The 51,824-nt window shown below is 66.0% G+C and carries 61 protein-coding genes, 2 tRNA genes and 3 pseudogenes (1 of these 66 running past the window's edge); 28 read left to right on the top strand and 38 right to left on the bottom strand.

Features of this window, described 5'->3' with window-relative positions; translation table 11 throughout:
- On the top strand, positions 1-3,374 hold the 3' portion of the coding sequence (gene pyc / locus AC1DV8_RS21000) for a pyruvate carboxylase (RefSeq protein ID WP_477158773.1). It extends 67 nt beyond the left edge of the window; only the last 3,374 of its 3,441 coding nucleotides appear in the window; the start codon falls outside the window, past its left edge; it ends in the stop codon at positions 3,372-3,374.
- A 1-nt stretch (position 3,375) separates the two neighbouring features.
- On the opposite strand, the gene AC1DV8_RS20995 is transcribed toward pyc, so the two are convergent.
- The 3 genes and pseudogenes from AC1DV8_RS20995 to AC1DV8_RS20985 all read right to left on the bottom strand — a co-directional run bounded on the left by AC1DV8_RS20995 (position 3,376) and on the right by AC1DV8_RS20985 (position 4,435).
- On the bottom strand, positions 3,376-3,795 hold the full coding sequence (locus tag AC1DV8_RS20995; RefSeq protein ID WP_477158772.1) for an EVE domain-containing protein: 420 nt from the start codon (positions 3,793-3,795) through the stop codon (positions 3,376-3,378).
- Positions 3,796-3,856: 61 nt separating this feature from the next.
- Complete coding sequence (locus AC1DV8_RS20990; protein WP_477158771.1) at positions 3,857-4,156, bottom strand: YkvA family protein; 300 nt, start codon at positions 4,154-4,156, stop codon at positions 3,857-3,859.
- A gap of 69 nt (positions 4,157-4,225) precedes the next feature.
- Positions 4,226-4,435 (bottom strand): annotated as a pseudogene (locus tag AC1DV8_RS20985) (DUF4287 domain-containing protein).
- Between the two features lie 84 nt (positions 4,436-4,519).
- Between AC1DV8_RS20985 and ispG the strand changes: the two are divergent.
- From ispG to AC1DV8_RS20970, 3 genes and pseudogenes are all read left to right on the top strand, one after another.
- Positions 4,520-5,761 carry a flavodoxin-dependent (E)-4-hydroxy-3-methylbut-2-enyl-diphosphate synthase gene (ispG, locus tag AC1DV8_RS20980; RefSeq protein ID WP_477158770.1) on the top strand — a complete coding sequence of 414 codons (1,242 nt, stop codon included), beginning with the start codon at positions 4,520-4,522 and terminating at the stop codon, positions 5,759-5,761.
- The gene (locus AC1DV8_RS20975; RefSeq protein WP_477158769.1) at positions 5,758-6,156 is read left to right on the top strand and encodes an NUDIX domain-containing protein; all 399 of its coding nucleotides are present in this window, start codon (positions 5,758-5,760) and stop codon (positions 6,154-6,156) included. The genes ispG and AC1DV8_RS20975 overlap by 4 nt, the downstream gene beginning before the upstream one ends.
- Before the next feature lie 70 nt (positions 6,157-6,226).
- Positions 6,227-6,574: pseudogene (locus AC1DV8_RS20970) on the top strand (antibiotic biosynthesis monooxygenase family protein).
- Here AC1DV8_RS20970 and AC1DV8_RS20965 read toward each other — a convergent pair.
- Complete coding sequence (locus tag AC1DV8_RS20965) at positions 6,571-7,476, bottom strand: polyprenyl synthetase family protein (protein ID WP_477158768.1); 906 nt, start codon at positions 7,474-7,476, stop codon at positions 6,571-6,573. The pseudogene AC1DV8_RS20970 and the gene AC1DV8_RS20965 overlap by 4 nt on opposite strands.
- Positions 7,477-7,729: 253 nt before the next feature.
- Between AC1DV8_RS20965 and rpmF the strand changes: the two genes are divergently transcribed.
- From rpmF to AC1DV8_RS20950, 3 genes are all read left to right on the top strand, one after another.
- On the top strand, positions 7,730-7,912 hold the full coding sequence (rpmF, locus tag AC1DV8_RS20960) for a 50S ribosomal protein L32 (protein ID WP_477148007.1): 183 nt from the start codon (positions 7,730-7,732) through the stop codon (positions 7,910-7,912).
- 104 nt (positions 7,913-8,016) lie between these two features.
- Positions 8,017-9,411 (top strand): class II fumarate hydratase, encoded by a 1,395-nt coding sequence (gene fumC / locus AC1DV8_RS20955; RefSeq protein ID WP_477148006.1) that lies wholly within the window; start codon positions 8,017-8,019, stop codon positions 9,409-9,411.
- Positions 9,412-9,504: 93 nt separating this feature from the next.
- Positions 9,505-9,960, top strand: a complete 456-nt coding sequence (locus AC1DV8_RS20950) for a hypothetical protein (RefSeq protein ID WP_477148005.1) — start codon at positions 9,505-9,507, stop codon at positions 9,958-9,960.
- 21 nt (positions 9,961-9,981) lie between these two features.
- On the opposite strand, the gene AC1DV8_RS20945 is transcribed toward AC1DV8_RS20950, so the two are convergent.
- Together AC1DV8_RS20945 and gloB are read right to left on the bottom strand one after the other, a co-directional pair.
- Positions 9,982-10,239 carry a hypothetical protein gene (locus AC1DV8_RS20945; RefSeq protein WP_477158767.1) on the bottom strand — a complete coding sequence of 86 codons (258 nt, stop codon included), beginning with the start codon at positions 10,237-10,239 and terminating at the stop codon, positions 9,982-9,984.
- Between the two features lie 240 nt (positions 10,240-10,479).
- Positions 10,480-11,256, bottom strand: a complete 777-nt coding sequence (gene gloB / locus AC1DV8_RS20940; RefSeq protein ID WP_477158766.1) for a hydroxyacylglutathione hydrolase — start codon at positions 11,254-11,256, stop codon at positions 10,480-10,482.
- A 91-nt stretch (positions 11,257-11,347) separates the two neighbouring features.
- Between gloB and AC1DV8_RS20935 the strand changes: the two genes are divergently transcribed.
- Positions 11,348-12,091: a class I SAM-dependent methyltransferase gene (locus AC1DV8_RS20935; RefSeq protein WP_477148002.1), complete on the top strand. Its 744-nt coding sequence runs from the start codon at positions 11,348-11,350 to the stop codon at positions 12,089-12,091.
- A 15-nt stretch (positions 12,092-12,106) separates the two neighbouring features.
- On the opposite strand, the gene AC1DV8_RS20930 is transcribed toward AC1DV8_RS20935, so the two are convergent.
- A complete protein-coding gene (locus AC1DV8_RS20930) occupies positions 12,107-12,433 on the bottom strand; it encodes a DUF718 domain-containing protein (protein WP_477158765.1) in 327 nt (108 codons plus the stop codon).
- Positions 12,434-12,569: 136 nt separating this feature from the next.
- On the opposite strand from AC1DV8_RS20930, the gene AC1DV8_RS20925 reads away from it, so the two are divergent.
- Positions 12,570-13,676, top strand: coding sequence for a pyridoxal phosphate-dependent aminotransferase (locus tag AC1DV8_RS20925; protein WP_477158764.1), 1,107 nt, complete (start codon positions 12,570-12,572; stop codon positions 13,674-13,676).
- Positions 13,676-14,656 (top strand): prephenate/arogenate dehydrogenase family protein, encoded by a 981-nt coding sequence (locus tag AC1DV8_RS20920; protein ID WP_477158763.1) that lies wholly within the window; start codon positions 13,676-13,678, stop codon positions 14,654-14,656. Before AC1DV8_RS20925 ends, AC1DV8_RS20920 begins: the two co-directional genes overlap by 1 nt.
- Before the next feature lie 46 nt (positions 14,657-14,702).
- Here AC1DV8_RS20920 and AC1DV8_RS20915 read toward each other — a convergent pair whose 3' ends face one another.
- Positions 14,703-15,710 carry a DUF2125 domain-containing protein gene (locus tag AC1DV8_RS20915; protein WP_477158762.1) on the bottom strand — a complete coding sequence of 336 codons (1,008 nt, stop codon included), beginning with the start codon at positions 15,708-15,710 and terminating at the stop codon, positions 14,703-14,705.
- A gap of 86 nt (positions 15,711-15,796) precedes the next feature.
- On the opposite strand from AC1DV8_RS20915, the gene AC1DV8_RS20910 reads away from it, so the two are divergent.
- Positions 15,797-16,351 (top strand): gamma-glutamylcyclotransferase, encoded by a 555-nt coding sequence (locus AC1DV8_RS20910; RefSeq protein ID WP_477158761.1) that lies wholly within the window; start codon positions 15,797-15,799, stop codon positions 16,349-16,351.
- A gap of 64 nt (positions 16,352-16,415) precedes the next feature.
- Here the strand turns inward: AC1DV8_RS20910 and AC1DV8_RS20905 are convergent, their stop codons facing one another.
- The 4 genes from AC1DV8_RS20905 to ftsE all read right to left on the bottom strand — a co-directional run bounded on the left by AC1DV8_RS20905 (position 16,416) and on the right by ftsE (position 19,386).
- Positions 16,416-16,760, bottom strand: coding sequence for a hypothetical protein (locus AC1DV8_RS20905; protein ID WP_477158760.1), 345 nt, complete (start codon positions 16,758-16,760; stop codon positions 16,416-16,418).
- 115 nt (positions 16,761-16,875) lie between these two features.
- Positions 16,876-17,700: a lysophospholipid acyltransferase family protein gene (locus AC1DV8_RS20900; RefSeq protein WP_477158759.1), complete on the bottom strand. Its 825-nt coding sequence runs from the start codon at positions 17,698-17,700 to the stop codon at positions 16,876-16,878.
- A gap of 95 nt (positions 17,701-17,795) precedes the next feature.
- Entirely contained in the window at positions 17,796-18,737 is a 942-nt protein-coding gene (locus AC1DV8_RS20895) for a cell division protein FtsX (RefSeq protein WP_477147994.1), read from the bottom strand.
- Positions 18,727-19,386, bottom strand: coding sequence for a cell division ATP-binding protein FtsE (ftsE, locus tag AC1DV8_RS20890; protein WP_477147993.1), 660 nt, complete (start codon positions 19,384-19,386; stop codon positions 18,727-18,729). Before ftsE ends, AC1DV8_RS20895 begins: the two co-directional genes overlap by 11 nt.
- 170 nt (positions 19,387-19,556) lie before the next feature.
- On the opposite strand from ftsE, the pseudogene AC1DV8_RS20885 reads away from it, so the two are divergent.
- The 3 genes and pseudogenes from AC1DV8_RS20885 to AC1DV8_RS20875 form a co-directional block, all read left to right on the top strand.
- Positions 19,557-19,676: pseudogene (locus AC1DV8_RS20885) on the top strand (zinc-ribbon domain-containing protein); the annotation flags it as partial.
- A 30-nt stretch (positions 19,677-19,706) separates the two neighbouring features.
- The gene (locus AC1DV8_RS20880; protein ID WP_477158789.1) at positions 19,707-20,501 is read left to right on the top strand and encodes a hypothetical protein; all 795 of its coding nucleotides are present in this window, start codon (positions 19,707-19,709) and stop codon (positions 20,499-20,501) included.
- Positions 20,501-20,911 (top strand): response regulator, encoded by a 411-nt coding sequence (locus tag AC1DV8_RS20875; RefSeq protein ID WP_477147991.1) that lies wholly within the window; start codon positions 20,501-20,503, stop codon positions 20,909-20,911. Before AC1DV8_RS20880 ends, AC1DV8_RS20875 begins: the two co-directional genes overlap by 1 nt.
- Before the next feature lie 4 nt (positions 20,912-20,915).
- Here the strand turns inward: AC1DV8_RS20875 and AC1DV8_RS20870 are convergent, their stop codons facing one another.
- From AC1DV8_RS20870 to argH, 4 genes are all read right to left on the bottom strand, one after another.
- Complete coding sequence (locus AC1DV8_RS20870) at positions 20,916-22,019, bottom strand: winged helix DNA-binding domain-containing protein (protein ID WP_477158758.1); 1,104 nt, start codon at positions 22,017-22,019, stop codon at positions 20,916-20,918.
- A 289-nt stretch (positions 22,020-22,308) separates the two neighbouring features.
- On the bottom strand, positions 22,309-23,565 hold the full coding sequence (gene lysA / locus AC1DV8_RS20865; protein WP_477158787.1) for a diaminopimelate decarboxylase: 1,257 nt from the start codon (positions 23,563-23,565) through the stop codon (positions 22,309-22,311).
- Positions 23,566-23,626: 61 nt separating this feature from the next.
- Positions 23,627-24,340: a gamma-glutamylcyclotransferase gene (locus AC1DV8_RS20860; protein ID WP_477158757.1), complete on the bottom strand. Its 714-nt coding sequence runs from the start codon at positions 24,338-24,340 to the stop codon at positions 23,627-23,629.
- 9 nt (positions 24,341-24,349) lie between these two features.
- A complete protein-coding gene (argH, locus tag AC1DV8_RS20855; protein WP_477158756.1) occupies positions 24,350-25,792 on the bottom strand; it encodes an argininosuccinate lyase in 1,443 nt (480 codons plus the stop codon).
- A gap of 21 nt (positions 25,793-25,813) precedes the next feature.
- On the opposite strand from argH, the gene AC1DV8_RS20850 reads away from it, so the two are divergent.
- Positions 25,814-26,473 (top strand): TlpA disulfide reductase family protein, encoded by a 660-nt coding sequence (locus AC1DV8_RS20850; RefSeq protein WP_477158755.1) that lies wholly within the window; start codon positions 25,814-25,816, stop codon positions 26,471-26,473.
- A 3-nt stretch (positions 26,474-26,476) separates the two neighbouring features.
- Positions 26,477-27,364 (top strand): PfkB family carbohydrate kinase, encoded by an 888-nt coding sequence (locus AC1DV8_RS20845; protein WP_477158754.1) that lies wholly within the window; start codon positions 26,477-26,479, stop codon positions 27,362-27,364.
- Here the strand turns inward: AC1DV8_RS20845 and AC1DV8_RS20840 are convergent.
- The 7 genes from AC1DV8_RS20840 to AC1DV8_RS20810 all read right to left on the bottom strand — a co-directional run bounded on the left by AC1DV8_RS20840 (position 27,361) and on the right by AC1DV8_RS20810 (position 31,160).
- Positions 27,361-27,978, bottom strand: a complete 618-nt coding sequence (locus AC1DV8_RS20840; protein ID WP_477158753.1) for a sugar O-acetyltransferase — start codon at positions 27,976-27,978, stop codon at positions 27,361-27,363. The two genes, AC1DV8_RS20845 and AC1DV8_RS20840, sit on opposite strands and share 4 nt — an antisense overlap.
- 153 nt (positions 27,979-28,131) lie before the next feature.
- Positions 28,132-28,359 (bottom strand): hypothetical protein, encoded by a 228-nt coding sequence (locus tag AC1DV8_RS20835; protein WP_477147984.1) that lies wholly within the window; start codon positions 28,357-28,359, stop codon positions 28,132-28,134.
- 15 nt (positions 28,360-28,374) lie between these two features.
- On the bottom strand, positions 28,375-28,551 hold the full coding sequence (locus AC1DV8_RS20830) for a hypothetical protein (RefSeq protein WP_477147983.1): 177 nt from the start codon (positions 28,549-28,551) through the stop codon (positions 28,375-28,377).
- A 147-nt stretch (positions 28,552-28,698) separates the two neighbouring features.
- A complete protein-coding gene (locus tag AC1DV8_RS20825; RefSeq protein ID WP_477158752.1) occupies positions 28,699-29,388 on the bottom strand; it encodes a rhomboid family intramembrane serine protease in 690 nt (229 codons plus the stop codon).
- Entirely contained in the window at positions 29,388-29,984 is a 597-nt protein-coding gene (locus AC1DV8_RS20820) for a cob(I)yrinic acid a,c-diamide adenosyltransferase (protein WP_477158751.1), read from the bottom strand. Before AC1DV8_RS20820 ends, AC1DV8_RS20825 begins: the two co-directional genes overlap by 1 nt.
- A gap of 88 nt (positions 29,985-30,072) precedes the next feature.
- Complete coding sequence (locus tag AC1DV8_RS20815) at positions 30,073-30,267, bottom strand: twin transmembrane helix small protein (RefSeq protein ID WP_477147980.1); 195 nt, start codon at positions 30,265-30,267, stop codon at positions 30,073-30,075.
- Positions 30,264-31,160 carry a LysR family transcriptional regulator gene (locus tag AC1DV8_RS20810; protein WP_477158750.1) on the bottom strand — a complete coding sequence of 299 codons (897 nt, stop codon included), beginning with the start codon at positions 31,158-31,160 and terminating at the stop codon, positions 30,264-30,266. The genes AC1DV8_RS20815 and AC1DV8_RS20810 overlap by 4 nt, the downstream gene beginning before the upstream one ends.
- A 111-nt stretch (positions 31,161-31,271) precedes the next feature.
- Here AC1DV8_RS20810 and AC1DV8_RS20805 point away from each other — a divergent pair, with 111 nt between their 5' ends.
- Positions 31,272-32,222 carry an NAD-dependent epimerase/dehydratase family protein gene (locus tag AC1DV8_RS20805; protein ID WP_477158749.1) on the top strand — a complete coding sequence of 317 codons (951 nt, stop codon included), beginning with the start codon at positions 31,272-31,274 and terminating at the stop codon, positions 32,220-32,222.
- 153 nt (positions 32,223-32,375) lie between these two features.
- Here AC1DV8_RS20805 and gluQRS read toward each other — a convergent pair whose 3' ends face one another.
- Complete coding sequence (gene gluQRS / locus AC1DV8_RS20800) at positions 32,376-33,221, bottom strand: tRNA glutamyl-Q(34) synthetase GluQRS (protein WP_477158748.1); 846 nt, start codon at positions 33,219-33,221, stop codon at positions 32,376-32,378.
- A 30-nt stretch (positions 33,222-33,251) separates the two neighbouring features.
- On the opposite strand from gluQRS, the gene AC1DV8_RS20795 reads away from it, so the two are divergent.
- The 3 genes from AC1DV8_RS20795 (at position 33,252) to AC1DV8_RS20785 (ending at position 35,193) form a co-directional block, all read left to right on the top strand.
- Positions 33,252-33,896 carry a DNA-3-methyladenine glycosylase family protein gene (locus AC1DV8_RS20795; RefSeq protein ID WP_477147976.1) on the top strand — a complete coding sequence of 215 codons (645 nt, stop codon included), beginning with the start codon at positions 33,252-33,254 and terminating at the stop codon, positions 33,894-33,896.
- Positions 33,896-34,540 (top strand): alpha/beta hydrolase, encoded by a 645-nt coding sequence (locus AC1DV8_RS20790; protein ID WP_477158747.1) that lies wholly within the window; start codon positions 33,896-33,898, stop codon positions 34,538-34,540. Before AC1DV8_RS20795 ends, AC1DV8_RS20790 begins: the two co-directional genes overlap by 1 nt.
- 95 nt (positions 34,541-34,635) lie before the next feature.
- Positions 34,636-35,193: an HNH endonuclease gene (locus AC1DV8_RS20785; protein WP_477147974.1), complete on the top strand. Its 558-nt coding sequence runs from the start codon at positions 34,636-34,638 to the stop codon at positions 35,191-35,193.
- A 3-nt stretch (positions 35,194-35,196) separates the two neighbouring features.
- Here the strand turns inward: AC1DV8_RS20785 and AC1DV8_RS20780 are convergent, their stop codons facing one another.
- Complete coding sequence (locus AC1DV8_RS20780) at positions 35,197-35,706, bottom strand: disulfide bond formation protein B (protein WP_477158746.1); 510 nt, start codon at positions 35,704-35,706, stop codon at positions 35,197-35,199.
- 88 nt (positions 35,707-35,794) lie between these two features.
- The gene (locus AC1DV8_RS20775) at positions 35,795-36,667 is read right to left on the bottom strand and encodes a DUF72 domain-containing protein (protein WP_477147972.1); all 873 of its coding nucleotides are present in this window, start codon (positions 36,665-36,667) and stop codon (positions 35,795-35,797) included.
- Positions 36,668-36,774: 107 nt separating this feature from the next.
- On the opposite strand from AC1DV8_RS20775, the gene AC1DV8_RS20770 reads away from it, so the two are divergent.
- Positions 36,775-37,131 carry a hypothetical protein gene (locus AC1DV8_RS20770; protein ID WP_477158745.1) on the top strand — a complete coding sequence of 119 codons (357 nt, stop codon included), beginning with the start codon at positions 36,775-36,777 and terminating at the stop codon, positions 37,129-37,131.
- Positions 37,132-37,166: 35 nt separating this feature from the next.
- Here AC1DV8_RS20770 and AC1DV8_RS20765 read toward each other — a convergent pair.
- From AC1DV8_RS20765 to AC1DV8_RS20745, 5 genes are all read right to left on the bottom strand, one after another.
- Positions 37,167-37,251 (bottom strand) — tRNA-Leu (locus AC1DV8_RS20765).
- A gap of 96 nt (positions 37,252-37,347) precedes the next feature.
- Complete coding sequence (locus AC1DV8_RS20760; RefSeq protein WP_477147970.1) at positions 37,348-37,935, bottom strand: hypothetical protein; 588 nt, start codon at positions 37,933-37,935, stop codon at positions 37,348-37,350.
- 47 nt (positions 37,936-37,982) lie between these two features.
- Positions 37,983-38,291, bottom strand: a complete 309-nt coding sequence (locus tag AC1DV8_RS20755) for an AzlD family protein (protein ID WP_477147969.1) — start codon at positions 38,289-38,291, stop codon at positions 37,983-37,985.
- Positions 38,275-39,000, bottom strand: coding sequence for an AzlC family ABC transporter permease (locus tag AC1DV8_RS20750; protein ID WP_477158744.1), 726 nt, complete (start codon positions 38,998-39,000; stop codon positions 38,275-38,277). The genes AC1DV8_RS20755 and AC1DV8_RS20750 overlap by 17 nt, the downstream gene beginning before the upstream one ends.
- Positions 39,001-39,077: 77 nt before the next feature.
- Positions 39,078-39,779: an SDR family oxidoreductase gene (locus AC1DV8_RS20745; protein WP_477158743.1), complete on the bottom strand. Its 702-nt coding sequence runs from the start codon at positions 39,777-39,779 to the stop codon at positions 39,078-39,080.
- A 329-nt stretch (positions 39,780-40,108) separates the two neighbouring features.
- Here AC1DV8_RS20745 and AC1DV8_RS20740 point away from each other — a divergent pair, with 329 nt between their 5' ends.
- The 3 genes from AC1DV8_RS20740 (at position 40,109) to AC1DV8_RS20730 (ending at position 42,978) form a co-directional block, all read left to right on the top strand.
- Complete coding sequence (locus AC1DV8_RS20740; protein WP_477158742.1) at positions 40,109-41,461, top strand: MATE family efflux transporter; 1,353 nt, start codon at positions 40,109-40,111, stop codon at positions 41,459-41,461.
- 73 nt (positions 41,462-41,534) lie between these two features.
- Positions 41,535-41,966: a MerR family transcriptional regulator gene (locus AC1DV8_RS20735; RefSeq protein ID WP_477158741.1), complete on the top strand. Its 432-nt coding sequence runs from the start codon at positions 41,535-41,537 to the stop codon at positions 41,964-41,966.
- 16 nt (positions 41,967-41,982) lie between these two features.
- Positions 41,983-42,978 carry an aldo/keto reductase gene (locus AC1DV8_RS20730; RefSeq protein WP_477158740.1) on the top strand — a complete coding sequence of 332 codons (996 nt, stop codon included), beginning with the start codon at positions 41,983-41,985 and terminating at the stop codon, positions 42,976-42,978.
- Between the two features lies 1 nt (position 42,979).
- Here AC1DV8_RS20730 and AC1DV8_RS20725 read toward each other — a convergent pair whose 3' ends face one another.
- Complete coding sequence (locus tag AC1DV8_RS20725; protein WP_477158739.1) at positions 42,980-43,573, bottom strand: TetR/AcrR family transcriptional regulator; 594 nt, start codon at positions 43,571-43,573, stop codon at positions 42,980-42,982.
- Positions 43,574-43,680: 107 nt separating this feature from the next.
- Between AC1DV8_RS20725 and AC1DV8_RS20720 the strand changes: the two genes are divergently transcribed.
- On the top strand, positions 43,681-44,427 hold the full coding sequence (locus tag AC1DV8_RS20720; protein ID WP_477158738.1) for an SDR family NAD(P)-dependent oxidoreductase: 747 nt from the start codon (positions 43,681-43,683) through the stop codon (positions 44,425-44,427).
- Here AC1DV8_RS20720 and aac(3) read toward each other — a convergent pair.
- The gene (gene aac(3), locus AC1DV8_RS20715; RefSeq protein WP_477158737.1) at positions 44,424-45,212 is read right to left on the bottom strand and encodes an aminoglycoside 3-N-acetyltransferase; all 789 of its coding nucleotides are present in this window, start codon (positions 45,210-45,212) and stop codon (positions 44,424-44,426) included. The two genes, AC1DV8_RS20720 and aac(3), sit on opposite strands and share 4 nt — an antisense overlap.
- Positions 45,209-45,628 carry a winged helix-turn-helix transcriptional regulator gene (locus AC1DV8_RS20710; RefSeq protein ID WP_477147961.1) on the bottom strand — a complete coding sequence of 140 codons (420 nt, stop codon included), beginning with the start codon at positions 45,626-45,628 and terminating at the stop codon, positions 45,209-45,211. The genes aac(3) and AC1DV8_RS20710 overlap by 4 nt, the downstream gene beginning before the upstream one ends.
- Before the next feature lie 100 nt (positions 45,629-45,728).
- Between AC1DV8_RS20710 and AC1DV8_RS20705 the strand changes: the two genes are divergently transcribed.
- Complete coding sequence (locus AC1DV8_RS20705) at positions 45,729-48,188, top strand: beta-glucosidase H (protein WP_477158736.1); 2,460 nt, start codon at positions 45,729-45,731, stop codon at positions 48,186-48,188.
- 159 nt (positions 48,189-48,347) lie between these two features.
- On the opposite strand, the gene AC1DV8_RS20700 is transcribed toward AC1DV8_RS20705, so the two are convergent.
- Positions 48,348-48,920, bottom strand: coding sequence for a DJ-1/PfpI family protein (locus AC1DV8_RS20700; RefSeq protein WP_477158735.1), 573 nt, complete (start codon positions 48,918-48,920; stop codon positions 48,348-48,350).
- A 76-nt stretch (positions 48,921-48,996) separates the two neighbouring features.
- Between AC1DV8_RS20700 and AC1DV8_RS20695 the strand changes: the two genes are divergently transcribed.
- Both AC1DV8_RS20695 and AC1DV8_RS20690 read left to right on the top strand, forming a co-directional pair.
- Positions 48,997-49,689 (top strand): helix-turn-helix transcriptional regulator, encoded by a 693-nt coding sequence (locus tag AC1DV8_RS20695; protein WP_477158734.1) that lies wholly within the window; start codon positions 48,997-48,999, stop codon positions 49,687-49,689.
- A gap of 115 nt (positions 49,690-49,804) precedes the next feature.
- Positions 49,805-50,881: a D-alanyl-D-alanine carboxypeptidase family protein gene (locus tag AC1DV8_RS20690; RefSeq protein ID WP_477147957.1), complete on the top strand. Its 1,077-nt coding sequence runs from the start codon at positions 49,805-49,807 to the stop codon at positions 50,879-50,881.
- Between the two features lie 8 nt (positions 50,882-50,889).
- On the opposite strand, the gene AC1DV8_RS20685 is transcribed toward AC1DV8_RS20690, so the two are convergent.
- The 3 genes from AC1DV8_RS20685 to AC1DV8_RS20675 form a co-directional block, all read right to left on the bottom strand.
- Complete coding sequence (locus AC1DV8_RS20685) at positions 50,890-51,117, bottom strand: sulfurtransferase TusA family protein (protein ID WP_477158733.1); 228 nt, start codon at positions 51,115-51,117, stop codon at positions 50,890-50,892.
- Positions 51,107-51,586, bottom strand: a complete 480-nt coding sequence (locus AC1DV8_RS20680) for a CAP domain-containing protein (RefSeq protein WP_477147955.1) — start codon at positions 51,584-51,586, stop codon at positions 51,107-51,109. Before AC1DV8_RS20680 ends, AC1DV8_RS20685 begins: the two co-directional genes overlap by 11 nt.
- Positions 51,587-51,637: 51 nt before the next feature.
- Positions 51,638-51,714 (bottom strand) — tRNA-Arg (locus AC1DV8_RS20675).
- Between the last annotated feature and the right edge of the window lie 110 nt (positions 51,715-51,824).

The raw sequence follows: 51,824 nt of genomic DNA, 5'->3' as shown, positions 1-51,824 counted from the left end.
ATGAACTGAACATCAAGACCGTCGCCTGCTATGCCGAAGAGGACAAGCTGGCGCTGCACCGGTTCAAGGCCGACGAGGCCTACCTGATCGGCAAGGGCAAGGGCCCGGTCGAAGCCTACCTGCAGATCGACGAGTACATCCGGATCGCCCGCATCTCGGGCGCCGATGCGATCCACCCGGGCTATGGCCTCTTATCGGAATCGCCGGAATTCGCCGACGCCTGCGAGGACGCGGGGATCATTTTCATCGGGCCCAAGGCGCAGACGATGCGCGACCTCGGCAACAAGGTCGCGGCGCGCAACATGGCGATTGCGTCGAAGGTGCCGGTGGTACCGGCGACTGACGCGCTGCCCGACGACATGAACGAAGTGAAGCGGATGGCCGCCGAGATCGGCTATCCGCTGATGCTGAAGGCGAGCTGGGGCGGCGGTGGCCGCGGCATGCGCCGGATCATGGACGAGTCGACGCTGATCTCCGAGGTCTCGGAGGGTAAGCGCGAGGCGAAGGCGGCGTTCGGCAAGGACGAGATGTATCTCGAAAAGCTGATCGAGCGGGCGCGCCATGTCGAGGTGCAGCTTATCGGCGACGACCACGGCAACCTCGTGCATCTGTTCGAGCGCGACTGCTCGGTGCAGCGGCGCAACCAGAAGGTGGTGGAGCGGGCTCCAGCGCCGTATCTGAGCCAGGAAGTACGCGACGATCTCACCGGCGCTGCGATCCGGCTTGGCAATGCGGCGCGCTATCGCGGCGCCGGCACGGTCGAGTTCCTGCTCGATGCCGATACGAACAAGTTCTACTTCATCGAAGTGAACCCGCGCATCCAGGTGGAGCACACGGTGACCGAAGTGGTCACCGGCATCGACATCGTGAAGGCGCAGATCCGCCTGCTCGAGGGTGCGGTGATCGGCACGCCCGAGTCCGGTGTGCCGCTGCAGCAGGATATCCGGCTCAACGGCAACGCCATCCAGTGCCGCGTCACCACCGAGGATCCGGAGCAGAACTTCATCCCGGACTATGGCCGCATCACTGCCTATCGCGAGGCCACCGGTTTCGGCGTGCGCCTCGATGGCGGTACGGCCTATGCCGGCGCGGTGATCACCCGGTTCTATGATCCGCTGCTCGAAAAGATCACCTGCTGGGCGCCGACCGCCGACGAGGCGATCGCCCGCATGCACCGCGCGCTGCGCGAGTTCCGTATTCGCGGCGTGTCGACCAACCTGGCGTTTCTCGAGAACATCATCACCCATCCGGATTTCGTCGAGAACCGCTACACCACACGCTTCATCGATACGACGCCGGCGCTGTTCGACTTCAAGCGCCGGCAGGACCGGGCGACGAAGCTCCTGACCTACATCGCCGACGTGACGGTGAACGGACATCCGGAAGTGCGCGACCGGCCGCGGCCGCCTGCCGACGCGGCGGCGCCGGTGGTGCCGGAGTATGAACCGCTGATCGTCGTCGAAGGCTCGAAGCAGATCCTCGATCGTGACGGGCCGAAGGGCTTGGCGCGCTGGATGAAGGCGCGGACCGAGGTGCTGTTCACCGACACGACGATGCGCGACGCGCACCAGTCGCTGCTGGCGACGCGCATGCGCTCATTCGACATCACCCGCATTGCGCAGGCCTATAGCCGCGGGCTGCCGAACCTGTTCTCGCTCGAATGCTGGGGCGGGGCGACGTTTGACGTGTCGATGCGCTTCCTCAACGAGGATCCGTGGGAGCGGCTGGCCGCGGTGCGCGAAGGTGCGCCGAACATCCTGACGCAGATGCTGCTGCGCGGCTCGAACGGCGTCGGCTACACCAACTATCCGGACAACGTGGTAAAGTTCTTCGTGCGCGAGGCGGCGAAGGGCGGGGTCGACGTGTTCCGCGTGTTCGACTGCCTCAACTGGGTGGAGAACATGCGCGTCTCGATCGACGCGGTGATCGAGGCCGACAAGGTGGCCGAAGGCGCCATCTGCTACACCGGCGACGTGCTGGACCCGAACCGGGCGAAGTACGACCTCAAGTACTATGTCGGCCTGGCGAAGGAGCTCGAAGCGGCCGGCGCGCATGTGCTGGGGCTGAAGGACATGGCGGGGCTGCTGAAGCCGGCCGCCGCGAAGAAGCTGATCGAGACGCTGAAGTCGGAAGTCGGGCTGCCGATCCATCTGCATACGCACGACACGTCGGGCGCGGCTTCCGCGACGATCATGGCGGCGGTGGACGCCGGGGTCGATGCGGTCGATGCGGCGATGGATGCGCTGTCGGGCACCACCTCGCAGCCGACGCTCGGCTCGCTGGTGGCAGCGCTGAAGGATGGGTCGCGCGATCCCAAGCTCGATCAGAAGGTGATCCGCGAGATCTCGTTCTACTGGGAAGCGGTGCGCAACCAGTACCGCGCCTTCGAGAGCGACCTGAAGGGCGGGGCCTCGGAAGTGTACCTGCACGAAATGCCGGGCGGGCAGTTCACCAACCTCAAGGAGCAGGCGCGTTCGCTCGGGCTCGAGAGCCGATGGCATCAGGTGGCGCAGACCTATGCTGACGTGAACCAGATGTTCGGCGACATCGTAAAGGTGACGCCGAGCTCGAAGGTAGTGGGCGACATGGCGCTGGCGATGGTGTCGGCCGGGCTGACCCGGGCAGATGTCGAGGATCCTTCGCGCGATATCGCGTTCCCCGACTCGGTGGTCGGGTTCTTTGCCGGTGATCTCGGCCAGCCGCCGGGCGGTTTCCCGCCGGCGCTGCAGAAGAAGGTGCTGAAGGGCAAGAAGCCGCTGACCGAGCGGCCGGGCTCCTACCTCAAGGACGTCGACCTCGAGACCGAACGGCAGAAGATCGCCAAGGAAGCCGGCGAGGACATCGACGACAAGCGCCTCGCCTCGTACCTGATGTACCCCAAGGTGTTTTCGGACTTCCTGAAGACCCAGGACAAGTACGGCCCGACGGCGGCGCTTTCGACGCCGGTCTACTTCTACGGGTTGAAGGAGGGTGAGGAGCTCTTCATCGACATCGAGAAGGGCAAGACGCTGGTCCTCACCTACCAGGGTCGCGCCGAGACCAACGAGAAGGGCGAGGTGCGGGTGTTCTTCGACCTCAACGGTCAGCCGCGCACCATCATCGTGCCGGACCGGCTGAAGGTCGGCGACATCAAGGTCCGCGCCAAGGCGGCATTGGGCGACGCCAAGCAGATCGGCGCGCCGATGCCGGGGGTGATCTCGGGGCTGGGCGTCAAGGTCGGCGACAAGGTGTTCGCCGGCGACGTGCTGCTGTCGATCGAAGCGATGAAGATGGAAACCGCCATCCACGCGGAATCCGACGGCGTCGTCGCCGAGGTGACGGTGAAGCCCGGCGACCAGATCGACGCCAAGGATTTGCTGGTCCGGTTCGAGTAGCTCAGATTTCCGAGCCCATCGCTTTCGCGATGGTGCGGAAATCCGCTTCACTGATTTCGAACAGGCCGAAGCGCATCTGGTAGCCCCAGTTGGCCTTTCCGCGGGAGAACTCGAGCTTGTCGAGCAGTGGCGCGATCGGAGCGTCCTGGCTCTCGGCATAGTCGACGTTGCGGCGCCACGGGGTGAAGTCGCCGCCCATGACGCCCTGGTAGAGCTCTTCGTCCCGCACCCGGCCAATCGTGGTGAAGCTTTGCAGGCGATCCTTGCCGCCGATCGTCTCGGCGGGGGAATAGTAGGCCACGCCGTCGCCGGTGCGGATACGCTGCAGCGGGGCCTTCTTGCCGTGGTTCACCTGCATGAAGCCGTCACGCCCGCGGCGGGCGTGCTCGGCCGAGGCAACTGCGATCCAGTACTTGGTCATGGCTAGTCTCCGTTTCGTGCGGAGACCAATGTCACGGGGGACTGTCAGAAACCGGCAGTGGTCAGCGCCGGCGATAGTCGCCGTCGATCAGCTTGTTGCCCTGGGCGTCGCGATAGACCTTCACCGGCTGCGGCAGCAGGCGGACGATGAACGCGACCAGCATCGGGATGACGACGAAATCGTCGACCCAGCCGAGCAGCGGGATGAAATCGGGGATCAGGTCGATCGGACTCAGGAGGTAGGCCGGGACCAGCAGCATCAGCGCCTTCAGATGCACCGGCGTGTGCGGCGACAAGAACGCCTGCCACAGAGTTGCGAGTTCCTTGCGGAAGGTGAGGAAGCGAAGGAGGAACCTGTTCATGCTCAGGACATGGTCCGGACCGGGTTGCGGTTCAAGACCGCTGGTGCATTGTGCCGCAGCCTCCGGTGGCTATTTCAGCCCGGCGCGGTCCTTCAGCAGTTTGACGATCGCCATGGCGTGGCCGTGACCGAGCTTGTAGTCGGCTTTCAGCTAGTCGGTGATCTGGGTTGCCTTGGTGCCCGGCTTGGTAAAACCCTTGTCGGTCGCGAGCTTGATGAATTCGTCGGGGGTGACGCCGGTCTGCTTCTGGATATTGTCGAGATAGGCCTGAAAGGTCATGAGCGGCTCGCTTCAATCGGTCACGCAATCGTAACATTGCGCCGCCAACGTCAAAGGCTTATTTGCTCGGCAACGAGGTGAGCAATGAGCACTTTCCCGCGCCGGCAGGCAGTTGGCGTCAATGTTGGTGGTGTGATGGTCGGCGGCGGTGCGCCGATCGTCGTGCAGTCGATGACCAACACCGATACCGCCGATATCGATGCCACGGTGAAGCAGGTGGCGCAGCTGTGGCGCGCCGGCTCGGAACTGGTGCGCATCACGGTCGACCGCGACGAAGCCGCGGCGGCGGTGCCGCATATTCGCGACAAGCTCAGGGCGCGCGGCGTCACCGTGCCGCTGATCGGCGATTTCCACTATATCGGCCATAAGCTGCTGACGGATCATCCGGCGGCGGCCGAGGCGCTCGACAAGTACCGGATCAATCCGGGCAATGTCGGCTTCAAGGCGAAGCGCGATACGCAGTTCGCAACGCTGATCGAGCTGGCCATCAGGTACGGCAAGCCGGTACGCATCGGGGTGAACTGGGGTTCGCTCGATGAGGAACTGCTGACCCGGCTGATGGACGAGAACTCGGCTTCGGCGGCGCCGGTTTCGGCAGCGGCGGTGCAGCGCGAGGCGATCATCCAGTCGGCGCTGCTGTCGGCGCAGCGGGCCGAAGAGATCGGGCTGGGGCGCGACCGGATCATCCTGTCCACCAAGGTTTCGGACGTGCAGCACCTGATCGGGGTGTACCAGGATCTGGCGGCACGCTGCGATTATGCGCTGCACCTTGGCCTCACCGAGGCGGGCATGGGCTCGAAGGGCATCGTCGCGTCTTCCGCCGCGATGGGCATCCTGCTGCAGCAGGGGATCGGCGACACGGTGCGCGTCTCGCTCACGCCGGAGCCGGGCGGCGACCGCACGCAAGAAGTGCGGGTGGCGCAGGAACTGCTGCAGACCATGGGCTTTAGGCAGTTCCTGCCAGTGGTCGCGGCCTGCCCGGGCTGCGGGCGCACCACATCGCAGACGTTCCAGGTGCTGGCCAAGGAAATCCAGGATCACCTCAGCTCCTCGATGCCGGAGTGGAAAGAACGGTATCCGGGCGTCGAGGCGCTGTCAGTGGCGGTGATGGGCTGCATCGTCAACGGCCCGGGGGAGAGCAAGCACGCCGATATCGGCATCTCGCTGCCCGGTACCGGCGAAACGCCGGCCGCGCCGGTGTTCATCGAAGGCCAGAAGGTCGCGACGCTGCGCGGTGCGGATGTCGCCGACCAGTTCAAGGTGATGGTGGCGGATTACATCGAGAAGCGGTTCGGCACAGCCGAGAAGGCGACAGCGGCGGAATGATCGAGAAGGCTTGCCCCGTGGTGCTGCGCCAGCGGGGCGGCATCGAGGTTCTGGCGTTTCGTCATCCGCTGGCCGGACTGCAACTGGTCAAGGGGACCATCGAATCCCGAGAGGCGCCGGCTGCCGCGGCGCTGCGCGAACTTGCCGAAGAAGCCGGCATTACCGACGCAAGGATTTCGGGCCGGTACGGTGCGACCCTGCTCGCTGCCGATGAATACTGGCACTTCTTCCGCGTGAGCGTTCCTGAACTGCCCGACAGTTGGACCCACCATGCGCCGGACGATGGCGGGTATGACTTCCAGTTCTTCTGGCACCCGCTCGGCACACCCGCGGATGATGAGTGGCATCCTAACTTCAGGGCGGCGCTAGCCTATATTCGCGATCTCGCGGCATAGGCAGCCACTGGCTTTCGAAGGCTCACTGACTTGCTAAGGTGAGTGATCGAAACACCGCTGAAGGTTGCCGATGCCGAGCCCAAACCTGCCTGAGCCGCCGTATTACATGGTCAGCTTCGCCTCGCAGCGAACGCCCGGCGATAACGGGCACAGCGAGATGGGCGCCGCAATGCTCGAGATGGCGCGCCGGCAGCCGGGCTTTCTCGGCTTCGAGAGCTGCCGCGACGCCAGCCGCTTCGGCATCCTCAATTCGTTCTGGGCCGACTAGGAGAGTATCCGCAACTGGAAGGCGGTCGCCGAGCACGTCGAGGCGCAGCGGCGCGGGCGGGCCGAATGGTACGCTGGCTACCACATCCGCATCGCGCTGGTGCAGCGGGCCTATGGGTTTGAGGGAGCGGCCAGCAACTCTCAGTCCTAGCGCTCGCGTTCGGCGAAGAAGCGGGCGGTGGCGCGGAGGCCGTCGGCGCGGTGGTCGAAGGGGAGCAGGGCGGTCAGCGCGTCGTGGATGACTTCGCCGAGCTGGCGCTGGGCGGCTTCGACGCCGATGCGGGAGACGATCGTCTGCTTGCCCTTGCCGGCGTCCTTGCCGGTGGCCTTGCCCAGTGTTTCGGTGGAGGCCGTGACGTCGAGGATATCGTCGGCGAGCTGGAAGGCGCGGCCGGCGGCGTCGGCGTAGTCGGTGAGGTTGGCGAGGTCGGTGTCGGAGGCGTTGCCGAGGATGGCGCCGATGCGGACGGCGGCGCGGATCAGGGCGCCGGTTTTCATCGCCTGCATCTGGGCGATGGCGCGTTCGGTCAGGAAGCTCGTTTCGCCCTCGATGTCGCGCATCTGGCCGCCGACCATGCCGCCGGCGCCGGCACCGGCCGCGAGTTCGGCAACGAGGCGGACGCGGATAGCGGGGTCGGGGTGGGCACTATCGCCGGCGAGGAGGCCGAAGGCGTGGGTCAGCAGGGCGTCGCCCGCAAGGATGGCGGTGGCGTCGTCATAGGCCTTGTGGACGGTGGGCTGGCCGCGGCGCAGGTCGTCGTCGTCCATGGCGGGCAGGTCGTCGTGCACCAGCGAGTAGCAGTGGATCATCTCGACGGCGAGGCCGGCGGTTACGGTCGCGGCAGGCGCCACGCCGAAGACGCCGGCGGCTTGGCGGACGAGCAGCGGCCGGAGGCGCTTGCCGCCGTTGAGGCTGCCGTGGCGCATGGCAGCGATGAGGCGCTCGGGCGGGATGCCGGGGGTGGTCAGAGGTTTGGCGGCGAGCAGCGCGTCAAGGGCGCGCTCGGTGTCGGAAGCGGTGCTGGCGAGTTCGTCGGGGAAGGAGTAGGTCACGGGGTAGTCCGAGCCGGGATTGACAGGTTCTTACTCGAAACAACTGTGCGTGTGGACCCCCACCCTTGATCCCTCCCCACAAGGGGAGGGTGACGACTGAGAGACCCGAGCAATAGAACCCGCAGATGGGCCAATTTCGCCCCTTCCCATCGGGCCAATTGTGCTCTATAGACGCCCCCAATTCCCGACAGACCCTGTCTGTTAGACGCCGGAACGCTTTCGGCGAAACGCTATTGAACCAGGAGTAACAACCATGGCAGTGCCAAAGCGCAAGACCTCGCCGATGAAGCGCGGGTTCCGCCGCTCCGCCGATGCGCTCGCAATTCCGGCTTATGTCGAGGACAAGGATTCGGGCGAGCTGCGTCGTCCGCACCACGTGGATCTGAAGACCGGCATGTATCGCGGCCGGCAGATTCTGCAGCCCAAGAGCTCGTAAGCCTTCGGGCCGGCGCTCCCTTGCGCAACCAAAGATAGATATTCCGCGGCCGGCTCCCGAACTGGGAGCCGGCCGTTTCCATTTGTTTCAGAGGCATCCCGGCTATGGGCACGCGCGTCGAATCGGATTCCATGGGCACGATCAACGTGCCATCGGAAAAGTACTACGGGGCGCAGACCGCCCGCTCGCTGGCGAATTTCGACATCGGCGGCGAGAAGATGCCGACCGAGATCATCCGGGCCTTCGGCATCCTCAAGAAAGCGGCGGCGCTCGCCAACCACAAGCTGGGGCTGATGGACCTGGCGACGCGCGACCTGGTGGTTGCGGCGGCCGATGAAGTGATCGCCGGCAAGCTCGCTGACCATTTCCCGCTGGTGGTGTGGCAGACCGGGTCGGGCACCCAGTCCAACATGAACGTCAACGAGGTGATCTCGAACCGCGCCATCGAGATGGCCGGCGGCACGATGGGCTCGAAGAAGCCCGTGCACCCGAACGATCACGTCAACATGAGCCAGTCCTCGAACGACACCTATCCGACGGCGATGCACATCGCGGCGGTCGAGGCGATCGAGAACTACTTGGTCGACCGTGTGATGCTGCTGCGCAATACGCTCGACGCCAAGGCCAACGAGTTTATGGGCGTAGTCAAGATCGGCCGCACGCATCTGCAGGACGCGACGCCGCTGACGCTCGGCCAGGAGATTTCCGGCTGGGTGGCGCAGCTCGACCTGGCGCTGAAGGCGATCCGCGCGACGCTACCGCAGCTCTATGAGCTGGCGTTGGGCGGCACGGCGGTGGGCACCGGGCTCAATGCGCATCCGAAGTATGGCGAGACGGTTGCGGCGGAAATCGCGGCGCTGACCGGGCAGCCGTTCATCACGGCGCCGAACAAGTTCGCTGTCATGGCCGGGCACGATGCGTTCGTCGGCTCGTCCGGCGCGCTGAAGCAGCTGGCGGTGGCGCTGATGAAGATCGCCAACGACGTGCGCTGGCTGGCTTCCGGGCCGCGCTCGGGCCTTGGCGAGATCACCATTCCCGAGAACGAGCCGGGCTCGTCGATCATGCCGGGCAAGGTCAACCCGACGCAGGCCGAGGCGACTACGATGGTCGCGGTGCAGGTGATGGGCAACGATACGGCGATCGGCATTGCGGCGAGCCAGGGCAATTTCGAGCTCAACGTGTTCAAGCCGGTGATCGCGTACAATTTCCTGCAGTCGGTACGGCTGCTGGCCGATGCATCGAAGAGCTTCAACGACCACTGCGCGGTGGGGATCGAGCCCGATCGCGACCGGATCAAGCAACTGGTCGACCAGTCGCTGATGCTGGTGACGGCGCTTAACCGCAAGATCGGCTACGACAATGCGGCCAAGATCGCCAAGCACGCGCACAAGAAGCGCTCGACGCTGCGCGAGAGCGCGATCGAGCTGGGGCTGCTCACTGGCGAGGAGTTCGACGCGGAGGTGAAGCCCGAGCAAATGGTCGGCCCGCTGAAGGTTTGATGATTCTGCCATCGGTGCGAAATCGTACCGCAGGGCTGGCGGTGGGGCCCCGGCTTTGGCATTGTCCCCCGCACAACTTTCGTGGAGCGCGCCATGTCCGACAACACTGTATTCATCCCGCAGGGTGGTCGCGCCGCGCGTCACGGCGCGTTTATTCCGCCGCTGCTGCTGATCCCGCTGATCGCCTACAACTTCTTTGCCTTCCTGTTCATGGGCGGCAGTCCAGTCGGCTGGAGCCAGCAACTCCTGACCATTCCGATGGTATCGGGCGTGCAGTGGTCGCTGACGGCGGGCGACCTGATGCTGGTCGTCGGGTTGATCTGCCTGTTCTTCGAGGTGCTGAAATCCACCAATACCGGGCGCAACTCGGTGGTCGAGCATATGCTCTCGGTGGTGGTGTTCGTGATCTTCCTCGTCGAGTTCCTGCTCGTCGGGGCGGCCGCCAGCTCGGTGTTCTTCATCCTGATGATGATGGCGATCGTCGACGTCGTGGCGGGCTTCACTGTCTCGATCACCGGCGCGGGCCGGGACGTCTCGATGGGCGGCTGAGGCCCACCCAACTCCCAGCCGTCAGGTGACGATGGTCGTCCGGTAGCCTGCGGGCATGCGCCGGACGGCGATCTTGCTGCCATTGGCATAAGCGTCGACGGCCTGCCCAACCGGAGCGCGGCGGCGTTCGCGCTGCGGCGCGAGGTGCTGGCGTTCGGCGATCAGCTGGCTGAGGAAGTCGGCATGGGCGGGCGTGTGAACCAGTGTCAGCCGTCCACGCGGGGCGTCGAGCGCCACCGGTAGCCTGAAGACCTTCCTATCCGTCCCGTTTTCGTCCATCGCCTCGGCCTGGTTGTGCCGATCCGGAGCGACTGTTTCATTCTGGGACAGCCTGATCCGGACCTATGCGAGTAACGTCGCAATGGCCGTGCCAGGTTGCAATGTTTCGTTAGGACTTTCCCGTCTTATGCGAAGTGAGGGTTAACCGCGTGGGGTGTCGGCGCGTACCGGCTTTCCCCACCTCGACGGAGGTCAAACCCTCGAAGGCGGGGGTGGTTGGAGGCCGGCTTTGGGCGTCTGCTACCCTTTGAACTCGTCCTTTGCCTTGCGCAGAGCGCCAAACACCTTGGCGGGCTCGGCGCCCGGCGCGAAGCCCATGGCCTGGGCGAGCACCGGCTGATCGGCGCGGAGGAAGGGGTTGCTCGCTTTCTCCATGCCGAGCGTCACCGGGATGGTGTACTTGCCGGCCTCGACCATGCGCTTGACCTCGGCGGCACGGATGTTGAGCGCCGGGTTCTTCGGGTCGACGCTGAGGGCGAAGGCGGCATTGGCCGCAGTGTATTCGTGGCCCGGATAGACCAGGGTGTCGTCGGGCAGGGCCCGGAGCTCCTCGAGCCCTGCCCACATCGGACCCGGCTTGCCCTCGAACATGCGGCCGACGCCGAGCGAGAACAGCGCATCGGCGGAGAACAGGTGCCGGCCGACCGGATCGTAGTAGGCGATATGACCAAGTGTGTGGCCGGGCGTCTCGATGACGATGAAGTCGGTTTCGCCTAGGGACACGGTATCGCTGGCCGAGACCAGCACCTCGAGCCCGAGGATCTTCGAGGCCTCGGCCTTGGGACCCACGACGCGCACCCCATATTCACGTTTTAGGACGGGAATGCCTTCGACGTGGTCAGTGTGATGGTGGGTGATGAACAGATCGGTCAGTTTCCAGCCGCGGCGCTGCAGCGCTTCCTTGATGGCCTTGGCGTCGGGGGCGTCGATGGCGGCGGTGCGGCCGCTGGCGACATCGTGGACGAGGTAGCCGAAATTGTCGGTGCGGCAGAGAAAAGTGTCGATCAGCAAGGGCACGTTGGGGAGTCTCCGGCTAGAGCTGCGGCCGCGCGGGTGGCAAGCGGCAACGAAGCATGACAGAAACTAGAGAAGGTTTTCGGACAACGCCATGACCTCACACGTCGAGCGGCTGATCGGCTTCTACAAGTCGCCCCTGGGAAAGATCTCCCGCGCCCTGCTGCGCGAGGAGGTGTTGCGCTTTGCCGGCAATGTGCGCGGGCTGCGCGTGCTCGGGCTGGGCTTTGCGACGCCCTACATGCGGTTCACGCTGGAAAAGGCCGAGCGCGTGATCGCGGTGATGCCGGCCCGCCAGGGCGCCTCGGCCTGGCCACGCGAGGGCCCGTCGCACACCGTGCTCTGCGATCCGCTGGAACTGCCGCTCACCGATGCGGCGGTGGACCTGATCGTTGCCGTGCATGCGTTCGAGCATGTCAGCGACACCGAAGAGCTGATGCGTGAGCTGTGGCGGGTGTCGGCGCCCAACGCGCGGTTGATCGTGGTGGTGCCGAAGCGCCGCGGCACCTGGTCGTCGATCGACACCACGCCGTTTGGCGACGGGCACCCGTTCTCGCGCGGCCAGCTGGAACGGCTGCTGCGCGACCACAGCTTCGTGCCGGAGCAGTGGCGCGATGCACTGTACGTGCCGCCGTCGCAGCACTCCTTGGTGCTGAAGTCGACCCGCTTCTTCGAGCGGGCCGGGCGGATGTTCGGGCCGACCTTTGCGGGCGTCCATTGCGTGCTGGCGCGCAAGGAACTGTTCCCGGCCGTGCCACGGCGCAAGAAGGCCGAGCGGCTGATCAGAGTGCCGGCGATGGCCCCGCAGGCGGCGATGGAGATGCCGAAGGAGCGGTAACTCCAACGCCGCTCGCTACATGGCGCTTTCGGCGCTGACTTGCGGCCTGAGGTGCAACGATACTTCGCCCGACCAGGGCTCGGTGACGCCGCGGCCGCCGCCGAGATCTTCGAGCAGCGAACGTTGGCGGTCGAGACTGGAGATCATTTCGGGGCGGGCCCGTACCAGGTCGGACATCTCGGTCCATTCGCCGACGACGATGAAATCGCGCTCGCCAGTCTTGACGATCCAGAAGTTGCGCAGCCCCGTCATCTTCAAGTTCTCGAAGTCTCGGTTGATGGCAAGGAATTCCTCCTCGCGGCCGGGTTTCACCCGCATATGCACGATGTTCATTGCCGTCATCGGATCCTCCTCCGTTTGCGACCGATCATGCGCCAGTCACCTTAGCAGATGCGCGGGCGGGGCGGGCCGGGATTCCTTTGCAACCCCGAGCGCCATCCCCTATGGTCCGGCCGATTTTCGACCCGGCCCCAAAGACATGACCGACACGCCCAAACGCCCCGTTCCGCAACCCGGCATCCTCAAGATCGCGCCCTACGTTCCGGGCCGCTCCGACACGCCGGCTGGGGTCAAGCTGGTAAAGCTCTCGGCCAACGAGTCCCCGCTGGGCGCCAGCCCCAAGGCGATCGCCGCGGTGCGCGAGGCGGCTGGGCGTATCGAGATCTATCCGGAAGGCACATCGCGTGACCTCCGGACGGCGCTGGGCGAAGTGCACGGGCTGTCGCCGGACCGGATCGTCTGCGGCTTCGGCTCGGACGATATCCTGCACCTGTTGGCGCAGGTCTATCTCGGCGAGGGCGACGAGGCGGTGATGAGCCAGTACGGCTTCAACGTCTACCCGATCATCACCCGTGGCGCCTCGGCCGAGATCATCATGGTGCCCGAGAAGGACTATCGGGCCGATGTCGACGCGCTGCTCGCCGCGGTAACGCCGCGTACCCGCATGCTGTTCCTCGCCAACCCGAACAACCCGACCGGCACGTACCTGCCGGTAGCGGAGGTGGAGCGGCTGCAGCTCGGGCTTCGGCCGGACATCCTGTTCGTCCTCGACAGCGCCTATGCCGAATACGTGACGGCGGAGGACTACTCGGTCGGCATCGACCTAGTGAACGCATCGGACAACGTCGTGATGGTGCGCACCTTCTCGAAGATGGGCATTGCCGGCGAGCGGGTGGGCTGGATGTATGGCCCCGATCATATCGTCGACGCGGTGAACCGCATTCGCGGACCGTTCAATGTCTCGCTGTCGGGGCAGGCTGCCGCCGCTGCCGCGGCGCGGGACGTCGAGTTCACGGCAAAGCTGCGTGACCACAATGCGCGCTGGCGCGGCTGGCTGACCGGGGCGCTGTCGTCGAATGCCATCCGGGTGCCGCCGAGCCAGGGCAACTTCATTCTTGCGCTGTTCGAGGACGTGGCGACGTCAAAGGCGGCGTTCGCTGCGCTGCGCGACAAGGGGTTGCTGGTGCGCGAAATGCACGGCTATGGCATACCCGAGGGCCTGCGCATCTCGATCGGGCTCGAGGAGCACATGCGCGCCGTGGTGGAAATTCTGAAGGCGTTCGGGGCGCCGGGGGCAAGCAACTGATGTTCGAAAAACTCACGCTCATCGGCATCGGCCTCATCGGCTCGTCCATCGCCCGGGCGGTGAAGCTCAAGGGGCTGGCGAAGACCATCGCCATCACCACGCGCAAGTCCGAGACGCTGGAAGAGGCGCGCTCGCTCGGGCTGGGCGACATCTACACACTCGATGCGGCAGAGGCAGTGGAGGGGGCGGACCTCGTCATTCTCTGCACGCCGGTCGGCGTCTATGCCGACGTGATGAAGCAGATCAGCGGGCACCTGGCGCCGGGCGCCATCCTCTCGGATGTGGGCTCGGTGAAGGGCCAGGTGATGAAGGCGCTGGAGCCGATGCTGCCTCATGGCGTGCATTTCATCCCCGGTCACCCGATCGCCGGCACCGAGCATTCGGGCCCGTCGGCCGGCTTCCCCGACCTGTTCGTCGGGCGCTGGTGCGTGCTGACGCCGAAGCCGAAGGTTGATCCGGTAGCGGTCGACCGGCTGGTGTCGTTCTGGGGGGCGCTGGGCTCCAACGTCGAGGTGATGGATGCTGCCCACCACGACCTGGTGCTGGCGATCACCAGCCACGTGCCGCACCTCATCGCCTACAATATTGTCGGCACGGTCGCCGATCTGGAAGCGGCAACGCAGTCAGAGGTGATCAAGTTCTCGGCCTCGGGATTTAGAGATTTCACTCGTATCGCCGCCAGCGATCCGGTCATGTGGCGCGACGTGTTCCTCACCAACCGCGAGGCGGTGCTGGAGATGCTCGGGCGGTTCCTCGAGGACCTGTCGAGCCTGCAGCGCATGGTGCGCGTCGGCGACGGCGAGGGCATGCAGGCGCTGTTCACCCGCACCCGCGCCATCCGTCGCTCGATCATCACGGCGGGCCAGGAAACGGCGGCCCCCGACTTCGGCCGTCCGCACGGCACGCCCGAGGCGGTGGTGCCGCCGGTTGATGTGCCCGACGTCATGGTGCGCGAGCACGGCGGCGGCGAGGACGCATAGGCGCGATTCCTCACGACCCACCGTGCGTGGTGCCAGCTCTGGAGCCCTAGAACAGCGGCAGCAACTGTGCGAACGGCACGGCTAGCAGCTTTACCTGGCCGTCGGTGATGGTGAGGCTGTTGCGGAAGGTGCCGTCGGCATTGGGCGCACCTCGCAGCATGGCGAGCTGGATCGCCGGTAGGAACTGGGCGAAGCGATCGAGCACGCCCTTGGTGACGTAGTTGATCTGGCCCTCGGGGTAGCCGCCGCCATTGAGCTTCAATTCACCGGTGATCTCGAAGCGCTCGTCGGGCGTCGGCTGGCTGCCGGTCAGTTTGGTGAGGGTCAGCGCCCCGCCGGCCGCCTGCCAGCGGCGGAGCGCGTCGGGCTCGCCGAAGGCGCGGAAGTCATCGGGCAGGCCGGTGAGTTCGGCTTCGAGGCTTGTGTCGGCGGCGGCGACCTGCAGGCCGGGCAGGTCTAGCGCGGCGGTAGTGAGGTAGCCGCGGAGGGCCGAGGTGCCAGCTGTCTTGTCGTGCAATTCTGGCACGTCGATCAGGTGCGCTTCGAGGTGTTTGCTGCGCGCCTCGACGACCTCGCTGGCGACCGTATCGGTCAGCGTCAGGTCATCGGCGACCAGCGAGAAGCGGGCGATGCGCCAGCCTTCGCCGCTCAGGCCGCGTATGAGGTCGGTGGAGGTGAGGCGGAGGCTGCCTTCCATGGCGCCGAAATCCAGCCGTCGCTGGCTGCCGGAGAAGGCATCGGCCAGCGCGAATGGCGCCTTTGCGGAGAAGATGACGTGTGCTGGCGCGTAGACGAGGACTGAGGCTTTGAGGCCAGCAAAGGTGGCGGTGAGATCCTGGTCGACGAGGGTGGCGTCGAGGCATTCTGCATCGAAGCGGAAGGGGAAGCCTGAGACGTCGAAGGTGCCGCAAGTCAGCTTCGGTGCGGTTTCGCCGTCGCCCTCGGCGAGCAGCTTCACCTGCCGCGTCGCTTCGCCGGCGGCCCAGAACCAGCCGGCGGTCCACAGCCCCACCACGACGACCACGGCGATGGCGAGCCACATGAACTTCCGCAACGTCAGGTCTCCCATAGCGGCGCACCGATTGCGCGGCGCGGACCGTATCGGTAGGAACGTGACCGCGGCAAGGCGGATGGGCTCACGTGCAGCAGATTTCAACCCATTGGGTGTTCGGCTACGGCTCGCTGATATGGCGGCCGGGCTTTGCGTTCATCCGGCAGGTGCCGGCACTGCTGCGCGGGGTGCACCGGCGGCTCTGTGTCTACTCATATCGGCATCGCGGCACCGAGGCGCAGCCGGGGCTGGTGTTCGGGCTGATGCCGGGCGGCTCCTGCCGCGGTATGGCGTTCGAAGTGGCCGGCGAGCAGTGGGGTGAGGTACACGCCTATCTCAGCGAGCGCGAGATGGATCGCGGCGTCTATCGCGAGGCGACGCGGCAGGTCGAGTTGGCGGACGGCGGGCTGGTGCCGTCGCTGGCGTTCCTCGCCGATACGCGGCACCTGCAGTATGCAGGCAAGCTCGCCATCGCCGAGCAGGTGCGGATCGTGCGGGCCGGGGTGGGCGAGTCGGGGGCTAATCCGGAATATGTGCTGGAGACGGCGCGGAAGCTGCACGAGCTGGGGATCAGCGATCGGTATTTGGACGAGGTGGTGGCGGCGCTGAACGGGACAGATCTGCCGGTGGTGGCGGGGGCTTAGCCGCTGGACGGGCGGTGATCGCCTTCTCCCACAAGGGGGGAGAAGGCACCGACTGAGGGATCGTTTAGGCTGCGCTCAGCCCAATCACCGGTTCAGCGCCCTCGAGGTCCCACACCACGGTGAGGCGCTCGATCGCGTCGGCGCTGGTTTCGACGTGAAAGACGCGGTCGGCGCAGTCCATGGCGAGGCGGAAGCGGGCTCGGCTGACATGGTCCTCGACGAGATCGGCGGCGCCGCCGGCCCACATCACGTGATGGCCGAGCGCGATCAGGTAGAGTTCGTCGCCCTTGAAGCTGAAATCCTCGAGTCGCAGCGGCTCGAGCGCATAGAAGCGGCCCGAGCGGCCGCGCCAGTTCACCGGGTGCGCGGTGGCGTTCCGAAGCAGCGTACGATCGAGTGTAGGCACCATGCCCCCGGCTCCTTCGATACCCGGCGAAAGAGAACGAATGTAGAACAAATTTGAGCTAAATGTCAAGCACCGCCCTGCATGACACCTACAGCTATGGGCTGCGTCGTCGATTCCGTCAAGATGTAGTGGTTTCGAGCGGCCCGGGCGCTATCCCTTGCTTCAGGTTATCAAGCTTATCGCGCAGCTCGGGGCTGATCGGGCGGCTGAGGCCTTCGTCATATGCGCGGAGGATCAGCCGGTTGGTTTCGCCCTCGATGGCCCCGATCAGGCGGCCGCGAAACTCCTCAACGGGCAGACCCGGCGGGATGGCCGGGAGGAACCGCGCCCGGGCGGTGCCGGGCCAGAGCAGCAGGCTGTTGCGGCCCCAGAACAGGCCGGAGTTGAGGGCCACCGGCACCACCGGGATGTTGAGGCCTTCGTACAGCCGGACGACGCCGTAGCGATAGTCGTGCGGCTCGAGCGGCGCCTTCCGGGTGCCCTCGGGGAAGATGATGATGCGGGCACCGTTGGCGAGCGACTTGCGGGCGTCGTCGAGCATCATCGGGATGGCGTCGCCGCCCTTGGAGCGATCAACGCGGATGGTGTCGAAGGCCATCGCTGCCTGGCCGAAGAACGGGATGTCCATCAGCTCCTTCTTGGCGATGAAGGCGGGGCGGCGGGCGCCGGGGAGCAGGGCGAAGATGTCCCAGTCGCTCATGTGCTTGCTGGCAATGATGCAGGGGCCGGCGGGGATGTTCTCCAGGCCCTCGACGTCGGTCTTGATACCGGCGAGGAGGCGCAGGGCCAGGATGTGCGAGTGGATCCAGTAGAGCGCCAGGGTCCAGCCGAACCTGGTGCGGCCCCAGATGACGGCGCTGCCGCCGACGAGAATCGCGAGCACCACGGTCTGCAGGTAGAAAACTGCGTAGAACAGCAGCGAGCGAAGCGCCTGGCCGAGCAAAGAAAGTCCTCCCCGTTTTGTGCGGCAGGGTGCCTGCTGGCCCGCCGGAGGACAATGATAATTCGGTAGGTGGGTCGCGGGGATAAAGGCCCCCGTCAGGACGTCTTCTGCAGGAAGCGCCGCACCGTCAGCCGCGAGGTGATGGCCGTCAGCGCCGCAATGACGGGCACCACGGCCAGGATGCCGAACATGCCGTCGATGCCGAGCGCGAAGCGGCCGAACAGGATGCCGAGCTGCTGGCCCGCCTCCTGCGGTACCATCGAGCCGGCGGCGACGCCGACCAAGAGGAAGAACAGCAGGGCGCCGAGGCCGCCAAAAATGCCGCCGCGGAAGCCGATGGTGAGGAAGCGGCCCTGGAACTCGCCGGCGATGAAGTTGTTCGAGGCGCCGATGAAGTGCAGCACGTCGACGATTTCTCGGTTCGAGGCCATGGTGCCGCGCGTCGCGAAGACAATGGCGAGCACGGTGGCGACCACGATCAGCGTCAGTACCAGGAGGCCCGAGGCGACGATGGTGCCGGCCATGACGTTGAGCTGCTGACGCCAGGCGGCGTGGGTATCGAGGCTCGCGCCCTTCACCGCCACAAGGTCGCGTTCGAGCTTGCTGACGTCAGCCTCGGCGGGATCGGCGAGTTGCACGACGACCAGCCGCGGAATGTCGATGGCGGTGAGATCGAGGCCGGCGCCGAGCCAGGGCTCGAGCAGCTTCTGGCTTTCCTCGAGCGTCAAGGCCCGGGCCGCAGCGACGCCGGGGGTGGCCTCGGCTAGCGCGACCGCGGTGCGGAGGTTCGATTCCATCACCTCGCCCTCGACGGGGCGGATCTGGATAGTCATTTCGCGGCCAACGTCCGACGACCAGGCGATGGCGGATTTCTGCACCAGCACCACGCCGCCGAGCGTTACGCCCGACAGGAACGTCATGATGGCGATCAGCAGGACCAGGGTGCGACCGGCCACCGAGCGCTCGGGCACGATGGCTGCGGCGCGCTCGCGGTTCTCGATGCCGATGAAGCGGGGGAGCTTGAGCTCAATCGCCAAAGACGATCTCCCCTTCATTGAGGATCATGCGCGGGAAGGGGAAAGCGTCGAGCAGCGGCAGTTCGTGGGTGGCGAGGATGATGGTCGTCCCCATCTTGTTGAGTTCGGCGAAGAGCCGCACCAGCCGCAGCGACAGGTCGGGGTCGACGTTGCCGGTGGGCTCATCGGCGAGAAGAATGTCGGGGCGGCCGATTACGGCGCGGGCAATGGCGGCGCGCTGCTTCTCGCCACCCGACAGCACGGCCGGCAGCGCATCGAGGCGCTCGCCGAGGCCGACCCATTCGAGCAGCTCGGTGACATTGGCGCGGTAGCTCGACTCGGGTTCACCGAGGACGCGCAGCGGCAGCGCCACGTTCTCGAAGGTGGTGAGATGGTCGAGCAGGCGGAATTCCTGGAACACGATGCCGATGTGGCGACGCATTTGCAGGAGCGCGTCCTGGTCAAGCGAGGAGGTATCCTTGCCGAACAGGGTGACCCGGCCGCGGGTGGGGCGGAGTGACAAGAGCAGCAGTTTCAGCAGCGACGTCTTGCCGGACCCGGAGGGGCCGGTGAGGAAGTGGAACGTGCCGGGTTCGATGCGGAAGTTGAGATCGCGCAGGATCTCTGGCCCCTGCCCATAGCGCAGGCCGACATTGGAGAACTCGATCACCGGGCCATCCGCTCCGAATCAGTTGAGAGGCATCATAACAGCGGCGTCCCGCCGGGGCGGCGTTCTCACCCACAATTCAGCCCAAATCTTGGTGGGCCGAGACGAATGCCGCGGCAGTTTCGCAGTGCGGGTTTGAGGAAACTTAACCCCGCCCGGCTAGCTTCCAATTCATGCGCTCGCCCCAGCCCTTAACGGTCGTCATCGCCTGTCCGCATTGCGGCACGCGTTACCAGGTGCCGCCCGAAACGCTCGGGAGCACCGGCCGCAAAGTCAGCTGCGCGCACTGTGGCAAGGCCTGGCTCGCAGAAGCGGGCCCGCCGATGCCGATCGAGGAGGACCGCCTGTTCTCGCCCAGCGAGGAGGCGGCGCTCGACCGCGAGTTCACGGCCGTCGAACAGCGTGCCGCCATCGCCGGAATCCCCGGCTCGCTCCGCGGCATGATGCCGGACGGCGCACCGCCGCCGGAGGTGGTCCGCTCGATCGCCGAGATCAAGGCCGCCATTGCTCCGAAGCCGGTCGAGACGCCGCCTGAGCCGACGCCGTCCCCCACCGCCGCCGAGCGCGCCGCCAACGGCAAGCTGGCGAAGCGCCAGCGGGCCGCGGCGCGCCGTCTTCCCGCAGCCAAGCTGTTCCGGGTCATCCGCATTTCGGCGGTGCTGCTGCTGGTCGCGGTGGTGGCCGGCGGGCTGCTGTTCCGGACCGAGATCGTCAAGCTCGCGCCAGCGATGGCAGGGGTCTACTCGGCGCTCGGGCTCGGGGTGAACGTGGTCGGGCTGGAGTTCTCGGACGTATCGACATTGATGAGCAAGCGCGGCGACAGCGACGTGATCAGCGTCACCGCTACCATCCGCGGGGTGGAGCCGCGCCGCGTCGTGGTGCCGCCGGTGGTGGTGAGCCTGCTCGATGCCGAGGGCGCGTCGATCTACCAGTGGAGCGTCACACCGCCGGCGCCCGATGTGGAGCCGGGCGAGGCCGTACAGTTTTCTGCCGAGCTTGCCGCGCCGCCCAGGGGGGCTACGCAATTGCGACTCAGTTTTGCCACCGGCCGCCAGTCTGTAGGGACTGCTGCCGAAGCCACTACTGCCCAAGAGATTTCTCAAGAGACCGTACACTGATGGCCAGAATCCTGCTTGCCGAAGACGATGATGGAGTGCGTGCTTTCGTGTCGCGTGCGCTCGCCCATGTGGGCCACGAAGTGGTCGAAGCCGAGGATGGCGGGCTCGCCTCCGAGGTGATGCAGGAGGAGATGGGGCGGTTCGACCTGCTGCTCTCCGACATCAAGATGCCGGTAATGGACGGCATCGCCCTGGCGCTCAACGTCGCGGCGGCCTGGCCCGAAGTGACCATCGTGCTGATGACCGGCTTTGCCGACCAGCGCGAGCGGGCGCATGGGCTCGACCAGTTGATCTACGATGTGATCCCCAAGCCGTTCACGCTGGCGCAGGTGCTGGAGAAGGTGGACGACGCACTCGCGGGCCGGCCGCCGGAAATCGTGTCACTGGCCCGTCAAGCGATGATGGGGTGAGCGGCTAAGCCGCTACCTCCAGCACCCGGACGTCGAAGGTCCCGGCCTTCTCCTCCATGAAGCGCAGGAACTTCTGGCCCTCGCGCTCGACGTCGGCGACGTCGCGCTTGGTGAGTTTGTGAAAGGGCGACACGGTCAGCACCGCGGCGCCCTTTTTGCTTTCGATTGCCCAGTTGGCCGAGATGATGCCGTCGACCAGCACGGTGGGCTTTGCGTCGCGCAGGAAGTCACCACGCTTCTCGTCGTTTTCGGCCAGCATTCGACGGCGGTTGTCGTAGCCGAGGAAGGCGTTGTCGTAGAGCGGCATGAAGCGAACTGGCGCCGGGGTATCGGCGTCGGGTCGGGGCGCATCGGGCAGGTCGAAGAGTTCGCGGCCATCGGGGTCGGTGAAGGTGGTGAGTTCGCCGCGGATCGCCTCGAAGATCTCGCCCAGCTTGGTGAGGCCGCACCAGCTCTGCATGTCGTTGACGCTGGCCGGACCGTAGGCGGCGAGGTAGCGGCGGACGAGGCTGGTGAGATCGAGGGCGCTGGTGGTCGGTGGCAGGTACTTTGGCGCGCGCATCAGCAGCGGGGCGTGGCCGGAACCCCAGATGCGGGTGGGCGGCACCTGCACCAGGGTCTCGCGTACCTGCAGCAGCACGGTCATCGCCAGCGGCTCGGCAGTGGGAAAGCGGTCCTGCAGCGCCTTGCCGACAGCGCCGGCGGTCATCGGCTCGCGGTCGATCACCTCGATGGCGGCGGCGAGAACCTTTTCCTGGTCGTTGTCGCCGAAGCGGCGGCGGAAGTTCGATTGCCACATGCGCTCGAGCACGGGGTGGATCAACTCGCGCATGCCGATCAAGTCGGGCAGCGAGTGGAGGTGGAGCGTGCCGCGCATGGTGGTGGCGCGGGCGAGGCGCTTGTCGATGATCAGCGCGGTGAGGGCTTCGTGGGTGAAGCCGTTGAGCCGCGACCAGAGCCCGATATAGGGATCGTGCGTCTGCTGCGCCTGCTGCCCAAGCAGCCACTCGACGGCCTCGACGATGCCGATATCGCTGCGCTCGAGCAACATCTGCCGGGCGAGGGTGGCGCGGTTCAGCTGGCGGTCGGTAAGCGGTTGGCTGCTCATTTGACGTCTCCATTCTGGCACGACACGACAATGGATGCAGCCTGCTGACAGGGTTTGTCAGCAATGGCGGACGAGCGGAAACGTACTTTCACACACGCTGTTATCCCGGCCTGCACCGGATAACGCCGTGGGTATGGAGTCATCCGGTCAAGCGAACAGGTCCGACAGCCCTGTGGGCTTCGGAGTTTTCAGAGACCCTTCCCCCTCATCGAGGAAGACGAAGCGGGACCGGCGAGGCGTTTGCCCCGCAGCGGTAGTCCGCAGATAGAGGGCGGTGGGCGGGGTGGCCTCAGACCCAGCTGGGGACGCTGTCGAGCGCGATCAGTTCCTCGATCGACTTGCGCGGGCGGATGACGTGCCACTTGCTGCCGTCGACCAGCACTTCGGGCACGAGCGGGCGCGAGTTGTAGGTCGAGGCCATTACCGCGCCATAGGCGCCGGCCGACATCACGGCGAGCAGGTCGCCTTCCTTGACGCCTTCCATCTTGCGGTCCTGGGCGATGAAATCGCCGGTCTCGCAGACAGGGCCGACCACGTCGGCGGTGATCTGCGGCAGGTTGGAATGGACCACCGGCTGGATGTCGTGATGCGCCTCATAGAGGGTTGGGCGGATCAGGTCGTTCATCGCGGCATCGACGATGACGAAGGTCTTGCCGCCTTCCTTCACGTACTCGACCTTGGTGACGAGGATGCCGGCATTGCCGACGATCAGCCGGCCGGGCTCCAGGACCAGCGAGACGCCGAGCGGGCCGATGTGCTTGCGCACGATCTCGGCATAGGCGGGCGGGGCGGGGGGCGCGTCCCCGTCATGGTTGTAGGGGATGCCGAGGCCGCCACCGACATCGGCGTGGCGGATATCGTGGCCGGCGGCCTTGAGGTCGCGCACCAGTTCGGCCAGCAGCGCGAAGGCGTTGTCGAACGGCGTCATGTCGGTGATCTGGCTGCCGATATGCATGTCGACGCCGACGGCGCGCACGCCGGGCAGCGCCGCGATGCGGGCATAGACCTCGCGGGCGCGGGCGAAGGGGATGCCGAACTTGTTCTCGGCCTTGCCGGTCGAGATCTTCTTGTGGGTGCCGGCATCGACATCGGGGTTGATGCGCACGGATACGGGCGCGGTCATGCCCATCGACACGGCGACATCGCTCAGCCGCTCGAGCTCGGGCTCGCTTTCGAGGTTGAAGCACTTGATGCCGACTTCCAGCGCCCGGCGCATCTCGGCGAAGGTCTTGCCGACGCCGGAGAAGACGATGCGGTTGGGCGGCACGCCCGCTGCGACGGCGCGCTCGAGCTCGCCGCCGGAGACCACGTCGGCGCCGGCGCCTTCGCTGGCGATGAGCTTGATCACCGCCTGGTTCGAGTTGGCCTTCATGGCATAGGCGACGAGGGTGTCGATGCCCGTGAAGGCCTCGCGCATCACCCGCACGTGGCGGCGGAGCGTCGCGGCCGAATAGACGTAGAACGGCGTGCCCACCTTGCCGGCGAGTGCGGTCAGGTCGACGTCCTCGGCATAGAGCCGGTCGTCGCGATACTGGAAATGATGCACCAAGGTCGTTCGCCCCAAAAATCTGCGGCAAGCTCTAGGCGAATAGGGCCGAAAACGGAAGTCAGACTTCTCTATGGGCCGGATAGTGATGGTCTATGCGCTCGGCCACCAGTTGCTGCAGGGCCCAGAGGTTGCGGTCGTGAATGCCGTACTCCTCGAGCTTGGTCACGGTCGACAGCACGTACTCGGCCATCGAGCCTTTCCAGCCATGGGCCTGCGCCAGGCAGTCGGCACGCTCTGCCAGTGTGAGGCCGCCGACATAGCGCGTGCTCTTGCGGTTGATGGCAAAGGCCAGGGCGGTGAGCGGCCCTTCGTCGGTCGTCACCTTGATCCAGCGGCCGGGGAAGGCGTTCGGCACCATGCTCATTTCGCGGCGCACCAGCTTGTCCATGTTGGCTTTGATGGTCCCCGCCGGGATGCGGTAGGCGACGCTGCGGCAGCTGCCGCCTCGATCGAGGCACATCATCAGGCCGGGCTGTTTGGGGTTGCCTCGCCAGCGCTGGTCGAACAGGCAAAAGCTGCGGTGCCAGCCGCTGGCGACAGCGATGCGCTGCTGGTCGAACTCGGTGGCAGGGTTCCAGATCAGGGAGCTGAGGGCGAAGATCCAGAAGTCACCCTGGGGCGCCGAGTCCATGATGCGCGCGACTTCGGCCTCATAGTCGGCTTCGGTCGCTGGGCGGGTGCCCGGGTAGGTCGGCTGACCCGGATCCTCGATCACCGGGATGCGGGCGACATGGTCGGCGGTGAGGTGCAGGGCACGGGGTTTGCGCGGCATGGCCGAAGCCTACTCCACCCCGCCGTCGCCGTGACCGCCGGATTTCTTCACGCTGACCGGCTCGGACTTCACGCCGGTGAGGATTTCCTTCCAGCGGGCGGCCTGGGCCGCGACGTTCTCCGGCGCCGTGCCGCCGTAGCTCTTCCTCGCGGCGACCGAGCTTTCGACGCTCAGCACCTTGTGGATGCGGCTGTCGATGCGGTGGTCGATGAACTTGAAGTCCTCGATGGTGAGGCCGTCGAGCGTCATGCCCTTCTGCTCGGCCAGCGCGACGATCTGGCCGGTGATGTGGTGGGCTTCGCGGAACGGGATGTTGGCCTGCTTCACCAGCCAATCGGCGATGTCGGTGGCGGTGGAGAAGCCGGCGTTGGCCGAGGCGCGCATCTTCTCGCGGTTGGCCTTCAGGTCTTCGACCATGCCGGTCATCGCGGCGAGCGAGAGCGACAGCGAGTCGAGCGCGTCGAAGGCGACTTCCTTGTCTTCCTGCATGTCCTTGGAATAGGCGAGCGGCAGGCCCTTCATGACGATCATCAGCGAGGTCAACGCACCCATGATGCGGCCGACCTTGGCGCGGATCAGCTCGGCTGCGTCGGGGTTCCGCTTCTGCGGCATGATCGACGAGCCGGTGGTGAACTTGTCGCTGAGCTTGACGAAGCCGAACTGCGACGACGACCAGATCACCAGTTCCTCGGCGAAGCGGGAAAGGTGCATGGCGCAGAGGCTCGCGGCCGACAGCGTCTCGAGGATGAAGTCGCGGTCGGAAACGGCGTCCAGCGAGTTTGCGGTCGGGCGGTCGAAGCCGAGGGCCTTGGCGGTCATGTCGCGATCGATCGGGTAGGGGGTGCCGGCGAGCGCGGCGGAGCCGAGCGGGCTTTCGTTGAGGCGCCTGCGGGCATCCTCGAAGCGGCCGTAGTCGCGGCCGAGCATTTCGACATAGGCGAGCAGGTGATGGCCGAAGGTCACCGGCTGGGCGTTCTGCAGGTGGGTGAAGCCGGGCATGATGGTCGCGACCTCTTCCTCGGCGCGCTTCACGAGCGCCAGCTGGAGCGTCTTCACCTGCGCCAGCAGCGTGTCGATGGCGTCGCGGACATAGAGGCGGAAATCGGTTGCCACCTGGTCGTTGCGCGAGCGGGCGGTGTGGAGGCGTCCGGCGGCGTCGCCGATCACTTCCTTCAGCCGGCTCTCGACGTTCATATGGATGTCCTCGAGCGAGCGCGAGAACGTGAACTTGTTTGTCTCGATCTCGTCGAGCACGGTCTTTAGGCCGGTGATGATCGCGTCGCGATCCGCCTGGGTCAGGATGCCCACTTCCGCCAGCATGGTGGCGTGTGCGATAGAGCCGGCGATGTCCTGTCTGAACAGTCGCTGATCGAAGCCGATGGAGGCGTTGATCTCTTCCATGATGGCGTCGGGCCCGGTCGCAAAACGGCCGCCCCACATGCGATTGCTCATCTCAACTCCAACGGTAGATTCATGACCGACCAAAGCCCCGCTCCGACCCGCAGACTGCAGCCCAAGCGGGTGCTGCTGATTGCCTTGGCCAGCGCGGCGGTAGCACTAGTCCTTACCCTCGTCATTGGCAACTTCATGCCGGCGCAGGCGACGCAGTGCGATCCGCAGGTGGTGAAGGGGCAGAAGATCGACGCCGCCGCAGTCGGCGCGCTGGCGGCGCTTACCGGCACCGGCGAGGGGCGCGGCTATGCCGACATGGGGTTCAAGGACGCGGCTGGCGCGCCCACCACGATCGCCAGCTTTGCAGGCAAGAAGCTGCTGGTGAATTTCTGGGCCAGTTGGTGCGTGCCGTGCCGGGCCGAAATGCCGGCGCTCGCTGCCCTGGCGACCAAGTACAATTCGGACAGCTTCATGGTGCTGCCGATTAACCTAGATGTCGGCGAGAGCGGGCTCGAGAAGGCGAAGAAATTCCTCGCCGACGAGGGGCTCACGAACCTGCCGCTCTATGCCGACTCGACCTTCGATGCGTTCAAGCGGCTGCAGCAGCAGGCGGTGGCGATCGGGCTGCCGGCGACGCTGCTGCTCGACGAGAAGGGGTGCGAGCTGGCGGTGCTGCAGGGCCCGGCAGAGTGGGATACGCCCGACGGGCACAACGTTATCGACACGCTGATCGGCGCCTGACGCATGGGCAAGATCCTTTGTGTCGGTGCCCTGACGATGGACACCATTTTCCGGCTGGAGCAGTTGCCGGCCGGGCCGGGCAAGGTCATTCCGCTCGATGCGGTGGAGGTGGCCGAAGGCATGGCGGCGGCGCAGGCGGCGAGCATCGTGCGGCTCGGCGGTGAGGCGGCGCTCTGGGCTTCGGCTGGCGACGATGCGACGGGCGATCGGCTGATCAAGCAGATTTCGGACGAGGGTGTCGATTGTTCGCGGGTGCGGCGGGTTGCTGGCTCGCGCTCCGGCTTCTCGTCGATCTTCATGGATCGCACCGGCTCGACGATGATCGTGCCGCGCTACGATCCGACGCTGATGGCGCCGCCTGATGCGGCGCCGAGGCTCGGTGGCATTGACGCGGTGATGACCGATGTGCGCTGGCCCGGCGCGGCTGCGCTGGCATTGGCGGCGGCGAAAGCCGCCGGCATCCCGGCGATCCTCGATGCCGATATGGCGGCGCGCGAGGTGCTGGATGGGCTGCTGCCGGTGGCGACGCATGTGGTGGCGTCGGAGAGTGCGGCGAAGCTGGTGACCGGGGCGGCGACGGCGGAGCAGGCGGCCGGGTGGCTGGCGATGAGCCATAAGGGCTTCGTCGCGGTGACCGCCGGGGCTGATGGTTGTTGGTGGACCGAGGGCGGCGGCATCCGTCATTCGCCGGCGCCGAAGATCGAGGCGATCGACACGCTGGCGGCCGGCGATGTGTTTCACGCCGGATTCGCGGTGGGCCTGCTGGAAGGCTGGCCGATGCGCAACATCATCGCCTTTGCCTCGGCGGCGGCAGCGATCAAGTGCACGCGGTTCGGCGGCCGGCTCGGCGCGCCGTCGCGCGCCGAGGTCGAGGCGTTTCTCGTCCGTTAGGCTGCGTTGGCGGCTTGCCGGATCGGCTTGGCGTCGGCCTTGCGGATCACCCGGCATGGGTTGCCGGCGGCCAGTACGCCCGCGGGGATGTCGCGCGTTACGACGCTGCCGGCGCCGATCGTCGTGCCATCGCCGATGGTGACGCCGCCGACGATGATGGTGCCGGCGCCGATCCAGCAGTGCTTGCCGATGGTGATCGGCTTGTTGATGCACTGGGCACCGATCAGCTTGCCGGTCTTGGGATCGCGGCGCTCGCGCTCGTTCGGATCGACGGGGTGGCCGGCGGTGAGGAACATGACGCGCGGGGCAATGGCGGTGCCGTCGCCGATGCGGACTTCGGCGCCGTCGAGGAACACGCATTCGAAGTTGATGAACACGCCGTCGCCGATGTGGATGTGCTTGCCGTACTCCCAGGTGATGGGGCTCAGCACGAAGCTTTCGCCGAAGCTACCGAGCTGATCGCGGAACATCGCGGTGCGGTTGGGCATGTCCCAGCTGGGGACGGCGTTGAGACGATCGAGCTTCTTTTTGGCCTCGACCTGCATCTCGATCAGGTTCCAATCCGGCCCCTCGTAGAGCTCGCCGGATACCATCTTCTCGTAGCCCGTCTTCATGGGGCCGAACTCCTCTTCAGCGTTCCCCCCGCTGAAGTGTTCGCTTTTGCCGTCGCCGCGACTGCTGCGCAACGGCATTTTTGCTGAATCATATGATGAGTTGGCACTGGTGTTCAGCGAGTGTTCAGGGATCGGGCGTCGCGGCCGGACGGCTCAGACCTGCTTGTCGATGATGCGGCCGACGAACTCGTCGGAGCGTCGCTCCATGTCGCTGAGGGCGCGTTCGAGGTCGGCGCCGGTGCTTTGCGAGCCTTCGTTCACCTGCTTGAGCAGCAGCTGATGCTCGAGATCGGCGCGTTTCTTGGCGACGAGCACCTGGGCGACGCCGAGCGTGTCGGCCTCTCGGAAGGCCATGCGATAGATCGACGTATCGAGGTTCATCACCCCTCCGGCTGGTCAGGCTACTTTGTCGACCTTCGTCCCCTGGCCGGGCGGTGGAGCGGAACGCGCCACGGCATCGACCATCTGGATCAGCGACATCTCCATCTCGTGCGACTTCTTCAGCACGGCCATGGCGATCGATTGCTGCGTCCCTGCGGAGCGCGCGGCAAGCAGTTGCGATGTCAGATCCATGTTCATCCCCGGGGTTTTATGACCGGGGCGTAAACGAAACCTTCCCTCGATTGTGCCGGAATGGCGCGATCGTGAATCAATCGTTTACGGATCAGCGGCCGCCGAACAGCAGCCGCTGCCCACTTTGACCTTGTCTATGCGTGTTCGCTAGCGACCGCCGAACAGCACGACGTCGCGTCGCTTCAGCGGCACGCAGAGGGCCGCGCCCGCGATCAGGCCGCCGATATGGGCCGACCAGGCCACCGGGCTGGTGTCGCCGACGACCAGATAGAACACCTGAACCACGGCCCAGGCGCCGAGCATCCACAGCGCCGGCAAGGGCAGGGGGATCGGGATAGCCAGCCCTAGCAGCACGTACACCCGGGCGTGCGGGTAGAGGACGATGTAGGCGCCCATCACCCCGGCCACGGCGCCCGAAGCTCCGATCAGCCAGGTGTAGGTGCCCATGGCGAAGAGGATGTAGGCGAGGCCCGAGAGCGCGGCGCAGGCAAGATAGAAGAGCGCAAACTTCACGTGGCCCAGCGCGTCCTCGATATTGTCGCCGAACACCCAGAGGAACAGCATGTTGCTGCCCAGGTGCAGCCAGTCGGCGTGGAAGAACGCGTAGGTGACGAGCGAGAAGCCGTCGGGCAGGAAGGGCAGCCGATCGGGGGCATTGGGCTGCAGGAAATAGGCCGGCACCGCGGCGTAGCTCAGCGCGAACTCGTCGAAGGCCAGTCCGCTGCCATGGGCGAGCTGGATCAGGAACACCAGCACGTTGAGCCCGATGATCCCGTAATTGACGTAGGCGAATTTGATGTGCCGGACCGGATTGCGGTCGTGAAGCGGGATGAACATCAGCCGCGCGAGGACGGATCGGCGCTGAACTTTCCAGGCGTCCACAGCACGTCGGTCTCGCCGTTGGCGTTCGCCACCCGCGCCATGACGAACATCAGGTCGGAGAGGCGGTTGAGATAGACGAGTACGGCGTTGTTGACGTCCGGCTCGGCGGCGATCAGCTCGACCACCAGCCGCTCGGCGCGGCGGGTTACGGTGCGCGCGAGGTGCAGCGCCACCGCGAGTGGCGTGCCGCCGGGGAGGACAAAGCTGGTCAGCGGCTTCAGCGCTTCGTTGTAGTGGTCGATCTGCTGCTCGATCCACGCGGCCTGGGCCGGTGTGATCCGCAGCGATGGCGGCGCGCCGGCTGGATCGGCGCCGGGCGTCGCGAGATCGGAGCCGAGGTCGAACAGGTCGTTCTGGATGTGGGCGAGCAGCCGGTCGAGCTTGGGCATCGAGCCGGTATTGAGGCGCGCCATGCCGATGAAGCTGTTGGCCTCGTCAACGGTGCCGAAACACTCGACGCGGAGGTCGGCCTTGGAGCGGCGCGGACCGCGCACCAGCCCCGTGGTGCCGTCGTCGCCGGTGCGGGTGTAAATCTTGTTGATCTTGACCATGTCGTTCCGCCGCGAGTCAGAGGCGTGAAGCTAGCGCAGGTGGTGTGTCAGGGCGAAGCCATTTTCAGCGTGGCTTTCCGGCGCTCCTTTAGCTACCCCGCCCGAAGAAGAACAGCGCCGCGAGGATCACCACGATGGCCACTGCCTGCGCGATAACGCGGGCGCGCATCAGTTTCTGGCTGAGATTGGGGTCGCCGCCACGGAACATGTTCCACAGCCCCATGCCGAGGATGATGGCGACCGCGGCGAGCGCGACGATGGTGATAATGCCGGTGATGTTCATTGCGGGGTCCCTGCGAGGAAGCGGCTGAGGCCCTCGCCCAGTCGGTCATAGATGGCACGAATGCGACGGCTGGTGAACAGTTCGCGGTGGGTGGTCAACCACACTTCGAGCGGTGGCGGGCGGAAATCGGGCAGGAGCGGCACCATGCCGCGTGTCTGCTCGACGATCACCTGCTGCGCAAAGCCGATACCGAGACCGGCCTTCATCAGCTCCCAGATGTTGGTCTGGCTGTCGGTGCGGACGATGAAGTCGTTGCGGCTGAGCTCGAACCCCATGCGGCGGGCGGCGCTGGTCAACAGGTCCGAGCGATCGAAGCCGATGAGGTCGTGCTCGATCAGCTGCTCGGGGCGCTCGGGGCTCCCGCGCCTGGTGATGTAGCTCTCGTGGGCGCAGGTGATGATCGGGCTCTCGCCGAGCTTTTTGGTGATCAGCTCGAGCTGGGTGGGGCGAAACATACGGACCGCGATGTCGGCCTCGCGCAGCAGCAGGTTCTCCGCCGAGTCCGACGGCACGAGCTCGATCGCCACCTGCGGGAAGGCTTCGCGCAAATCGCGCAGGAACGGCGGCAGCACGTAATGGCACATCACTGTGCTCGAGGTGATGCGGACCGAACCGGTCAGCGCGGCGCTGGCTCCCTCAGCGATCAACGTCGCCTCAGCCAGCGCCTGTTGCGCGGCGAGCACCGGCTCGTAGAGCTTCAGCGCGGTGTCAGTGGCGCGGAGGCCGGTGAGGGTGCGCTCGAACAGGCTCATGCCGAGTGCTTGCTCAAGTGCCTCGACGTGCCGGCCGAGGGTGGGCTGGCTGAGGCCGAGGGCACGACCGGCAGCCGAGAGCGAGCCGCGTTCGACGACCGCGCCGAAGCTGCGCCACAACGACCAGTCTGGATCGGGCATCGTTCAAGGCCTCCGTGCCATTCAATTATGTATGGCAAGCGAACGATCTTGTCCAATTCATCAACGCGGGTGTTGTGCCTACCTTGTTCATCACCAGCAAGGAGCAAGCAAATGACTGCGCAGAAAGTCATCGTCCTCGGGATCAACGGGCATGTTGGCCACCACATCGCCAAGGCGTTCGTCGCCGCAGGGTGGGAGGTTTCCGGGTTCGGCCGCTCGAACAAGCAACCAATCGCCGGCGTCCGCTTCATCAAGGGGGATGCAGAGGATCTCCAGGCGATGCGGGCGGCGATCGGCGAGATCGACGTCGTCGTCAACGCGCTGAACCTGCCCTACCACCAGTGGGACCAGGGCCGGATGGAAGCGCAGAACCAGCGGGTGATCGCGGCACTGGGTGCCAGCAGGAAGACGCTGCTGTTCCCGGGCAATATCTACAATTACGCCGCCACCGACCGGCTGGTGACGCCGGACCTCAAGCAGCACCCGCAGACGCCGCGTGGCGAGATCCGGGTGCGGGTCGAGGCGATGTACGAGGCGGCGGCGAAGCGCGGCGACATCCAGGCGATCATCCTCCGTGCCGGCGATTTCTACGGGCCGGAGAGCACGTTCGACTGGTTCGACCTCGCCATGCTGCGCGAGGCCAAGAAGGGCAAATTCGCCATGATGGGCGTGCCGGGGGTCGGCCACTCCTGGGCCTATCTGCCGGACCTGGGCCGGGCCTTCGAAAAGCTCGCCTGGCACCGCAAGGAGTTCGGTACCTTCGAGAATTTCCACTTTGCAGGCAACTACGTGACGCCGGAGCAGATGGCCGAGGCCGCGGTTGCCGCGGCTCCGGTGAAGCTCAAGGTCGGCGTGTTCCCGCGGGTGCTGTTCAATGTGGTCGGCCTGGTCGATCCGCTGATGCGGGCAGTCAGCAAGATGGCCTACCTGTGGGAGAACCCGATGGAGCTGAGGGATGCCCGGCTCGACGCCATCCTCGGCCCGGATTTCACGACGCCGTTCCGCGAAGCGGTCGCCGAGACCGTGGCGCCGTTCTTCAAGGAGGAGAAGCTGGCGGCTTGAGGTCGGTCCGGTACGGGCCGACCCCCACCCCTGTCCCCTCCCCCTCAACAGGGGGAGGGAGACGCCTATTGAGGTGCTGGTGTTTTGATCTCCCTCCCCATTCTTAGGGGGAGGGGACAGGGGTGGGGGTCGGCTAGCTCCGGGTCAGCCGGCCTAGAACCCCAGCTCCCGCCGAACATCCTCCGGCGTCCGGCCCGCCTCGCGAAGGCTCCGCAGCGATGTGGAGCCTTTCGATTTTGCGAGCTTCTTGCCCTCCTCGTCGAGGATCAGCTTGTGGAAGGTGTAGATCGGCGAGCGCAGTCCGAGCAGCATCTGCAGCAGCACGTGGATATCGGTCGAGGCCTCCATATCGCGGCCGCGGGTGACATGGGTGACGCCCTGCGCGTCGTCGTCGATCACCACGCTCAGGTGATAGCTGGTCGGGGTGCCCTTGCGCTGCAGCACGACATCGCCCCAGCGCTCGGGCCGGGCGTAGCGGATCTGCGGGCGATCGATCGGGGTCGGCGCGGCGACGGTGTAGGGCAGGATGCCGGTTAGCGCCATTGCCTCGTCGGTCTTCAGCCGCCATTGCGCCTCGCGCCCCTCGGCGAAGCGCTGGCTCACCTCGTCGTGCGACAGGTGCCGGCAGGTGCCCGGATAGAGCGGCGCGCCGTCGGGGTCGACGCCGGCCGACACGGCGGCCATCTCCGTGCGTGAGCAGAAGCAGGGGTAGAGCAGGTCGCGGCGCTTCAGGCGGTCGGCCTGGGCCGCGTACTCATCGAAGCGCTCGGACTGGCGCATCACGGGCGTTTCCCACTCGAGGCCGAGCCAATGCAGGTCTTCGAAGATCGCGGCGGTGAATTCCGGCTTGCTTCGGGTTATGTCGGTGTCTTCGATGCGGACGAGAAACCGGCCACCGAGGTTCTCGGCCCATAGCGCCGTTAACAGCGCCGAATAGGCGTGCCCCAGATGCAGCAAACCGTTGGGGCTGGGGGCGAAGCGGAGGACGGGTTTGAGCATGGCAAAGTGCTAGCACGTAAGGATATTTCTTTGACAGACCGTCTCGATACGCCGGAGGCATTGCAGCGCAACCTCGGAGCCCTCATCCAGCTCGATCCTCGCCTTGCCGCCATTGCCGACAGGGCAGGGTCGTTCGAGATTCGCCGCTCGCCCGGCGGCTTCGAGGGGCTGGCGCGGATCGTCACCGGACAGCAGGTGTCGACTGCCAGCGCCGATGCGATCTGGTCGCGGTTCGCGCTGCTTGAGGGGGCGCTCGATCCGGTGGGGTATCTAAAGCTCAGCGAGGAGGCGGTTCGAGGCGCGGGGCAATCCGGTGGCAAGTACCGGACACTGCGGGGGTTGGCGGAGGCGATCGCCGCGGGCAGCGTCGACTTCGCGCATCTGGCCGAGCTGCCGGCCGACGACGCCATAGCTGCGCTCACCAAGCTCAAGGGCATCGGGCCGTGGACCGCCGAGATCTACCTGATGTTCTCGGCCGCCCACCCGGACATCTTTCCGGCCGGTGACGTGGCCTTGCAGCGGGCGGCGGAGTGGGCGTTCGGGCTTGACGGCAAGCCGCCGGTGAAGGACTTGATCGACATGGCGCGGCGCTGGTCGCCGCACCGCTCCACTGCCGCATTGCTGTTGTGGCGCTACTACCGCGCCGTGCGGAACAAGGAAGGATTGTCGATCTGATGGCCAAGCTCTCCGGCCCGATGCTGCCGCCAAAGAGCGGTGGCGCCCCCAAGCAGGCGGTGATCCTGCTGCACGGCTATGGCGCCGATGGCAGCGACCTGATCGGGCTCGGCCATCACTGGGGCCCGCTGCTGCCGGATGCGCTGTTCATCGCGCCGAACGCGCCGACGCCCTGTGCCGGCAACCCGTTCGGCTTCGAGTGGTTTCCGCTCAGCGTCGATCGCATCGCCGGCCGCATCGAGGGCGCGAAGAACGCCGCGCCCGTGATCGTCGAGTTTCTCACCGACCTCTGGACGCAGACCGATATCAAACCCGCCGACACCTTCCTCATCGGCTTCTCGCAGGGGGCGATGATGGCGCTGCATATCGGCACGGCGTTGCCGCAGCCGGTTCGCGGTATCGTGTCGTTCTCCGGGGCGTTCGTTCCGGCCGAAAGCTTTCCCGCTGCCGACAAGCCGCCGGTGGCGCTGATCCATGGCGACATCGACCAAGTGGTCGATCCGGCGCTCAGCCGGCAGGCGGCGACCGAACTGACGGCGGCGGGCTACGATGTCGGGCTCCACATTTCGGCCGGTACGGCGCATGGGATTGCCCCCGATGGGCTGGATTTCGCCACGTCCTTCATGCTCGCACAAAGCACCTGAATCGACTGATCGAATCGCGCTTCACAGCGCTGTCACAGTCGGCATAGAATATTGCTGATCATGACTGGCCGCGATTCCCGATCAGGGGGCGACAAGTGACGGTACATGTGTCGCTTGAGAATAGCCCCGCTCTGGTGCTGAATGCCGATTACAGGCCACTCAGCTACTATCCCTTGTCGCTTTGGTCCTGGCAGGACGCGGTCAAGGCGATCTTTCTTGATCGTGTCCACGTCGTCTCCAATTACGACCGGGTGATCAAGTCACCTAGCTTCGAGATGCTGCTGCCCAGCGTCGTCTCGCTCAAGGACTACGTGCGCCCGGCGCGGCACCCCGCGTTCACCCGCTTCAACGTCTTCCTGCGCGACAAATTCCAATGCCAGTATTGCGGCACGCGCGATGACCTGACCTTCGACCACGTGATCCCGCGCTCGAAGGGCGGCCGCACGACCTGGGAGAACGTGGTCGCCGCCTGTGCGCCGTGCAACTTGCGCAAGGCCAACAGGCTGCCGCGCGAGATCAAGATGTTCCCGATGCAGGAGCCGTTCCAGCCGACCGTGCACGACCTGCACAATAACGGCCGCGCCTTCCCGCCCAACCACCTGCACCAGAGTTGGCTGGACTATCTCTACTGGGACATTGAGCTGGAGCCGTAAGGCTCAGGCGGCCTTCCGGCCCTTCGACAGCATTGCGCCGACCAGCATGGCGATTACCGCCACGAGGATCAACGCGTTGTAGCCGGCAAGGGTAATGCCGAACAGGCTGAACTGGATCTTGTCGCAGGGGACGACCTTGGCGGCGTTGATGTTCGTCAGGTCCGAGAAGCTAACGTCGACGCCGGTGCCGGTGCAGGCCGTCGGACCCGGCCAGAAGCCGTACTCGACGCCGGCATGGTAGGTCGCCATGTAGAGGCCCCAGCCGAGGACGGCAATGACGATGCCCATCGCGGTGTAGAAGACCACCCGCGGCAAGCGGTGCCACAGGATAAGGATCAGCGCCAGCAGCGGCAGGCCCCAATAGTAGGCGAGGCGCTGCTCGAGGCAGAGTTCGCACGGGACAAGCCCGCCGAACAGCTGCGAGCCCCAGGCGCCGGCGATGGTGGCAAGCGCGAGGACGAAGGCGATCGTCGCCAGAAGGCGTGGACGATCCTGAGTGAGGCTAGTGGTCACGATGACGCTCCGGTGCGGATGCGCGCCATATTCTGGGGAGCGCGCCGCAAGTCAACTTAAGCCGGGTCACGAGATCGTCACCCACGTCTCAGTCCCCTGCCGGGCCCTTGAGGCCGAGCGTGGCCATCACCGCACGGGCGTTGTCCGGGGCATGTTCCTTGTCGGTCGAAACGAAGAACGCGAACACGTCGCGCGGCGGGGGGCTCGCCTCGGCACCGGTCACGTAGGAACCGTCGGCGACCGGCTTGCCCTCGGACCACGCCTTGAGCCAGCCGGCCCGGGTATCGCGCTCGGCGAGCGAATAGCTCTCTTTCCCCGGTGCGCCCTGCAGGCGCGCGTAGGAGAAGTCGGCGGTCTGGTCGATATAGGGCCAGTCCTCGGTGTCGGCGACGACGAGCGCGACGTTGTGGGCACGCAATTGCGCGATGAACCGCGGATCGGCGAAGCTCTTGTGCCGCACCTCGATCGCGTGGCGAACCTTGCCGATGCCGGTGGCATCGAGGAAGGGTGGGTTCTTCAGCCCATCGGCCTTGGCAGCCAGCGCCAGCAGTGCGTCCGGGCTACGAGGCAGGAGCGCGAGGAACGCCTCCATGCGCGCCGCGTCGTAGGTGACGTTGCCCGGCAGTTGCCAGCAGAACGGTCCCAGCTTTGCGCCAAGCGCCATCACGCCCGAGGCGAAGAAGTTGGCCAGCGGCTGCTCGACATCCTTCAGCCGCTTGATGTGGGTCACCAGCTGGTGGCCTTTGACGCTGAACATGAAGCTGTCAGGGGTCTGGCCGGCCCAGTTCTCGAAGCTCGCGGCCTTCTGGTGCGAATAGAAGGTGGCGTTGATCTCGATGTTGCCCAGGCGCGCGCTCGAATACGCGAGCTCGTCCTTCTGCTTCAGGCCGTCCGGATAAAAGCTCTTGCGCCACGGCTCGAACACCCAACCGGCGGTGCCGAGCCTGATCGTTCCAGCCATCGAATCCTCCGTGACAAAGTGATCGCCACTCTGCGTCGCCCCCGATTGTCAGTCCAGAGCGGCCGGCCCTAGTGTACGCGCCGAGCGTACAAACCGAGGGACATGAAATGGGTCGGATACTTCTACTGGCGGGCATGGCGATGGCATTTGCAGGCCCGGCCCTGGCGCAGGATATCGGCGGCAACTACGCGGTCGAGGGCACCAATCTCAACGGCTCGAGCTATGGCGGCACCGCGAAGATCGTCCTCACTAGTGACACGACCTGCGAGATCTACTGGACCACAGGTCCGTCGACGTCGCAGGGCATCTGCATGCGCAACGGCAACGCGTTCTCGGCCGGTTATGTCATGGGCGAGGCGATCGGGCTGGTGATCTACCAGGTGATGGATGACGGCTCGATGCAGGGGCTGTGGACCATTGCCGGGCAGCCCGGCACAGGCACCGAGAACCTGACGCCGCAATAGCCAGCGGAGCGGCGGCTCACGTCAGAAAAGATGATTGGTGCCCCCGGTCGGACTCGAACCGACAAGCCTCGCGGCGGCGGATTTTGAGTCCGCTGCGTCTACCAATTCCACCACAGGGGCAACGGCATGCCCGTACCATTGTGCCGTTTGCCGTGCAACCCTCAGGCTTCGACGGCAGCCAGCATTCGGCCGAGCATTGCAAGACCTGCTGTCTCGTCAGACGATTGGCGGGACGTAGGGATAGTCGTCGGCGCGGCGGGGTGGGCGGGGTTCGGCTTCGTCGAAGCCGGTCCAGCCTTCGGCTTCCAGCGCCTGGCGCTCGATTGAGGGATCGACGCCTTCGGCGTAGCGCAGGATCGCGGCGGCCGGGCCGGCGTGGGCTTCGTCGACGCGGGCGCTGACGATGGCGCCCCCGCGCTTGACGTTTTCGGCCAATACGTGGGCTTCGGTCTCCGAGACACCGGCGCTGGTCAGCGCGCCGACGAGGCCGCCGGTCGCGGCTCCAACCCCAGCGCCGGCGATGGCGCCGACGGCGGTGGCGAACAGCCAGCCGGCGGCGACCACGGGGCCGAGGCCGGGAATGGCGATGATGCCGAGGCCGGCGAGCAGGCCCCCGGCTGCGCCGAGTCCGGCGCCGACTTCGGCGCCGGTGGTGGCGCCTTCGCCGACGTCGTCCGGTTCATAGTCGGGCGGGGTGTTGGCGACAAAGCTGATGTCGGTGTGGGAGATGCCGGCCTCGTGCAGGGCATGCACGGCGGCGGCGGCGTGCTCGTAGCTGTCGAACTGTCCGATGATCGTGTGCATGTGACCTCCTTGTTGTCGCTACAACGAGCAAGAAGGCTTGGCGTTCCTCAGCCACCCAATGCGAGCCGAGCGAGGAATACCGCGCCCACCCCCGCCACCATGGCGACGAAGAGGCTGCGGCTGAGCACGTAGGCCACGAGCGTCACCGCTGCGGCGATGCCCTCGGCGGGGCCGCCGCCGGCAATGGCGGGCGCCACGAGCGAGGCCAGCACGGCGGCCGGGATGTGCTTCATCCAGCTCGCGACGAAGCCGGTGCGGGGCAGGCGGTCAGCCAGCAGCAGTCCACCGGCGCGGATCGCGAATGTCACCGCCGTCATCCCCAGGATGGTGATCAGGGCCTCAAGCGAGATCGACATTGGTCCTGCCTTTGCGCGTTTCAACGATCGCGCCCGCGAGGCTGCCGAGCAGGCCGCCGATGATGATGTACCAGTTGCCCGGGATCAGTTTCGCCGAGACGATGGCGGCGAGCGCGGCCACCAGCCAGGGGATCAGATCGCCCTTGCCCTTCCACATGCCGAGCAGCAGCGCGAGAAAGGTGGCAGTGAAGGCGAAATCGAGCCCGTACTTCGTCGGGTCGTCGATGACAGAGCCGAGGAGGCGGCCAGCCAGCGTCGAGCCCACCCAGGCGATCCACGAGCAGAAGCCGGAGCCGATCAGGAAGGCCACCGAACCGCGCCCCTTGGCGACTTCGCCCATGGTCATGGCCCAGTTCTCGTCGGCCACCAGATAGACCGAGAAGATGGCGCGGAGCGGCGAGAGATGGGTGGTCAGCGGTCGCAGCGTTGCCGTCATCAGCAGCATGCGGAGATTGACGATAGCGGTGGTGATGACGATGGCGAGGATGGGCAGATTGCCGGGCGTCCAACTATCGAGAGCGACGAACTGGCTGGCGCCGGCGAACACCAGCCCGCTCATCAGCAGTACCTCGAGCACGCTCATTCCCGCCTGGCCGGCGAGCACGCCCCACACCACGCCATAGGCGGCGATGGAGATGGCGACAGGAAAGAACATGCGGACGCCGAGCCAGAAGTGCGCGGGTCCGCTGTGGGGGGCGGGTGCATGCATGAGCGGAAACTACCTCAGATCGAGCGCTGCGCGCGATGACATCTGGTGATTGTCTCCATTTATCGCGGTGATGCCGGTTAGAGCGCGCGGGTCATGCCGCCATCGACGAGGAGGCTCTGGCCGGTGACGTAGGACGCGTCGTCGGAGAGGAGGAAGGCCACGACTTTCGCCACTTCCTGCAACTCGCCATACCGCCCGACGGGGATCTTCTGGCGGCGTGCCTCGACGGTGTCGTAGTTGTCGAGAAAGCCGGGCAGCACGGCGTTCATGCGGATGCCGTTGGGGCCGTAGCGGTCGGCGTAGAGCTTGGTCCAAGCCTGGAGGGCGGGCCGTAAAGCAGACGACATGGGCATCGCGAGGTCGGGAGATTTGCCGGCAAAGCTCGAAATGTTCACCGCTGAGCCATGGTTATTTGCCAGGAAGTGAGGGGTCACGAGGCGCATCAGGCGGACCGGGTTGAGGACGATCATATCGAAGCCGTCCTGCCAGGCATCGTCGGCCATGGTGCCGATGTCGCCGGTGGGGACGTGGCCGGCATTGTTCACCACGGCGTCGATACGGCCGTGGGTGTCGAGCGTGGTGGTGACGAGGCGCTCGAGGTCCGCGGGCTCGGTGAGCGAGCCGCGGACGGCAGTAGCGGAGAGCTTGGCCGCGACAGTTTCGACCTGCTCGGAACGGGCGAACAGCACCAGCTCGTAGTTGCGGGACGCGAGCTCGCGGGCGATGGCGGCGCCGATGCCCTGGCCGGCTCCGGTGACGATGGCGACGGGTTTGGTCATGGGCGGCACGCTACACGAGGCGCAGCACTTCGGTGATGAGAGTTGTTGATCGCATCTATTCGCCATGGTGATCGGCGAGCACGACTAGGCCGGTCATCATTGTCCTTGCCCTGGTCGAGCAAGGCCGGCTTGAAGCGCCCGGGCGTTGACCGGCGGTCGGGGCGGGTTTAGAGAACCGCCGGTGCGTTCATACCCCATCGTGCTCCGACCCGCCTGCATCTTCAGCTGAGATGTGAAGTGGCCCGCCTCGCGACCCGGTCGACAGACCGGCCGCTGGTCATTTGGGGCCCAACGCCGTCGCATACTTTGTGGGTTTCGGAGTTCATTCGATGAACAATCTCTCTAGGCCGCTCTGGCAGCGGTTCCTCGTCTTCCTCGTGCCGCTGATGCTCAGCAACATCCTGCAGTCGCTGTCGGGGACGATCAACAACATCTATATCGGGCAGATGATCGGGGTGGAGGCGCTGGCCGCCGTCTCGGTGTTCTTCCCGATCATGATCTTCCTCATCTCGTTCGTGATCGGGCTCGCCTCGGGCGCCTCGATCCTGATCGGGCAGGCGTGGGGCGCCAAGAATATCCTCAAGATCAAGGAAGTGACGGGCACGACGCTGACCGTCGGCTTCCTGATGGGGCTCGTCGTCGCGGTGTTCGGCGGGTTCTTCGCGCAGAACCTGATGGAGCTGCTGGGCGCGCCGGCCGATATCGTGGCGCAGGCGACCGCCTATGGCCGGATCGTGCTCATCGGCATGCCGGGTTTCTTCATCTTCCTCCTCATCACCTCGATGCTGCGAGGTGTCGGGGACACGGTGACGCCGCTGCTGACGCTGATCTTTTCGATCGGCGTGGGGCTGGTGGTGACGCCGGCGCTGATCCAGGGCTGGTTCGGCCTGCCGCAGATCGGCGTCCTGGCGGCTGCGGTGGCGTTCATCGCCGGCTTCGTCGTGGTGCTGATCTTCCTCTACTTCTACCTCAATGCCCGGAAGAGCCCGATGGCGCCGGACGCCGAGCTGTTCCGGCACCTGAAGGTGGATTTCAAGCTCCTGGGGCTGATCCTCAAGCTCGGCATTCCTGCCGGCGTCTCCATGGTGGTGTCGTCGATGTCGGCCATCGTCATCGTCGGCATCATCAACCGCTTCGGCTCCAGCGCCACGGCGGCCTATGGCGCGGTCAACCAGGTGATGAGCTATGTGCAGTTCCCGGCCATGTCGATCGGCATCGCCGCCTCGATCTTTGCCGCGCAGGCGATCGGGGCGCGCCGCTTCGACGATGTCGAGAAGGTGACGCGCACGGCGCTGCTGATGAACCTCATCGTCACCGGCGCGCTGGTGCTGATTGCGTACCTGTTCTCGCAGCATCTGGTGCGGCTGTTCATCACCGACGAGGAAGTAGTGCAGGTTGCCGAGCGGCTGCTGCATATTGTGCTGTGGAGCTGCCTCGTCTTCGGCTGGGGCTCGGTGTTCTCGGCAGTGATGCGCGCCTCGGGCGACGTGTGGATCCCGATGGCGCTGTCGCTGGCGGCGATCATCCTCGTCGAGGTGCCGGCGGCGCTGACGCTCAGCCACTTCTTCGGGCTCGAGGGCGTGTGGTGGGGCTATTGCCTCAGCTTCACGGCGCTGCTCACTTTCCAGGCCACCTACTATTTCGGCTGGTGGCGGAAAAAGGAAATCACGGCGCTGGTCTAGCCACATTTATGCCCCTTGACTTAGAGCGCGCTCGAACTCCTAGCCTTGGGCGCGTCGTGGCAAGGAAGGCATCATGAAGATCGGTGAACTGGCCAGGCGTTCGGGACTTACGGCTCATACGATCCGCTACTACGAGCGGATCGGATTGCTGCCTTACGCCGACCGGAACCAATCGAGGCAGCGCGACTACGATGCGTCGATCCTCACCTGGATCGAGTTTCTCGGCCGCCTGAAGGCGACCGGGATGCCGATCCGGGAAATGCTGCACTATGCAGGCCTCCGGGAGCGCGGCGCCCCAACAGAAATGGAGCGCCGCGAGATGCTGGAAACGCATCGCGAGCGCGTCCGCGCCCGTCTCGCCGAACTCACCGATTGCCTTGCCATCCTCGACACCAAGATCGCCGGCTATGCCGGCACTACGAAGAGGATGAAGGAATATGACGCAGTACTCCCAGAGCGCCGAGAACGGCCTACAACTACGCGCCGGGCAAACGCCGGGCGGTGACAGTGGAGCCATCGACATGAAGTCGCGAAAACTCGGCGCGCACCTCACCGTTTCAGCAGTCGGGCTCGGCTGCATGGGGATGAGCCATGCCTATGGCGGGCAGGACGAAGCCGACGCGATCCGCACGCTGCACCGAGCGGTGGAGCTTGGCGTGACGTTCTTCGATACGGCCGAAGTCTATGGCCCGTTCGAGAACGAAATCCTCGTCGGCAAGGCGTTGAAGCCGTTCGGGAACAAGGTGGTGATCGCCACCAAGTTCGGCTTCCGAATCGATCCGACCAAGACCGGCACGAATGCCATGGCGGGGGTCGATGGGCGGCCCGAACATGCGCGCGAAGTGGCGGAAGCATCGCTGAAGCGGCTGGGTGTCGAGGCGATCGACCTGTTCTACCTGCACCGTCTCGACCCGCAAGTGGCGATCGAGGACACCGTCGGCGCCATGGCGGAACTGGTCCGAGAGGGCAAGGTGCGGGCGCTCGGCCTGTCGGAGGTGGGTGCCGACATCATCCGCCGGGCGCACGCCGTCCATCCGATCTCGGCGCTGCAGAGCGAGTACTCGCTGTGGACCCGCGACCCGGAGGGCGACATCCTCGACGCCTGCCGTGAGCTTGGGATCGGCTTCGTGCCGTTCAGCCCGCTCGGTCGCGGCTTCCTCACCGGCAAGATCCAGAAGCCGGAGGATTTCGGCGACGGCGATTTCCGGCGCACACTGCCCCGCTTCAGCGAAGAGAACATGGCCACCAATGCCGCGCTGGTGAAGGTGCTGGAGGAGATGGCGGCGGACAAGGGTGTGACGGCGGCTCAGCTGGCGCTCGCCTGGGTCATCGGCCAAGGCGATTTCATCGTCCCCATCCCCGGCGCGCGGCGGATCGCGCATCTCGAGCAGAACGTCGCTGCGGCCGGCATCGTGCTGTCGGCGGATGAGCTCAGGACGCTGGGTGAACTGCTGTCGCCGGAGAAGTTCGCCGGCAAGCGATATGGCGATAGCGGCGCGTGGGTGGCCAAACGGTAGGCTAGGGTGCGGGCCGGGCCAGCACGTCCCAGGCGGCCATGGCGCCGTCGATGACACGATCGAGGGCGGCGCCACCGGCGCCGTCTCGCGCCTGGAGGGCCAGGCCGTTCAGTACCGTGGTGTAGAACTGCGCCATGCCATCGGCATCGGCGCCCTCCGGCACATCGCCATCGATCATCCCCTTCCTGATCCGCGCTGCGAACGAGCCCGTCGAGGCGTTGCGCAGCATCGCCAGATGCGCCCGCACTTCGGCATTCTGCGGCGGGCCGACTGCGGCCGCGAGCACGATCATGCAGCCACTGGGGATACTGGGATCGGCGTAGGTCTCGGCGTTGCTGCGCAGCAGGGACTCAATCGCGCCACGTGCCGTGGGCACGTCGCCGAGGGTCGGCCCGTAGGTGCGGATGTAAAGGTCGAGCGCCTCGTAGAACAGTTGCTCCTTGTTTCCGAAAGCGGCGTAGAGGCTCGGCTTGCCGATGCCCAGCGCCTCGGCCAGGTCGCCGACCGAGGTGCCCTCATAGCCGCGCTCCCAGAACAGGCGCATCGCCTGGTCCAGGGCGGCATCTCGATCGAACTCGCGGGGGCGGCCTGCCAAAATCGGGTTTCCGGATGATTGTCTACCGATCAGTATAAAATTCTTGACGCTGCATCGCAACCGTCATAGCCAATTGTGTACCGATCGGTAGAAAATGGAGATCCGATATGACTGACCTCGAACTGTCCGGCCTCGTGGCCCTCGTCACCGGCGGCAGCCGCGGCATCGGCGCGGCCACCGTGCTGGCGCTGGCCAAACAGGGCGCCGACGTCGCCTTCACCTTCCAGCGCAACGGCGAGAAGGCCGGCGAGATTGAGCAGCAGGTGACGGCGCTCGGCCGGCGTGTGCTCGCGATGCGGGTCGATTCGGCCGATCCGGACGCGGTGATCGCCGCCGTTGACCGGACCGTCGAGGCATTCGGGCGGATCGACATTCTCGTCAACAATGCCGGCACCGGCACCGGCGGGCCGTTCGGCGATGTCACGGTCGAGACCTTCGACCGGCTGTTCGCGATTCACGCCCGCGCCCCGTTCTTCGCCGCGCAGGCGGCGGCAAAGCACATGGGGGCGGGCGGGCGGATCATCTCGATCGGCACCAACATGGCGAGCCGCGTCGCCGGTCCGGGGCTCAGCCTCTATGTCGCGAGCAAATCGGCGCTGGGCGGCATGACGCGGGCGCTGGCGCGCGAGCTGGGCCCGCAGGGGATCACCGTCAACACCGTCGATCCGGGCTCGACCGACACCGACATGAACCCGGCCGATGGCCCGATGGCGCCGTCGCAGATGGGGCTCAATGCGCTCGGTCGCTTCGGGGTCGTCGAGGATATCGCCGCAGCGGTGGTGCATCTTGCCGGCCCGGGTGGGCGAAGCATCACCGGGACGTCGATCCTCGTCGACAGCGGCTTCAACGCCTAACGGGTGCGTCCCCAGCGTTCGAGCCAATCGACCGCGAACGCCACGATCTCATCGGCGGGGACGAGCACCGAGCTCGCCTCGCCGATCTTGGCGCGCTTGCCACGGCCGGTGGTCAGGAACTCCTCGACGATTTCGGCGAAATAGTCGTCGGGCAAACCGTCTGGCGGCTCGCAGGTGTCGAACTCCTCGAACCAGCGCCAGACTTTCTCGCCATCGACGAGGATCGGCGCCTCGTAGCGAAGGATGCGCTTGTCGGGGAAATCGGCCAGGTGCTCGGCGTGGTGCAGCAGCGTCATGGTGTCGAGCGGCGCGCCGAGCATCAGCACCTTGCCCTTGGCCTCGACCAGTTTGCCAAGCGGCGACTGCGGGCCATAGCCATAGTCGAGCGCGTGGTCGGCAGTGAACCATTCGGCCTCGCCGCCGATCGCCGCCATTGAAGCGCCGGCGCTGGCGCTGCGCAGCGCGCCTGGCGTGGTGCGGATCAGTTCAGGCCAGAAGCCGTTGTCGCGGATCGAGCGTGAGCGCAACGGATCGAATGCCGGGATATGCTCGCGCATCGCCGGATCGTCGCGGATCTCGTCCTCGAGTTGCCAGTCGGCATAGCCGAGCACGGTACCGGCAGGCCCGACGACGTCGCGCATCGCGTCGAGGATGTCGTCAGGGCCGCCCACGATCTTGCCAACCTTGCGGAGTGCGGCGTGCACCAGAACGGCGTCGCCGTCGGCGAGGCCGATGGCTCTCAGGTCCTCAGCGAGGCTCGAACGGGTCGAGACCCGGCTGCTCACCTAGCGGCGCCGGCGTAGCGCCGCTCCGGCGGGAGCTGCTCGGTGGCGCCTTCATGTATCGCGTCATATTCGTGGCGGGCGCTCTGCACCTCGCCCTGGTGCTCGGCCGCCCAGTTCCACAGCGCGTCGAGCGGCTCGGTGAGGGTGCGGCCGAGATTGGTCAGCTGATATTCGACGCGCGGCGGGATCTCGGGGAACACCGTGCGGGTGACGAGGCCGTCGCGCTCGAGATTGCGCAACGTCAGGGTCAGCATGCGCTGCGAAATGCCGCCGATGGCATGGCGCAACTCGTTGAAACGCATGGTCTTGCGCGTCAAGTAGCCGACAATCATGACGCTCCACTTGTCGCCGATGCGATTGAGGATATCGCCCATGGCGTTGCAGGTTTCGACTTTTTCCGGGGAACCGAGGGCCATCGGAGTGCCTTCCAGTTGAAATTGTTGGTTACCAATATAGACGCAGTTACCGTTTGTGCCTAGGGGTAGGCCCGGATGTAGCCGAGTGCGGGAGAAGCGTATGTCGTCACGGATCGAAACCCTGGCCGATGAACTGACGCTGGAGGAGCAGGTGAGCCTGCTCTCGGGCGAAGATTTCTGGTCGCTGCCGGCTATTGAGCGGCTGGGCATCGGCAAGCTGCGGGTCACCGACGGGCCGAACGGCGCCCGCGGTGGCGGTTCGCTGATCGGCGGGGTGAAATCGGCGGCGTTCCCGGTGGGGATCGCGCTTGGCGCCAGCTGGAATGTACGGCTGCTCAATGAGATCGGCACTGCGCTGGCCGATGAAGTGAAGTCGAAGGGCGCGCATGTCAGCCTCGCGCCGACGGTGAACCTCCATCGCTCGGTCAGCAACGGGCGCAATTTCGAGTGCTACTCGGAAGATCCGATCCTCACCGCCAGCCTTGCGGTCGGCTATATCGAGGGCCTGCAGGGGCAGGGCGTGTCGGCAACGATCAAGCACTTCGTCGGCAACGAATCCGAGATCGAGCGCACCACGATCAGTTCCGAGATCGACGAGCGGGCGTTGCGCGAACTCTACCTCGTGCCGTTCGAGTGGGCGGTGAAGAAGGCCGGAACCTGGGGCATCATGAGCTCGTACAACAAGCTCAACGGCACCTACACCAGCGAGAACCCGTGGCTGCTCGACCAGGTGCTGCGCAAGGAGTGGCACTACGACGGCATCGTGATGTCGGACTGGTTCGGCTCGCACTCGACCGCCCCGACGGTCAATGCCGGGCTCAACCTCGAAATGCCTGGCCCGGCGCGCGATCGCGGGGCGAAGCTGGTGGCTGCGGTGGAAGCGGGCGAGGTATCTCGCGAGACGTTGCGGAGCCGCGTGCTCGATATTCTCAGGCTGATGGAGCGCACGGGTGCGCTCGACGATCACAGCGAATGGGTAGAACGGGCCGACGATCGCGCCGAGCATCGGGCGCTGATCCGGCGCGCCGGTGCCGAGGGCGCGGTGCTGCTGAAGAACGCGGGCGAGGTGTTGCCGCTCAGCGGCGAGGGCAAGATCGCGGTGATCGGGCCCAATGCCAAGGTGGCGCAGATCATGGGCGGCGGCAGCGCCCAGCTCAACCCGCACTACCGGGTGTCGCCGTGGGACGGACTGGTCGCGGCGATGGGCGAGGATCGCCTGAGCTATGCCGCGGGCGCTGGCAACAACCGCTTTGAGCCGCTCCTTCGCGGGGCGCTCGCGGTCGACTACTTCGCCAGCGAGGACCTGAGCGGCCCGGCCGTGTTTTCCGAGACGCTGGAGGAGGCGCAGACCTTCTGGATTGGCCGGGTGGCCGACGGGAAGGTCGATCCGCTGCATTTCTCGGCGCGGCTGACGGGGACGTTCACGCCCGAGGCCAGCGGCGAGCATCGCGTCGGCATCTACAGCGCCGGGTTCTCGCGCGTCTTCGTCGACGGCAAACTGGTGGCCGATGCGTGGACCAACTGGAGCAAGGGCCGCACCTTCTTCGAAGAGGGCTGCGACGAGGTGGTGGGCACCATCCGGCTCGAAGCCGGCCGTTCCTATGACGTGGTGATCGAGTTTGCCACCAAGGCTTTCGCGACGCTGGGGCTTGCCGCCTTCGCCGCCGGCATCGGTCTGCCGCTTGGGGACGAGGCCATCGCTGAAGCCGTCGCCGCGGCGCGGGATGCCGAAACGGCGCTGGTGTTCGTCGGCCGCAATGGCGAGTGGGACACCGAGGGCAGCGATCTCGGCTCCATCGTGTTGCCGGGCCGGCAGGATGAACTGCTCGCGGCGGTGGCGGCGGTGAACCCGCGCACCGTCGTCGTGCTGCAGACCGGCGGGCCGGTCGAGATGCCATGGCTTGGCGACGTCGCGGCGGTGCTCGAGGCCTGGTATCCGGGGCAGGAGACGGGCAACGCCATCGCCGATGTGCTGATCGGCGCTGCAGAGCCCGGTGGCAGGCTGCCGCAGAGCTTTCCTGTCAAGTGGGCGGACAATCCGACCAACTCGCAGGATCGCGAGATCTATCCCGGCCTCGACGGCAAGGTGCGCTACGAAGAGGGCGTGTTCATTGGCTATCGCCACTACGACCGCCAGGGCATCGCGCCGCTGTTCCCGTTCGGCTTCGGGCTGGGGTACACGAGCTTCGCGGTGTCGGATCTGGCAGTGGATGCGAGCCGATTTGAGGCCGCCGGCAAGGTGAGCGTCTCGGTGACGGTGACGAACACCGGCCGCCGTGCCGGCTCGGAGGTGGTGCAGGTCTATGTGTCGGCGCCCGACGCGTCGGTGCCGCGGCCGGAGAAGGAACTGAAGGCGTTCGAGAAGGTGCACCTCGGCCCCGGCGAGCGGCAGCGGGTGACGCTGGAACTCGATGACCGGGCCTTCGCGTACTATCGGACGGAGGCGCAGCACTGGCTGGTCGAGCCGGGGCGGTACGTGGTTCGGGTGGCGCGGAACGCTGGAGATGCGGGGCTGTCGGCAGAGGTCGTGCGGCAGGACAGGATGTTGCTGCCTGTGTGATCGACGCAACGGTGGCGTGGGCCGACCCCCACCCCTGTCCCCTCCCCCTAAGAATGGGGAGGGAGATTCTCACACTGATATCGAGACTATCGTCTCCCTCCCCCTGTTGAGGGGGAGGGGACAGGGGTGGGGGTCGGTTCGCGCCAGCCCCCGGTTCCCTCACGCCGCCTTGCCATACTGTGCCGCGTGCATGCCGACATAGTATTGCAGGTTGTCGTCCGCCAATCCCAGCCCGTCCATCACCGCGACCATGAAGCTCACCGGCGACACGCCCGCCGCGGTCACCACCTTGCCGTCGGTCACCGCCGCCGGGGTGTCTCGGTACAGCGCCTTTCCCTTGTAGCCGGTGGCATCGAGATAGCCGTCGCCGTTGCTGGTGTGGCGGATGTGGTCGAGCAGCCCGGCCCTGGCGCCGGCCACCGTGCCGTCGCAGATCAGCCCGATCAGTTTGCCCTCAGCCTTGGCGGCATTGAGCAGCGGCGCCATATCCGGAGCCTCGGGCGTCTGCCAGATGGCGCCGCCGCAGACGATGATCGCGTCGTAATCGGCGACATCGACCTGCTCCAGCGCCAGCTGCGGCGTGACCGTCATGTTGCCCGATGAGGTCACGGGCTTGCCGCCGGGGGTCGCGTACTTGGTTTCCACCTTGTAGAAGCTGTGCGCCACGGCGTTGAGCAGCGTGGTCTCCCAATCGGCGAAGCCTTCGGTGAGGATGGTCAGGATGGTGGTCATGTCGTTTCTCCTTGTTCGATGCGAGAAGGCTAACGCCACGCGGCACCGGTTTTTGTCAGCAGCGGTCGGAAACTGAATGGCTAAGCGGTCCGAACGGTTGCTCAACCTGATGCAGGCGCTCCGCCGCCGGCGCCGTCCGGTGACGGGCGCGGTGCTGGCCGAGGAGATGGGCGTGTCGCTGCGCTCGGTCTATCGCGACATCGAGACGCTGAAGTCGATGGGCGCGGCGATCGACGGCGAGGCGGGCGTCGGTTTCCAGCTTCGCGCCGAGCACTTCCTGCCGCCGCTGATGTTCACCGACGAGGAAGTCGAGTCGCTGGTGCTGGGCCTTCGCGGGCTGATCTACGGGCCGGACAGCGAGATGGCGGCAACTGCGCGCGATGCCTCGAGCAAGATCGAGGCGGTGCTGCCGCGGGCCAAGCGCGACGAGATGCTGTCGGTCGGGCTGTTCGTCATCCCGCCGCGCGAGGTGGACGAGGCCAACCCGCTGGCGCGCCTGCGCCGGGCCCTGCGCGAGGAGAAGCAGGTCTGGCTCGGCTATCGCGACAAGAGCGGCGCGACCAGCGAGCGCACGGTCTATCCAGTGGCGCTGGGCTACTTCGAAGGGCACCAGACGCTGGTCGCCTGGTGCACACTGCGCAATGACTTCCGCAACTTTCGCGTCGACGGCATGACGGCGCTCGAACTCCTCGACGCCGGACTACCGGAACCGCGCCGAACCCTGTTCCATCGCTGGTCCAGCGCCCGAAATCTGCCGGATTTGACCTAGATGGGAAGCCGCCTTGCTTCAAAATCATTTGAGCAGCAGCCGGCGGCAGTTGAGCGGCGCAGAGCGCGTTGCTAGAACCCTGCCGACGCCGGGACCATTGCACTTCGGAGGCGCCTTGCTCGCGCAGTTTCGCCGGCGCATCGTCGCCAGCCTGTTGATCATCCTCGCCGTCCTCGGGACCACTCCCGCATGGGCCACTCCGCTGCTGCTCGTCGACGCCGACACCTTCGAGGTGCTGTACGCCGAGGATGCCGGCGTGCCCTGGCATCCGGCCTCGCTGACCAAGCTGATGACCGCCTATGTGGCCTTCGCCGCCATCAAGGCGGGCAAGGTGACGCTCGACACCAAAGTGAAGATCTCGAAAAACGCCTGGAACCAGGCGCCGAGCAAATCCGGGCTGAAGGTCGGCTCCTCGGTGACGATGAAGGACGCGCTCTATATCCTCGTGGTCAAGTCGGCCAACGATATGGCAGTGGCCGTCGCCGAGACCGTCTCGGGCTCGGTGCCGGCGTTCGTCGAGGAGATGAATGGCATGGCGGAGGCCATGGGCCTGTCGGCCACCCACTTCGTCAATCCGCATGGGCTGCACAACGAAGGCCAGGTGACCTCGGCGCGCGATCTCGCCATCCTGGCGCTGATCATCCGGCGCGATTTCCCGGAATATCTGCCGATGTTCGGCACCGAAGCGGTGCGGCTGGGCAAGGCCAAGCTCGAATCCAACAACGGCCTGCTGGAACATTTCGCCGGCACCACCGGCATGAAGACCGGCTATGTCTGCTCCTCGGGCCTCAATATCGTGGCGACGGTGGAGCGCGGCGGCCGCTCGATGCTGGCCGTGGTGCTGGGCGGCTCGTCGGCGCGTGAGCGCAACGAGATGACGGCCGAGCTGTTCCTGCGGGGCTTGTCCGGCGCGATCACCGGCACCGGGCAGAACGTCGTGCAGCTCAAGAACATCGCCTCGCCGCCGGTGGACATGCGGGCGCAGATTTGCGGCAAGAAGGCCAAGGCCTACGTGGCGGAGCGCCAGGCGGCGTTTCCGATGGGGCTGAAGGGCCATCCGAGCTATCTCACCGACGAGATCGACGGCGTGGTCTACTCCGCAACAGATCTCGGCATCATGGTCGACGACGTGCCACTGCCGCGCCCGCGTCCGGCATGGGCCCCGGCAGCCGTGGCGCTGGCCGACGACTGAGCGAACGCTCAGCCCTTCACGATCTCAAAGCGCATGATTTCGGCCTCGCTGCTCACCGAGCAGGCGTGGCCGTTCTGCCTGCAGAACAGCGGGATATCGATCTTTGCCATCGGGTCGGTGGCGAGCAAGACGAACGAAGCGCCCGTCGCCAGCTGCGACAGGCGCTTTTCCATTTTCAGCACCGGAAGCGGGCATTTCAGCCCGCGGCAGTCGATGGTCTCGATGTCAGTCGTCAAGCACGAGCACCCAGTAGACGCCGTGCGTCGAGTTCGGGTCGTAGGCGACGCCGAGGCCCGCGCGCTTGGCGGTCGGATCGGCGATCGCCCCCGCATCGGCCGGCACGGCGCGCCAGCCGGAGAAGACTTCTGCGAAGGTGGTGTAGCCGGCGCTGAGCCGCATCACCACGGCGCCGGGCGGTAGCGCCGGCTGTGCCCCGCTCTTGGCGTAGTTGGTGGCCAGCGTCTGCGCGGTGCCGTCGAGCACGGTGTCGCCACGCACATCGGCAGCGCCCTGGGCGCGACGGAAATCGTTGAGCAGGAACAGCGCCTCGACCCGGTTGAGCTTGGCGCCCGGCTGGTTCATCGGGGCGGAAAGGCCCGGCGACAGCTGACCGCCGCCGCCACCCATCGAACAGGCCGCGAGACCCGCGGCGAGTACCGCGGCAAGCGCGATACGGGGGAGGGTGGTGTGACCCTTCGTGATCATGGCGTCGGACTCCTTGCACGGCCGGAGAAGTCCGGCATGGCCTCATGCAGCTGGTGACCCCGATGAGATTCGAACTCATGGCCTCAGGATTAGGAATCCTGCGCTCTATCCTGCTGAGCTACGGGGTCGCCGCTTGCCACATAGCAAATGCCGGGCGCGGTGCAAACCACCGTTCCGGCGGAACAGGTGGGCACGGCACATTCCTCCCCATGCGCCAGCCGCCGGTGGGGCTGTTCGT

The sequence above is a fragment of the Devosia sp. P3_B2 genome, from assembly GCF_056402875.1.
This window is presented reverse-complemented; position numbering and strand designations above follow the sequence as displayed.

What these genes read in the sequence shown, in the direction of transcription:
- AC1DV8_RS20925 (WP_477158764.1), top strand. Translation starts at nt 12,570, where the DNA reads ATGACCGACACGCCCAAACGCCCCGTTCCGCAACCCGGCATCCTCAAG.
- AC1DV8_RS20740 (WP_477158742.1), top strand. Translation starts at nt 40,109, where the DNA reads ATGAACAATCTCTCTAGGCCGCTCTGGCAGCGGTTCCTCGTCTTCCTC.
- AC1DV8_RS20840 (WP_477158753.1), bottom strand. Translation starts at nt 27,978, where the DNA reads ATGAAGACGGGCTACGAGAAGATGGTATCCGGCGAGCTCTACGAGGGG.
- AC1DV8_RS20880 (WP_477158789.1), top strand. Translation starts at nt 19,707, where the DNA reads ATGCCGATCGAGGAGGACCGCCTGTTCTCGCCCAGCGAGGAGGCGGCG.
- rpmF (WP_477148007.1), top strand. Translation starts at nt 7,730, where the DNA reads ATGGCAGTGCCAAAGCGCAAGACCTCGCCGATGAAGCGCGGGTTCCGC.
- AC1DV8_RS20905 (WP_477158760.1), bottom strand. Translation starts at nt 16,760, where the DNA reads ATGGTGCCTACACTCGATCGTACGCTGCTTCGGAACGCCACCGCGCAC.
- AC1DV8_RS20935 (WP_477148002.1), top strand. Translation starts at nt 11,348, where the DNA reads ATGACCTCACACGTCGAGCGGCTGATCGGCTTCTACAAGTCGCCCCTG.
- AC1DV8_RS20820 (WP_477158751.1), bottom strand. Translation starts at nt 29,984, where the DNA reads ATGGTCAAGATCAACAAGATTTACACCCGCACCGGCGACGACGGCACC.
- AC1DV8_RS20770 (WP_477158745.1), top strand. Translation starts at nt 36,775, where the DNA reads ATGGGTCGGATACTTCTACTGGCGGGCATGGCGATGGCATTTGCAGGC.
- AC1DV8_RS20720 (WP_477158738.1), top strand. Translation starts at nt 43,681, where the DNA reads ATGACTGACCTCGAACTGTCCGGCCTCGTGGCCCTCGTCACCGGCGGC.
- gluQRS (WP_477158748.1), bottom strand. Translation starts at nt 33,221, where the DNA reads ATGCTCAAACCCGTCCTCCGCTTCGCCCCCAGCCCCAACGGTTTGCTG.
- AC1DV8_RS20760 (WP_477147970.1), bottom strand. Translation starts at nt 37,935, where the DNA reads ATGCACACGATCATCGGACAGTTCGACAGCTACGAGCACGCCGCCGCC.
- argH (WP_477158756.1), bottom strand. Translation starts at nt 25,792, where the DNA reads ATGAGCAATCGCATGTGGGGCGGCCGTTTTGCGACCGGGCCCGACGCC.
- AC1DV8_RS20775 (WP_477147972.1), bottom strand. Translation starts at nt 36,667, where the DNA reads ATGGCTGGAACGATCAGGCTCGGCACCGCCGGTTGGGTGTTCGAGCCG.
- AC1DV8_RS20790 (WP_477158747.1), top strand. Translation starts at nt 33,896, where the DNA reads ATGGCCAAGCTCTCCGGCCCGATGCTGCCGCCAAAGAGCGGTGGCGCC.
- AC1DV8_RS20750 (WP_477158744.1), bottom strand. Translation starts at nt 39,000, where the DNA reads ATGCATGCACCCGCCCCCCACAGCGGACCCGCGCACTTCTGGCTCGGC.
- AC1DV8_RS20875 (WP_477147991.1), top strand. Translation starts at nt 20,501, where the DNA reads ATGGCCAGAATCCTGCTTGCCGAAGACGATGATGGAGTGCGTGCTTTC.
- AC1DV8_RS20695 (WP_477158734.1), top strand. Translation starts at nt 48,997, where the DNA reads ATGGCTAAGCGGTCCGAACGGTTGCTCAACCTGATGCAGGCGCTCCGC.
- AC1DV8_RS20835 (WP_477147984.1), bottom strand. Translation starts at nt 28,359, where the DNA reads ATGAACCTCGATACGTCGATCTATCGCATGGCCTTCCGAGAGGCCGAC.
- AC1DV8_RS20930 (WP_477158765.1), bottom strand. Translation starts at nt 12,433, where the DNA reads ATGACGGCAATGAACATCGTGCATATGCGGGTGAAACCCGGCCGCGAG.
- AC1DV8_RS20830 (WP_477147983.1), bottom strand. Translation starts at nt 28,551, where the DNA reads ATGGATCTGACATCGCAACTGCTTGCCGCGCGCTCCGCAGGGACGCAG.
- AC1DV8_RS20700 (WP_477158735.1), bottom strand. Translation starts at nt 48,920, where the DNA reads ATGACCACCATCCTGACCATCCTCACCGAAGGCTTCGCCGATTGGGAG.
- AC1DV8_RS20920 (WP_477158763.1), top strand. Translation starts at nt 13,676, where the DNA reads ATGTTCGAAAAACTCACGCTCATCGGCATCGGCCTCATCGGCTCGTCC.
- AC1DV8_RS20735 (WP_477158741.1), top strand. Translation starts at nt 41,535, where the DNA reads ATGAAGATCGGTGAACTGGCCAGGCGTTCGGGACTTACGGCTCATACG.
- AC1DV8_RS20745 (WP_477158743.1), bottom strand. Translation starts at nt 39,779, where the DNA reads ATGACCAAACCCGTCGCCATCGTCACCGGAGCCGGCCAGGGCATCGGC.
- fumC (WP_477148006.1), top strand. Translation starts at nt 8,017, where the DNA reads ATGGGCACGCGCGTCGAATCGGATTCCATGGGCACGATCAACGTGCCA.
- AC1DV8_RS20945 (WP_477158767.1), bottom strand. Translation starts at nt 10,239, where the DNA reads ATGGACGAAAACGGGACGGATAGGAAGGTCTTCAGGCTACCGGTGGCG.
- ispG (WP_477158770.1), top strand. Translation starts at nt 4,520, where the DNA reads ATGAGCACTTTCCCGCGCCGGCAGGCAGTTGGCGTCAATGTTGGTGGT.
- AC1DV8_RS20975 (WP_477158769.1), top strand. Translation starts at nt 5,758, where the DNA reads ATGATCGAGAAGGCTTGCCCCGTGGTGCTGCGCCAGCGGGGCGGCATC.
- AC1DV8_RS20860 (WP_477158757.1), bottom strand. Translation starts at nt 24,340, where the DNA reads ATGCCGCGCAAACCCCGTGCCCTGCACCTCACCGCCGACCATGTCGCC.
- AC1DV8_RS20870 (WP_477158758.1), bottom strand. Translation starts at nt 22,019, where the DNA reads ATGAGCAGCCAACCGCTTACCGACCGCCAGCTGAACCGCGCCACCCTC.
- AC1DV8_RS20825 (WP_477158752.1), bottom strand. Translation starts at nt 29,388, where the DNA reads ATGTTCATCCCGCTTCACGACCGCAATCCGGTCCGGCACATCAAATTC.
- AC1DV8_RS20950 (WP_477148005.1), top strand. Translation starts at nt 9,505, where the DNA reads ATGTCCGACAACACTGTATTCATCCCGCAGGGTGGTCGCGCCGCGCGT.
- AC1DV8_RS20845 (WP_477158754.1), top strand. Translation starts at nt 26,477, where the DNA reads ATGGGCAAGATCCTTTGTGTCGGTGCCCTGACGATGGACACCATTTTC.
- AC1DV8_RS20810 (WP_477158750.1), bottom strand. Translation starts at nt 31,160, where the DNA reads ATGCCCGATCCAGACTGGTCGTTGTGGCGCAGCTTCGGCGCGGTCGTC.
- AC1DV8_RS20705 (WP_477158736.1), top strand. Translation starts at nt 45,729, where the DNA reads ATGTCGTCACGGATCGAAACCCTGGCCGATGAACTGACGCTGGAGGAG.
- AC1DV8_RS20850 (WP_477158755.1), top strand. Translation starts at nt 25,814, where the DNA reads ATGACCGACCAAAGCCCCGCTCCGACCCGCAGACTGCAGCCCAAGCGG.
- AC1DV8_RS20710 (WP_477147961.1), bottom strand. Translation starts at nt 45,628, where the DNA reads ATGGCCCTCGGTTCCCCGGAAAAAGTCGAAACCTGCAACGCCATGGGC.
- AC1DV8_RS20680 (WP_477147955.1), bottom strand. Translation starts at nt 51,586, where the DNA reads ATGATCACGAAGGGTCACACCACCCTCCCCCGTATCGCGCTTGCCGCG.
- AC1DV8_RS20805 (WP_477158749.1), top strand. Translation starts at nt 31,272, where the DNA reads ATGACTGCGCAGAAAGTCATCGTCCTCGGGATCAACGGGCATGTTGGC.
- AC1DV8_RS20995 (WP_477158772.1), bottom strand. Translation starts at nt 3,795, where the DNA reads ATGACCAAGTACTGGATCGCAGTTGCCTCGGCCGAGCACGCCCGCCGC.
- AC1DV8_RS20815 (WP_477147980.1), bottom strand. Translation starts at nt 30,267, where the DNA reads ATGAACATCACCGGCATTATCACCATCGTCGCGCTCGCCGCGGTCGCC.
- AC1DV8_RS20990 (WP_477158771.1), bottom strand. Translation starts at nt 4,156, where the DNA reads ATGAACAGGTTCCTCCTTCGCTTCCTCACCTTCCGCAAGGAACTCGCA.
- AC1DV8_RS20730 (WP_477158740.1), top strand. Translation starts at nt 41,983, where the DNA reads ATGAAGTCGCGAAAACTCGGCGCGCACCTCACCGTTTCAGCAGTCGGG.
- AC1DV8_RS20755 (WP_477147969.1), bottom strand. Translation starts at nt 38,291, where the DNA reads ATGTCGATCTCGCTTGAGGCCCTGATCACCATCCTGGGGATGACGGCG.